Consider the following 57671-nt stretch of genomic DNA (forward strand, 5'->3'; position numbering starts at 1 on the left):
GCTAGGGGGTGTCCGCAAAGTCCCGCCGGCCGCCCGCAGGGCGGCCCCGCGGCGTCTGGCGCGTGCTCTCGGTGTGCCGGGCGGAGGCCCGCGTACTGGACGTACTCGGGATTTCGCCCGGTGCGCCGAGAGCGCGTGCCAGGCGTCGCGGGGCAGGCGGGACTTTGCGGACACCCCCTAGGCCGGCTGCCGCCGGGCCAGGCCGTCTCTTCCGGATCTTGCCTGGCCTACGCCGCCCGGCGCCGAGGCACGGCGCCGGACGACGCGGGCCTGACCGGCAAGATCCGGAAAAGGCGGACTGGGGGCCGGGCGGCGCCGGCGGCACGGGCAACCTGGTTGAATCTCCGCCAGATGCGCCGCCCCGGGCGGCCGGCGGAGACCGACAGGTAGGCGGGGAGCGCCCATGTCCGACAGTCAGCAGACCGATCCGGCAGCGGATCCGGTCCCCGCCCGCGTGCCCCGGTGGTGGAGCCGCCCGGCGGAGCCCGTCGGCGCGCACGAGGCCTCCGTACCGCCCCCTCGGGCGGGATCAGGAGCGCAGGCGGACGCGGAGCCGGGCCCGGAGTCGGCCCCGGATCCGGTTCCCGCACAGGTCGTTCCCCAGTGGTGGAGCCGCCCCGCGGATCCGGCCGGCGCGCGCGAGGCCTTCGTACCGCCCCCGCGGACCGTGCCGGTGCCCGGCGCGGAGCCGGACCGGGGGCCGGAGCCGCGGTACGACCCGTGGGGTGCGCGGCCGCTGCAGACGGTGGACCACGGCGGGGCGGGCTCCCGCCGCCGGACGAGACTGCGCCAGAGCATCGTCCTCGGCCTCGGGACCGCCCTGCTGGCCGGCGGCATCGGCGGCTACGCCGGCGTCCTCGCCGAACGGCAGGCCGGCACCCGCCTCGAACTCCCGCAGGCGGCCCCCGCCGGTCGCGGCCGGGCTCCCGACAGCGTGGCCGGGATCGCCGCCACCGCACTGCCCGGCGTGGTCACCCTGCACGTCAACGGCGCGGAGAGCAGTTCCACGGGCACGGGCTTCGTCCTCGACGGGCAGGGCCACATCCTCACCAACAACCACGTGGTGAACGGGGCCCGGACCATAACGGTCACCTTCAGCACCGGCGAGAGCGTCCCCGCCGAGCTGGTCGGCGGCGACACCGGGTACGACCTGGCCGTCGTCAAGGTCGACGGGGTACGGGGCCTGCGGCCGCTCGCGCTCGGCAACTCCGAGAACGTCGAGGTCGGCGACCCGGTGGTGGCCATCGGGGCCCCCTTCGACCTCTCCAACACCGTCACCGCCGGCATCATCAGCGCCACCGGCCGCCCCATCACCGCCGGCGGCGACAAGGGCGACGGCAGCGACGTCAGCTACGTCGACGCCCTCCAGACGGACGCCCCCATCAACCCCGGCAACTCCGGCGGCCCGCTCCTCGACGCCAGGGCCCAGGTCATCGGCATCAACAGCGCCATCCGCGGCGGCGACGGCAAGGACAGCTCCGGACAGCAGCGCGGCAGCATCGGCCTCGGCTTCGCCATCCCCGTCAACCAGGGCAAGCGCGTCGCCGAGGAGCTGATCCGCACCGGCCGCGCCACCCATCCCGTCATCGGCGTCACCCTGGACATGGACTACACCGGCGACGGGGCCCGGGTGGCGGAGAAGAAGGGCGCGGACGGCAAGCCGACCGTCACCGCCGGCGGTCCCGGCGCCCGGGCGGGCATCGCGCCGGGCGACGTGATCACCAAGGTCGACGGCGTACGCGTGCACGGCGGCGACGAGCTCGTGATCAAGATCCGGGCCCACCGGCCGGGCGACCGGCTCACCCTCACCGTGCTGCGCGAGGGCCGGGAGCGCACGCTGGAAGTGGTCCTCGGATCGGCGAACGGTTCGTGACGGGCGGATGAAAGCAGGACGGGTCCGGTAATCCGCCGGTCCTGGTGTAGGGGACTGCGGACCCGGCCGGGTACCGTGTGACAGGCCTGACGTGAAGAGAGCCGAGGAGCGGGGCAAGGTGTTCAACGACATAGGCGCACTCGAGCTGGTCACGATCGTGGTGCTCGCCATTCTCATCTTCGGCCCGGACAAGCTGCCCAAGGTCATCCAGGACGTCACGGGCGTCATCCGGAAGATCCGCGCGTTCTCCGACAGTGCGAAGCAGGACATCCGCTCCGAGCTCGGCCCGGAATTCAAGGACTTCGAGTTCGAGGACCTGAACCCGAAGAACTTCATCCGCAAGCAGCTGACCGAGAACGAGGACCTCAAGGAGATCCGGAGCAGCTTCGATCTCCGCAAGGAACTCACCGACGTCACCGACGCGGTCAACGGCAAGGAGCCCGACGCGGCCGCGGCCGCCGGCGGCGCCCTCCCCGCCGCCGCGCCGGGCGCCGGACCGGACATGGTCAAGAAGCCCGTCCCCCCGGCGCAGGAGCAGCGCACGCGCTACGACGCCGACGCGACCTGACGCCACCCGGGACCACGCGCGCGCCCGCCTGCCCGGTGAACCGCGGTCGGATGGCTATCCTCCTTTGAGTCCGGACCCAGGACGCCCGAGGGGGGTGGGCCGTTCCGGATCCCACGGAACGAGAGGCCGCATCGATGGAGACGACGAGCAGTAGCCGCGTCGGCACGCAGCCCGCCGAGGCGCAGACGCCAGCCCCCGCACCAGCAGCAGACCTTCCGCAGCCCCCGGAGGCGACCGCCCCGCCCGTCCCTGCGGCCCGCCGGGCCGCCGAGGGGTACCTGCGGGCCGACTTCCCCTGGTACGGGCTGGACGGGGCCTTCACCGGCCCCCGCTGGCTGATGCAGGTCGCCGCCGGGGCCGACGGCAGCGTGGAGCACGGCTCGACCGGTCACGGGGACGAGCCCTCCGCCCGCGGCGAGATCGCCACCGGGGAGAAGGAGCGCTTCGCGGTGGTCGTCACCGTGGCGAGCAACCCGCTGCGGCGCACCGCCGACGGCACGGGCGTCCTGGAGGCCACCTCGGTCTCCTCGGCGGCCTGGCTGGCCGGCTCCGGGCTGCTGGCCTACAGCTGGCCGGGGCAGATGGACCACAGCCTGCGCGACGACTGGCTCGACCAGCAGACCGAGGCCGCGTGGGAGCTCGCGGACGACCTCTCGGGGCCGGACTGGTCGACGCTGTCGCTGCCCGTGGACGGGGAGCCGACGCCGTTCCACTACCGCGAGTCGGAGTTCGGGTGGGTCCTGGCCGGCTCGACCGGCAGCGGGGTGCACCTGGGTGCGTACGGGCGCGGGATGAGCGCGTACGGGATCGGCTTCTCGGTGATCGGGGACCTGGCGGCGTACGAGTAGGACGCGAACAGAAGGGGGGCCGGCGAGGGGATTCCCCCGCCGGCCCCCCTTTTGCTGCGTCAGAACTTGTTGCGCGGGGTGATCCCCAGCGACATGCCGGCCAGGCCGCGGGCGCGGCCGCCGAGCTTGCCGGCGATGGCGCGCAGGGCCGCGCCGGCGGGGGAGTCGGGGTCGGACAGGACGACCGGGGTGCCGTCGTCGCCGCCCTCGCGCAGGCGGACGTCGATCGGGATCGAGCCCAGCACCGGGACCGTCGCGCCGACCGTCTTGGTCAGGCCGTCGGCGACCTTCTGGCCACCGCCCGAGCCGAACACGTCGACCATCTCGTCGCAGTGCGGGCAGGGCAGCCCGGACATGTTCTCGACGACGCCGACGATCTTCTGGTGGGTCTGCACGGCGATCGAGCCGGCCCGCTCCGCGACCTCGGCCGCTGCCTGCTGCGGGGTGGTCACGACGAGGATCTCGGCGTTGGGCACCAGCTGGGCCACGGAGATCGCGATGTCGCCCGTGCCCGGCGGCAGGTCGAGCAGCAGCACGTCCAGGTCGCCCCAGAACACGTCGGCCAGGAACTGCTGGAGGGCCCGGTGCAGCATCGGACCGCGCCACACCACGGGCGCGTTGCCCGGGGTGAACATGCCGATGGAGATGACCTTTACGCCGTGCGCCGACGGCGGCATGATCATGTTCTCGACCTGGGTGGGGCGGCCCTCCACGCCGAGCATGCGCGGCACGCTGTGGCCGTAGATGTCGGCGTCGACGACGCCGACCTTGAGGCCGTCGGCCGCCATCGCCGCCGCCAGGTTCACGGTGACCGAGGACTTGCCGACGCCGCCCTTGCCGGAGGCGACCGCGTAGACGCGGGTCAGCGAGCCGGGCTGGGCGAAGGGGACCTCGCGCTCGGCGGTGCCGCCGCGCAGGGTCGCCGCGAGGTCCTTGCGCTGCTCGTCGCTCATCACGTCCAGCGTGACGGCGACCGAGGTGACGCCGGGGACCTTCTGGACGGCCTCGGTGACCAGGTTGGTGATGGTCTCGCGCATGGGGCAGCCCGACACGGTCAGGAACACGGTGACGGCGACCTCGCCGCCGTCGCCGATCTCCACCGATTTGACCATGCCCAGCTCGGTGATCGGCCGGTGGATCTCGGGGTCGTTCACCGTCGCCAGCGCGTCCAGGATCGCGTCCTGTTCGGGCACGGCAGCGGCGGAGGCGGAGCTTGTGTCGGTAGCCATGCCCCCGATGGTACGGCGCGGTGGCGGGCCTCAGGAAAGCCCGCTAGCGGTCGCCTTCGTCACTCTCGGCGGGGAATAGCCGCCGCTCGTCCATCTCCTTGATCAGATCCTGGAACTCGGACCTGATCCAGTCGCGCGTGGCGACCTCGCCCAGACCCATCCGCAGGGCCGCGATCTCCCGGGTCAGGTACTCGGTGTCGGCCAGCGAGCGTTCGTTCTGCTTGCGGTCCTGCTCCAGGTTGACCCGGTCCCGGTCGTCCTGCCGGTTCTGCGCCAGCAGGATCAGCGGGGCCGCGTAGGAGGCCTGGAGCGACAGCATCAGGGTCAGGAAGATGAAGGGGTACTGGTCGAAGCGCAGGTGTCCGGGCGCAAAGATGTTCCACAGCACCCAGATGATGATGACGACGGTCATCCAGACGATGAACCGGCCCGTGCCGAGGAACCGCGCGACCCGCTCCGAGAGCCGCCCGAAGGCCTCCGGGTCGTACTCGGGCAGCAGTCGCCTGCGGGCCGGGCGCGGCAGGTCGAGCCGGGTCCGCGAGCGCGACAGCGCGCTCGACCCGGTCGACTGGCCGGCCTTCGCCCGCTCGCCGCGCTCGAAGGAGGAACGTTCCGCCCGCTCCGCCGCCGCTTCCGCCAGCCCGTACTCGCGCGCCTGCGCCCGGGCCTGCTCGCGCCGCTCCCGGATCTGCTCCTTGCGCCGGTCGCGTGCCTGCTCGCGCTCGCCGCGCCCCCGCTCAGTTCCCACGTAGGGCTCCTTCCGCGCGCTCGGAGTCCTCGGGTCCCCCGGGAGCCTCCGAGTGGAAGTCCGTCTCCCGCCAGTCGTCCGGGAGCAGGTGGTCCAGTACGTCGTCCACGGTGACCGCGCCCAGCAGCGAGCCGCTCTCGTCCACGACCGGGACCGCCACCATGTTGTACGCGGCCAGGTAGCTGGTCACCACCGGCAGCGAGGCGTCCGGCCGCAGCGGCGCCAGGCCCGTGTCCACGATCGAGCTGACCAGGGTGAACGGCGGATCGCGCAGCAGCCGCTGGAAGTGCACCGTGCCCAGGTACTTGCCCGTCGGCGTCTCGTCCGGCGGCCGGCACACGTACACCTGCGCCGCCAGCGCCGGAGACAGGTCCGACTGCCGTACGCGGGCCAGCGCGTCGGCGACCGTCGCGTCGGGCCGCAGCACGATCGGCTCCGTGGTCATCAGACCGCCCGCGGTGTTCTCCTCGTACGACAGCAGGCGCCGCACATCGGCGGCGTCGTCCGGCCGCATCAGCGTCAGCAGCCGCTCCTTGTCGTCCTCCGGCAGCTCCGAGAGCAGGTCGGCCGCGTCGTCCGGGTCCATCGCCTCCAGGACGTCGGCCGCGCGCTCCTCCTTCAGCTTCCCGAGGATCTCCACCTGCTCGTCCTCGGGCAGCTCCTCCATGACGTCCGCGAGCCGGTCGTCGTCCAGCGCGCTCGCCACCTCGGCGCGCCGCTTCGGCGTCAGGTGGTGCAGGACGTTCGCCACGTCCGCCGGGCGCATCTGCTCGAAGGTGGCGACCAGGTTCTCGGCGCCCTGCCCGTGCTCCTCCAGCGAGAAGCCCGTCACCGCCGACCACTCGACCGTCAGGGTCTCGCCGCGCCGCCGCAGCGCGCCCGACTTGCCCTTCCGTACGAAGATCCGGTCGATCTCCCAGTCGCGCCGGGCCGGCAGCTGCTGGATGGCCACGTCCAGGACGGTGACCTCCTCGTCGTCCGCGACCAGGCGCACCCGCCGGTCCAGCAGTTCGCCGAGGATCAGCCGCTCGGTGGGACGCTGCTCGAAGCGGCGCATGTTGACCACGCCCGTGGTGATCACCTGGCCGGACTCGACGCCCGTCACCCGGGTCATGGGCAGGAAGATCCGGCGCCGGCTCACGACCTCGACCACCAGGCCGAGCAGCCGGGGCGGCCGGCCGCCCACGCGGAGCATCGCGACGAGGTCGCGGACCCGGCCCACCTGGTCGCCGTTGGGGTCGAAGACGGGCACACCCGACAGATGCGAGACGAAGATCCGTGGGGCGCCTGCCGCCATCCGAGCGCCTCCTACGAGCTGCGTCATCCGTCGATCACCGGTACTGCCGTCCCTCAGGTTAGCCCGTACCGCACACAACCTCCTGGTGGGCCCGCCCGCCCGGGCGTCCGCCCGGTGCCCGCCCGGGGCCCCCGGGGCCTGCGCACGCGCGTCCGTACGGGCTGCGCGCGGGCGCCGCGCGGAGGCCCGCGTACGGGCGGGTACGCTGCCAGCTGCTCGCCGACGCTACGAGAGGGACACCTGCCCGTGACCGCCTACTTCCCCGCCCCGCGGCTGCGCCGGGCCGCCTTCGTCAGTGCCCTCTGCGCGGGCCTGGCCGTCGTCGGCACGGGGTGCGGGGCGGATCCCGACGAGGGGACGAACGGGGTCGGCAAGCTGTCCGCCGACCAGATCGAGGACAGGGCGCGGACGGCCGTCACCGGGGCCCAGTCGGTCCACCTCTCGGGCACGCTGGTCAGCGGCGGCAAGTCCTTCACCCTGGACATGCGGCTCGGGGCGGACGGCGGCTCCGGCGAGGTGAAGTCCCAGGACGACACCACCTTCCAGCTGCTGCGGGTCGGGGAGCAGCTCTACCTCAAGGCGGGCACCGCCTTCTGGGGCCAGTCCGAGGCGGCCGGCAAGCTCGGCGACAAGTTCGTCAAGGTGCCCGAGGGCGACCCCTCCTACAAGCAGTTCCGCGGCTTCACCGACATGCAGGTCATGCTCGACGGGCTGCTCGGGCTCGAAGGGACGCTCAGCAAGGGCGAGGACTACACCAAGGTCGGCCCCACCCGGGCCGTCCAGGTCTCGGCGGACAAGGGCAAGGGCGGCAAGCTCTCGGTCTCCCTGGAGGGCACCCCCTACCCGCTCCTCATGGAACGCGCGGGCGGCGCCGGCCGGGTGACCCTCGCGGAATGGGGCGCACCGGTGGAGCTCACCGCGCCCGCGCCGGACCAGACGGTGGACTACGGCTCGGAACTGCCCACGACCAAGGAGCAGGAGGGCGCCCCCCAGGGCTCCGGCCAGGGCGCCAACCCGCAGGGCTAACGGAGTCCGGGCCCCGTCCGCTCTAGCGGGAAGCCTTCTTCTTCCGCTTCAGCAGCAGCTTCGGCAGCCCGGCGGGGATGGGCTGCCGGGTGATCGCGGGGGAGTCCAGCGGAGCCGCCGCCAGCGAGTCCACGGGGAGGGCGGTGCGGACCGACTCCGGCTCCAGGCGCAGCAGCCGGCACTCCCGCGCCCAGCGGTCGGTCATCTCGGCGGAGTCGGGCGCGTTGAGCCGCTTGCCCTTGAGTTCGGCCACGGCGGCCTCCCACGGCTCGCTGCCGGGCACGAGCTCGCGTACGGTCGCCGTCCACGCGACGAGCCGGCCGCCCTTGTCCTTGCTGCGCACGGTCACCTCGGCCGCCGCCCCGTCCGCCAGCCCCGGGAACGGCTGCTCACCGGGCCCGTCGCCGAGCACGTGCGCCGCGCCGTCCACCCAGGCGTGCCACAGGCCGCGGTCGGCCCCGGAGCCGCGGACCCAGATGAGGCCGGACTTCTTGGTGGCCTCCTCGACGAGGGCCAGATCGAGCGCGCTGAGAGTCATGCGCACAGGGTAGCCAGGGCCCCGCGCACCCTCACAGCCAGTGCGCTCACAGCCAGCCGTGGCGGCGCAGGGCCCGGTGGATGGTGAAGCAGGTCCCGGCGATGGCGGCCATCACCATCGGATAGCCGTAGCGCCACTGGAGCTCCGGCATGTGCTCGAAGTTCATCCCGTACACCCCGCAGATCATCGTCGGCACGGCGATGATCGCCGCCCAGGAGGTGATCTTGCGCATGTCCTCGTTCTGCGCGACGGTCGCCTGCGCCAGGTTGGCCTGGAGGATGGAGTTCAGCAGCTCGTCGAAGCCGACGACCTGCTCGTGCACCCGGGCCAGGTGGTCGGCGACGTCCCGGAAGTACTTCTGGATGTCGGGCTCCACCAGCCGCATCGGCCGTTCGCTGAGCAGCTCCATGGGGCGCAGCAGCGGGGAGACGGCCCGCTTGAACTCCAGCACCTCCCGCTTGAGCTGGTAGATGCGGCCCGCGTCGCCGCCGCGGGCACTGCCCTTGGCGGGGGCGGCGAAGACCTCGCTCTCCACCTCGTCGATGTCGTCCTGGACGGCCGCGGCGACGGCGATGTACCCGTCGACCACGTGGTCCGCGAGGGAGTGCAGGACCGCGGAGGGCCCCTTGGCGAGGAGCGCCGGGTCGTCCTGGAGGCGGTGGCGCAGCCCCTTGAGGGAGCCGTGGCCGCCGTGCCGGACGGTGATGACGAAGTCGGGGCCGGTGAAGCACATCACCTCGCCGGTCTCCACCACCTCGCTGGTGGCGGTGAGTTCGGCGTGCTCGACGTAGTGGATCGTCTTGAAGACGGTGAACAGGGTGTCGTCGTAGCGCTCCAGCTTCGGCCGCTGGTGCGCGTGCACCGCATCCTCCACCGCGAGCGGGTGCAGCCCGAACGCAGCGGCGATCCCGGCGAACTCGGCCTCCGTCGGCTCGTGCAGCCCGATCCAGGCGAAGCCGCCGTCCTCGCGCACCGCGCGCAGCGCCTCACGGGGCGTCAGACAGGCGGCCCCGCGCCCGTCCCCGGCGCGCCGCCCGTCGCGGTACACGGCGCAGTCGACCACCGCGCTGTTCGCGGACGGGTCGCGGGTGGTGTCGTAGCCGGGCTGGGCCGGAGTGGACCTGCGCAGTCCGGGACGGACGGCGGCACGGAGGTAGGGCAGCATCGACATGGCAGGCTCCTTCTCGCGCACGGCTGCGGACCGTACGGGTGGGAGGTCCTTCCTGACGCACGCTCACCCGGTCGGCAGTCCGGGAGGGCAGGCGGAAGGATCAGGGCGGGAGGACACAGTTCTTCCTCGCTCTTCGACCGGTCCGGCGTGTGGAGAAGCGCGGATCAAAGAGGGCGCGGCGCGCCCGTCGGCTGAGCGGAAGGGAGAGGGGTACCGCACGTACTGTGCGATCGACTTCGATGCACCGCAGCCCCACCTCCTCCGGCCGGTCCCCCGTAAGGGACGTCCTGTCGCCGGGGCACTGAAACTTCTCTTCTGAGAGCGTCCCCGACCAGCGGTCAACGATATCAGCCGACGGATGGTCAAGAGGCGCTCTTTACCCGGCTGATACGAGTTCTATGCTCGCTCCATGGCAGAAATTCTGGCCCTTGTGGAAGCCCGGCTGCGCGCCGCTCTCGGCGAACCCGATGCCCGCGCCGCCGTCACCTTCCTGGGCACCGACCGCTTCGAAGTCCTCCGCTTCACCGAGGGGGACCTCGTGCGGTACGCGACCCTCGGCATGTCCGCCCAGCCCATGACCGACCCCACGGCCGTGGTCGCCGACCCGGTCCGCGGTCCGCGCGCGGAGCTGGTCCTGACCGTACGGGGCGGGCTCGCGCCCACCGACAAGCTGCTGCGGCCGCTGGCCGTGCTGGCCGCCTCCCCCCAGGTGGAGGGGCTCATCGTGGCCCCCGGCGCCTCACTGGACGTGGGCGAACCCCTCTGGGACGGGGCCCCGTTCACCTCCGTGCTGGTGGCCGAGCCCGGCGGACTGGTGGAGGACCTGGTCCTGGACGACCCGATGGACCCCGTCTCCTTCTTCCCGCTCCTGCCGATGACGGCGAACGAGGCGGCCTGGAAGCGGGTCCACGGAGCGGCCGCCCTGCAGGAACGCTGGCTCGCGCGCGGCACGGATCTGCGGGACCCTCTGCGTACGGCAGTCGCACTGGACTGAGCATCCGGCCGCCCCCCGGCCGCCCCCGGCCGCCCGGACGGGTGATCGCATCTTGACGGGGCGCGCGGCGGGGAGGAGCGTGGCTTCTTATGAGGGGCGAACCGAGTTGCCCGAAGTGCGGTGGCCGGGTCAGGGCGCCCGGTCTCTTCGCCGACTCCTGGCAGTGCGCGGTGCACGGCACCGTCCATCCCCTGCAGCCCGTGATCCCGCCGAGCGTCGAAGGCCTGGGCGTGGTCGTGAACCGGGCGCAGGTACCGGTCTGGATGCCCTGGCCGCTGCCCGTCGGGTGGCTGTTCACCGGGATCGCCTCCGCCGGTGACGACCGCAGCGGCAGCCGGGCCACCGCCGTGGCCTGCTCCGGTCCCGGCCCGCTCGGCGGCATCGGCGAGCTGCTGCTGATCGCCGAGGAGCTGGGCGTCGGCCTCGGCGCGCGGTTCGCCGGGCTGGACGCCCCCGACCCGGGCCGCTACATGAACGTCTCCGCCCCGCCGCACGCCAAGGTGGTCGCCGCCGGGCGCCCGACCCCGCTGTGGCACGTCACCGGCGTCCCCGAGGACCGGGCCGTCTTCGCCGGCGAGGCGCGCGGGCTGTGGCTGTGGGCGATCGTCTGGCCGGAACAGTCGGGCCTGCTCATGTACGACGAGCTGGTCCTGACGGACCTGCGCGACGCGGGAGCCGAGGTGGAACTGCTCCCCTGCGGAGCCCTGAGCCCCCGCATTCTGTCCTCTTGACGCGCCGCTCGCGCGGCTCGGCGCCGGGGGCGCCTCCCCGGCTTCGCGGCGCTGCGCCGGACTCCGTCCGGCGGACCGGGCGGGCCCGTTCGGCGCTGAGGCGTGGTGCGGGCGGTCACGCGGGGCCGGGCCGGGAAATGCGGACGGTACTCTGGAGTGTCCCCTGTCCGCGCGTGAACCCTGGAGTCCGGCTGTGCGCATCGATCTGCACGCCCACTCCACGGCCTCCGACGGTACGGACACCCCCGCCGAGCTGGTGCGCAATGCCGCCGCCGCGGGGCTCGACGTGGTGGCGCTGACCGACCACGACACCGTCGCCGGATACCGCGAGGCCGTCGCCGCGCTGCCCCAGGGGCTGACCCTGGTGACCGGCGCCGAGCTGAGCTGCCGTCTCGACGGCATCGGCATGCACATGCTGGCGTACCTCTTCGATCCCGAGGAGCCCGAGCTCCACCGCGAGCGGGAGCTCGTACGCGACGACCGCATCCCGCGCGCGCAGGCCATGATCGGCAAGCTGCAGGGCCTCGGGGTGGACGTCACCTGGGAGCAGGTGGCCCGGATCGCCGGTGACGGCTCCGTGGGCCGCCCGCACATCGCCGCCGCCCTCGTCGAGCTCGGCGTCGTGCCCACCGTGTCGGACGCCTTCACCGCGGACTGGCTCGCCGACGGCGGCCGCGCGTACGCCGAGAAGCACGAGCTCGACCCCTTCGACGCGATCCGCCTGGTCAAGGCGGCCGGCGGGGTCACCGTCTTCGCCCACCCCGCCGCCGTCAAGCGCGGCACCTGCGTGCCCGAGAGCGCGATAGCCGCCCTCGCCTCGGCCGGCCTCGACGGCATCGAGGTCGACCACATGGACCACGACGCCGCCACCCGCGAGCGCCTGCGCGGCCTGGCCGCCGATCTCGGTCTGCTGACCACCGGGTCCAGCGATTACCACGGCAGCCGCAAGACCTGCCGCCTCGGGGAGTACACGACCGACCCCGAGATCTACGGCGAGATCACCCGCCGTGCCACCGGGGCGTTCCCGGTCCCCGGCGCCGGTGGACGCGTACGCGGCTGACCACTGCCGCCGCCCCTCCCGCTCCACCGCCCCCTTTTTTTCGTGACACCCCTCACCTGCAAGGCATCACTGTGCTCGATTTCGCCGTCTTCGGATCCCTTTTTCTCACGCTTTTTGTGATTATGGACCCTCCGGGGATCACGCCCATCTTCCTCGCGCTGACCTCCGGCCGCCCCGCCAAGGTGCAGCGCCGCATGGCCTGGCAGGCGGTCTGCGTCGCCTTCGGCGTCATCGCCGTCTTCGGTCTCTGCGGGCAGCAGATCCTCGACTACCTGCACGTCTCCGTGCCGGCCCTGATGATCGCGGGCGGGCTGCTGCTCCTGCTCATCGCGCTCGACCTGCTGACCGGCAAGACCGACGAGCCGAAGCAGACCAAGGACGTGAACGTCGCGCTCGTCCCGCTCGGCATGCCGCTGCTCGCCGGTCCCGGCGCGATCGTCTCGGTGATCCTGGCGGTGCAGAAGGCCGACGGGTTCACCGGCCAGTTCTCGGTGTGGGCCGCGATCGTCGCGATGCACGTGGTGCTGTGGCTCGTGATGCGCTACTCGCTCGTCATCATCCGCGTGATCAAGGACGGCGGCGTGGTCCTCGTGACCCGGCTGGCGGGCATGATGCTCTCCGCGATCGCCGTCCAGCAGATCATCAACGGCGTGCTCCAGGTGATCGAGGCCTCCTAGCGCCCCCCCCGCGCATGCGAACGCCCCCGCACCGGTCCGGTGCGGGGGCGTCGTCGTGAGATGGACGCGGTCAGGTGGACACGGTCAGTTGGACACGGTCTCGGCCGGTCGGATCAGGATGCGCTGGCCGACGGCGGCGGCCTGCTGCACGATCCGGTTGACGGAGGCCGCGTCCACGACGGTGCTGTCCACGGCAGATCCGTCGACGTCGTCCAGGCGCAGAATCTCGAAGCGCACGGGCTTCTCCCTTCGTCAGTGTTTCTCCTTGTACAGGGTTAACGAAGTGTAAGCCGCAAACATTCCCTACGCTAAGGAAATTTTTTCCTTGTCTAACTACTAACAAGTACCGGAGACGTCAGAGGCCCCCAGAACGCCGCCAGCGCCGCCGCCGTGCCCGCCGGATCCTCGGCGTTCGGCGAGTGCTCCGTCCCCGGAACCACCACCCGCTCCGCGCCCAGCCGGCGTGCCATCTCGTCCATCTCCGACACCGGCCACACCGGGTCCGACTCCCCGGACAGCACCAGTTTCGCGAGCCCCGGCGCCGCCGCGGCCAGCTCGTCGATCCGGTCCGGCTCCTCGATCAGCGCCCGCCCGGTGACCATCAGCTGCTCGGGGACGGTCCCGATCCAGCGTGCGCGCAGGAAGTCCTTGAGCTCCGGGGACTCGGGGGGCGCGTCGCGCGGGTCCATGGCGCGCATGGCCGCCCAGATGCCCGGCATGTTGTCGCCCATCGACTCCAGCGCCGAGACCAGCAGCTTCGTACGGCCCTGCTGGTCCGCGCAGACCGCGCCCGGGCCGCTGCTCAGCAGCGTGAGGCTGGCATACGGGGCCGGGTCGCGGACCACGGCCGCCCGGACGATCAGCCCGCCCAGCGAATGCCCCAGCAGGTGCACCGGACCGGCCGCGCCCAGGGCGGCGGTCTGCGCGAGGACGTCCCGCGCCAGTTCGGACAGGGCGTACGGGGCCTGCGTGCGCGGGCCGCCGCTCTCGTGCTGCCCGCGGCCGTCGACGGCGACCACGCGGTACCCGGCGGCGGCCAGCGGCCCGAGGAGGCCGATGAAGTCCTCCTTGCTGCCGGTGTAGCCGGGCACCAGCAGGGCGGTACCGCGGGCCGGCCCGCCGGGCACGGCCTCGTGCACGGCGAACTCGCCGCGGGCCGTGGCCAGGCGGTGCGCACGGGCTGCGGGCGGGAGCGTGAGGGTCGGCGGCTTGCTCATGGCCAGATGTTACCGGCCCGTACGCCCGTACGGGAGGACTCCCGGCCCCGGGAAACGCCGATGGCCCCGGCCCCCTCGAAAGGGGACCGGGGCCATCGGAAGGAAGGGCGTTACGCCTCCGGGGTCTCCGCCTTGGCGACGGCCTTGCGGGTCCGGGTGCGCTTCGGCTTCGCCGGAGCCTCCTCCGCGACCGGAGCGGCGGCCTCGGCGGCCGGGGCCTCCGGGGCGGCGGCGACGGCCTTGCGGGTCCGGGTGCGCTTCGGCTTGACCGGAGCCTCCTCCGCCACCGGGGCGGCGGCTTCGGCGACGGCCTCGGCGGCCGGGGCGACAGCGGCGGCCTTGCGGGTCCGCGTCCGCTTCGGCTTGGCCGGAGCCTCCTCGGCGACGGCCGGAGCGGCCGGAGCCTCGACCACGGCGGCCTGGGCGACGACCTCGACGACCGGGGCCACCGGGGTGACCTCGGCGGCGACCGGAGCGGCCGCGGCCTTGCGGGGCGCACGGGCACGCGGGGCGCTGCTCCGGGGGGCGCCGGCGCGGCGCTCCCGGACCGGCTCCGACGGCGGGGCGATCTGGAAGTCCGGCTCGGGCTCCCTGACGAACGGGGCCAGGGGCTCCAGCTTCGCCGCGGGGGCGACGAAGGTGGCGGCCGGAGCGGCCGACCGGGTCCGGCGGCGGCGCGGCTTGCGCGCCTCGTCGGCGGCCGGAGCCTCCGGAGCCTGGACGGCCGCGGCCGCGGCCGGGGCGACCGGGCTGACCGGGGCGGTCTCGGCGGTCACCGGGGCCAGGACCTCGGCGCCCTGCTCCGAGCCGCCACGGGTGCGGCGGCGCTGGCGCGGGGTCCGGGCCGGACGCTCCTCGGTGACCGCGGCGGCGGCACCGCGGCCACCGTCACGGCCGCCGTCACGTCCACCGTCGCGACCGCGGTCACGGCCGCCGTCACGTCCGGAGTCGCGACCGCCACGGCCACCGCGGCCGCCGGTCTCGCCCAGGTCCTCCAGGTTCTCGGCCTTCAGGCCGGCCCGCACGCGCTCGGCGCGCGGCAGGACGCCCTTGGTGCCGGCCGGGATGTTCATCTGCTCGTACAGGTGCGGGGACGTGGAGTACGTCTCCACCGGGTCGTGGAAGTCCAGCTCCAGCGCCTTGTTGATCAGCTGCCAGCGCGGGATGTCGTCCCAGTCGACCAGGGTGACGGCGATGCCCTTGTTGCCCGCGCGGCCGGTACGGCCCACGCGGTGCAGGAAGGTCTTCTCGTCCTCGGGCGTCTGGTAGTTGATGACGTGGGTGACACCCTCGACATCGATACCGCGCGCGGCGACGTCGGTGCAGACCAGCACGTCGACCTTGCCGTTGCGGAAGGCGCGCAGCGCCTGCTCGCGGGCGCCCTGGCCCAGGTCGCCGTGGACGGCGCCGGACGCGAAGCCGCGCTTCTCCAGCTGCTCCGCGATGTCGGCCGCGGTGCGCTTGGTGCGGCAGAAGATCATCGCGAGCCCGCGGCCCTCGGCCTGCAGGATGCGGGAGACGAGCTCCGGCTTGTCCATGTTGTGCGCACGGAAGACGTGCTGCGTGATGTTGGCGACGGTCGCGCCCTCACCGTCGGGCGAGGTGGCGCGGATGTGCGTCGGCTGGGTCATGTACCGGCGGGCCAGGCCGATGACCGCGCCCGGCATGGTGGCCGAGAACAGCATCGTCTGACGCTTCGCGGGCAGGTAGCCCATGATCTTCTCGACGTCGGGCAGGAAGCCCAGGTCGAGCATCTCGTCGGCCTCGTCCAGGACGAGGGCCTTGACCTTGGAGAGGTCGAGCTTCTTCTGACCGGCCAGGTCGAGCAGGCGGCCCGGGGTGCCGACGATGACGTCGACGCCCTTCTTGAGCGCCTCGACCTGGGGCTCGTACGCGCGGCCGCCGTATATGGCGAGGACGCGGACGTTGCGGACCTTGCCCGCGGTGAGGAGGTCGTTGGTGACCTGGGTGCAGAGCTCGCGGGTCGGAACCACCACGAGGGCCTGCGGGGCGTCGGTGAGCTGCTCGGGCGTCGAACGCCCGGCCTCGACGTCCGCGGGGACGACGACGCGCTCCAGCAGGGGGAGGCCGAAACCGAGCGTCTTGCCGGTACCGGTCTTGGCCTGGCCGATGACGTCCGTGCCGGAAAGGGCGACGGGGAGGGTCATCTCCTGGATCGGGAAGGGGGACACAATGCCGACGGCCTCAAGGGCTTCGGCCGTCTCGGGAAAGATCCCGAGGTCTCGGAACGTAGTCAGGGTGCTGCCTCTTCTGTGAGACGCGGCGCGAGGCGGCGAAGGGGGTCGTACCGTGCCGGGCTTGCAGTACTACTACGTACGTACGAAGCTGCGCGGGACCACGAGCCATCGCTCAGGCGCTTTATGCCGCTGAGGGGGCCCCTCGTGGGAGGCGGTACGCATGTGCGTACGCATCACGCCGAGGGCGGTCGGGTGGAGCCGATCGGGCCACCGACCGGGCATCCTCATTCGGATGGCCCGCCGAGTGTTCGGCAGGCGCATTACCACTGTACCCCGGAATCGCGCAGCTGTGTCGGGTGAATTCACCAGGTAGGCGCGTTTACGTGGACTGAGCAGGTGGTTCACGGTGCCTTTCGGCGAGCTATTGTGCGGAGCATGTCGACCGTTGAAAACGCATCGCCCGCCGACGAAAGCGCCCCCGCCGAGGCAGCCGGCATCGCCGCCCAGGACTGGGCCACGGCCTCCGCCTCGCCCCAGTACCGGGCCGCCGTGGTGGATCTCCTCGGGGCGCTCGCGTACGGCGAACTCGCGGCCTTCGAACGCCTCGCCGAGGACGCGAAGCTCGCGCCCACCCTCGGGGACAAGGCCGAGCTCGCGAAGATGGCCTCCGCCGAGTTCCACCACTTCGAGCGCCTGCGCGACCGGCTCACCGCGATCGACGAGGACGCCACCGCCGCGATGGAGCCCTTCGCGAAGGGCGTCGACGACTTCCACCGCCAGACGGCCCCCTCGGACTGGCTGGAGGGCCTGGTCAAGGCCTACGTCGGCGACTCCATCGCCAGCGACTTCTACCGCGAGGTGGCCACCCACCTCGACACCGACACCCGCGGGCTCGTCGTCAGCGTGCTCGACGACACGGGCCACGGCGGTTTCGCCGTCGAGAAGGTGCGCGCCGCCATCGAGGCCGACCCGCGCTGCGGCGGCCGGCTGGCGCTGTGGGCCCGCCGCCTGATGGGCGAGGCCCTCTCGCAGGCCCAGCGCGTGGTCGCCGAGCGCGACGCGCTCTCCACCATGCTGGTCGGCGGCGTGGACGGGATGGCGGCCGGCTTCGACCTGGCCGCCGTCGGCGAGATGTTCACCCGCATCACCAAGGCGCACACCAAGCGCATGGCGGCCCTGGGCCTGGCTGCGTAGCCCCTGCCCCGGACGTACGACGGCCCCGGACGTACGACGGCCCCGGACGTACGACGGCCCCCGCGCGGAAGCTCCGCGCGGGGGCCGCTGTCGTGGTGGGGGCTCCCTCAGCGGGTCCGCCTCAGTGGGGCCGTCTAACCCCGTGTCGGAACCGAAAACGGAGTCCGGACGGACGGCCTCGCAGTCCGGCCGGCGGGCCGCAGCAGCAGGGACAGGACCACCGCCGAGACCAGCACACCGCCGGTGAGGGTCGCGAACAGGGTGTTGTGCCCGGGACCCAGCGCGGTGTGGGTCAGGTACGCCCCGAAGAGGGCGCCGGCCACTCCGCTCACCAGCACCGTCCACGAGGCGGGCAGCCGCGGGCCGAGCACACGGACGGCCGCCCCGGACAGGGCGAGGCCCAGGAGTGCGGAGCCGAGCGCCTCGATCAGCAGCATGGGTGTTCCTCTCGGACGGCGGGCGTACGGGGGAGCGTTCCTTACAGCGCTCCTACCCGAAGCGGAGGAAACGGAAACGGCCCGGTGGAGGACTCCACCGGGCCGTTCTCGGTACTGCTGGGCACCTTCCGGTGCTGGGGCCGTTGCCCGGAGCGCTGGGCTCAGAGCGCGCCGAAGCCGACCTTGCGCACGCTGGGCTCGCCCAGGTCGACGTACGACAGGCGCTCGGACGGCACCAGGACCTTGCGGCCCTTGATGTCCGTGAGGCTCAGCAGCGGCGCCGAGCCGGACAGGGCGGCGGTGACGATGCTCTCCAGCTCCTCGGCACTCAGGTCGCTCTCGAGCACGATCTCCCGGGGTGCGTGCTGCACGCCGATCTTGACCTCCACGGCCTTGTCCCTCCGACGGTCCGGTTCGCGCGATGAGCCGCGCCGTTACCCGGTCCACATTAGCCCGGAGAGGGGACGTGTCCGCCGCGCGGCGAAAACGCTCGCAGCGAACACCCGCCGGTCAGAAAGCTCAGCCCTCCGTCGGGTGCAGCGGGAAACCGGCGATTCCGCGCCACGCGAGGGAGGTCAGCAGCCCCACCGCGGTGTCACGGGCGACCGGGCTCTCGCTCGACAGCCAGTACCGGGCCACGACCTGCGAGACCCCGCCCAGGCCCACGGCCAGCAGCATCGACTCGTCCTTCGACAGGCCGGTGTCCTCGGCGATGACGTCCGAGATGGCCTCGGCGCACTGCAGCGAGACGCGGTCGACGCGTTCGCGCACGGCGGGCTCGTTGGTCAGGTCCGACTCGAAGACCAGCCGGAACGCGCCGCCCTCGTCCTCGACGTACGCGAAGTAGGCGTCCATCGTCGCGGCCACGCGCATCTTGTTGTCGTTCGTCGACGCCAGCGCGGTGCGCACGGCGAGCAGCAGGGCCTCGCAGTGCTGGTCCAGGAGGGCCAGGTAGAGGTCGAGCTTGCCGGGGAAGTGCTGGTAGAGCACCGGCTTGCTGACTCCGGCACGCTCCGCGATGTCGTCCATGGCCGCGGCGTGGTAACCCTGCGCCACGAAGACCTCCTGGGCGGCGCCCAGGAGCTGGTTGCGCCGGGCCCGGCGCGGAAGTCGCGTGCCCCGCGGACGCGCTGCCTCGGTCTGCTCGATGGCTGTCACGCCGCCTCCCACTTTCTCTAGAACACAGTGCGCCTTGCGCCGCGCGGCCATCGTACTTTTCGGTAACCGAATCTGGAGGGTTCAAGCCGACTTTTCTCGCGGTACGGACCGCCGGTTACCCACCGGAGATGCTGGTCAGCGCTGGCTCAGCGGTAGTCGTCCTCGTCCAGGGCCACCACCCGGGTCTGCTCGGCCGCGTCCCCGTCGGAGGCTTCGCGCTGGCCCACGGGGGTGAGGGGATCGTCCTCGATCGGATTCAACTCCGCGTTCTGCTCCGCCGCGTCCGCCTCGGGGGCCTCCACGTCGAGGGCTTCGCGCAGCTCTGACTGGAAGGTGTCCGGTTCCGCAGGGTCGACAGTCATGGAACACCCCTTTCCACTTACGAGCCTAGGAGGATCGCGGATACCCCGCTAGGCGGTTCCGCAAGCATCTGTGACGGCGAACACAAGAGGAGCCGCGTGATCGTCTCGTAACATTGCCCCCATGTCTTCGACCGAGCTGCCGGGCGTACGGTCCACCGACCCTGCATCCGACCAGTCCCTCCCCTCCTCCCAGCTGGGCGCCGTGCGCGTGGCCGACGGGGAGCGGATGCGCACCGACCGGCTGCCCGGGCTGGAAATGACCGTACGGGTGCGCCCGGCGGTCCGGGCCGGCCTGCCGCCCGCGCTGTTCGTCCACGGGCTCGGCGGATCCTCGCAGAACTGGTCCGCGCTCATGGCGCGGCTGGCCGACTCCGTCGACGGCGAGGCCCTGGACCTGCCCGGCTTCGGCTGGTCCCCGCCGCCCGCCGACCGGGACTACTCCGTCACCGGGCTGGCGCGCGCCGTCATCCGCCACCTCGACTCCGCCGGCCGCGGACCGGTGCACCTGTTCGGGAACTCCCTCGGCGGCGCCGTCTCCACCCGGGTCGCGGCCGTCCGGCCCGACCTGGTGCGCACGCTGACGCTGGTCTCCCCGGCCCTGCCCGAACTGCGCGTGCAGAAGTCGGCCGTGCCGACCGCGCTGCTCGCCGTACCCGGCGCGGCCGGGCTCCTGGAGCGGCTCACCCGCGGTCTGAGCGCCGAGCAGCGCACCCGGGGGGTGACGGACCTCTGCTACGGGGACCCCTCGCGGGTGACGCCCGAGGCGTTCGAGGCGGCCGTCGAGGAAATGGAACGGCGGCTCGCGCTGCCGTACTTCTGGGACGCGATGACCCGCTCCTCGCGCGGCATCGTCGATGCTTACACCCTCGGCGGGCAGCACGGACTGTGGCGCCAGGCACAGCGGGTGCTCGCACCCACCCTCCTGGTCTACGGTGGCCGGGACCAGCTCGTCTCGTACCGTATGGCGCGCAAGGCCGCCGCGGCCTTCCGGGGTTCGCGGCTGCTGTCCCTGCCCGAGGCGGGGCACGTGGCGATGATGGAGTACCCCGAGGTGGTCGCGGCCGCCTTCCGGGAACTCCTGGACGCCACCGCCGACGGGCACGGCGGCGAGCCGGGGCACACCGTGAACACCGATGAGGACGGCAAGGGCTGAGGACGTGGGACGACATAGTCGCAAGGAGTCGGTCCAGGCTCCCGGCCCCGGCTCAGGCCATCCGCAGCCGGCCGGACAGGCCGGCGCCCGGGCCGCAGCCCCGGCCGCGGCCGGATGGGCCGAACCGGCCGCCGCCCCCCGCGGGTACGCGGCCCCGCCGCGCCACGAGCCGGTGTCCGGCGCGCGCGGCGGCCATCCCGAACAGCACGAGCCCGGCGGAGCCTGGGGCGCGGATTCCAGTACTGGTGTGACCTACGGGGACTGGCGCGGCGTCCCGCGCACCCGGCCCGTCCACGAGGCCCCGGTCCAGCAGGCCCCGGTCCACCCGGCCCCGGCCCACCGGGCCCCCGTGTACGACACCCCGGCCTTCGGCACCCCCGCGGTCGGCTTCCCGCAGGTCACCCTCGACTCGCCGATGAGCGCGACGGGTTCGCACCGCCGGGTGGTCCCCCCGGTCGCAGGCGACGCCTTCGCCGAGGACGCCTTCACCGCCACCGGGTCGCACCGCCGGGTCCCGGTCCGCGAGGACGCCTTCACCACCACCGGGTCGCACCGCCGGATCCCCGCGCCCCGTACGCCGGCCGCCCCCGCCGAGGCGGCGCCGCCCGCGGCCGGGCGCGGCGGCAAGGGCCGTACGTACGCCGGGATGGCCGCCGCGGCCGTCACCGTCGCGCTCGCCGTCGTCGTCGCCGGCCAGGCGGCCTCCGACGGCGACAGCGGCAAGAACCCCGTGCGCGCCTCCGACGAGGGCAACAGCCACGCCGCACAGGGCAACTCCGCCGCCTCCCGCTCCGACGACCGGCCCACCCCGGACGCCTCCACGGCGGTCCAGGCCGCGCCCGAGCTCACGTACGACCAGAAGATGGCGCAGCAGTTCCCGATCGACGAGAAGCTGCAGGGCTCCGGCGCCTTCGACACCGTGCCCGGCGTGGCGCAGGGTCCCGGCAAGGGCAAGGTGGTCCGCTACCGCGTGGACGTGGAACAGGGCCTCGGCCTGGATCCGCAGCTGTTCGCCGAGGCCGTGCACCGCACGCTGAACGACGACCGGAGCTGGGGCCACGGCGGTACGAAGACCTTCGAGCGGGTGCCGGGCGGCGAGGCCGACTTCGTGATCACCCTCGCCAGCCCCGGGACCACCGGCGTCTGGTGCAGGAAGTCCGGACTCGACACCACCATCGACAACGTCTCCTGCGACTCCGCGTCGACCGACCGCGTGATGATCAACGCGTACCGCTGGGCGCAGGGCTCGGCGACGTACGGCCCGGGCCGGATGTTCGCCTACCGCCAGATGCTGATCAACCACGAGGTCGGCCACCGGCTCGGCCACGGCCACGTGAGCTGCCAGACGCCGGGCGCGCTCGCCCCGATCATGCAGCAGCAGACGAAGTCCCTCGACATCAACAACATCCAGTGCAAGCCCAACCCCTGGGTGTATCCGGGGAGTTGATCAACCGCGTTGACAAGCCGTCCGATCTTCGGTCATTGTTCTCCGCATGTCGCAGCTGCACACCACCACCGCGAGCGCCGCCATTGAGCTGGCGCTGCTTGGTGTGACCGCGCACAGCGTGGCCGACATCTTCTGTCGCTGACGCCTCCCTGAGCGCGCGACTTCACCGCTTTCTGCGTAATTTCGCCGCGCCCGGGGCTTCCAGCCCGCAGGTGCGGCTCCTTTCGTTCCCCCGTCCCCGCCGTCGGCACGCCGCCGACCGCTCCGACGTGGACCGCTGCCCCTCGCGTGGCCTTTTCCGCATCTCCCTTCACGCCGAGAGGTCCCTTTTCCCATGCTCCGTCAGTCCCTCATATCGCGCCGCGTGGCCGCGGTCGCCGTCAGCGTCGTTCTGGCCGGGGGCGCCGCCGCCTGCGGGCCCGCGGACGGCGCGGACAAGGCCTCGACCGGCGACAAGCCGGGCGCCACCGGGTCCGCCCCGCAGAAGGGCGGCACCCTGACCGTCCTCAACGCCGAGCCGCAGAGCGACTTCGACCCGGCCCGCCTGTACACCTCCGGCGGCGGCAACGTCCCCTCGCTCGTGTTCCGCACGCTCACCACCCGCAACCGCGAGGCGGGCCCGGCCGGCGCCAAGGTGGTGCCCGACCTGGCCACCGACCTCGGCAAGCCCAACGCCGACGCCACCGAGTGGACGTACACCCTCAAGGACGGGCTGAAGTACGAGGACGGCTCGCCGATCACCACCGCCGACATCAAGTACGGCATCGAGCGGTCCTTCGCCGCCGAGCTGTCGGGCGGAGCCCCGTACCTGCGCGACTGGCTGGTCGGCGGGGAATCGTACGAGGGCCCGTACAAGGACGGCGGCAAGGGGCTCGACTCGATCGTGGTCCCCGACGCGAAGACGATCGTCTTCAAACTCCGCAAGCCCGAGGGCGAGTTCCCCTTCCTCGCCACCCAGACGCAGTTCGCGCCCGTGCCCAAGACCAAGGACACCGGGGTCAAGTACGAGGAGAAGCCGGTCTCCTCGGGCCCGTACAAGGTCGTCAAGAACGAGAACGACGGCGAACAGCTCACCCTGGAGCGCAACGAGAACTGGGACGAGAAGACCGACGAGGAGCGCAAGGCCTACCTGGACCGGATCGAGGTCCGCTCCGGGCTCGACGCGGCGGTCATCAACCAGCGCCTGTCCACCAGCTCCGGCGCCGACGCGGCCGCCATCACCACCGACACCAACCTGGGCCCGGCGGAACTCGCCCAGATCGGCGCCAACAAGGAGCTGGAGGGCCGCGTCGGCACCGGGCACTTCGGCTACGTCAACTACCTCGCCTTCAACCCGAAGATCGCCCCCTTCGACAACCCGAAGGTCCGCCAGGCCATCTCCTACGCGATCAACCGCACCAGCGTCATCAACGCGGCCGGCGGCTCCGCCCTCGCCGAACCCGCCACCACCTTCCTGCCCGAGCAGGAGGCCTTCGGCTTCACCCCGTACGACCACTTCCCGGCCGGCAAGACCGGAGACCCGGCCAAGGCCAAGGAACTGCTGGCCGAAGCGGGCTTCAAGGACGGGCTGACCATCACGCTCACCCACTCCAACGCCCAGAACCGGCAGACCAGCCCCGAGGTGGCCACCGCCGTGCAGCAGGCGCTCGCCGCCGCCGGGATCACCGTCAAGCTGGAGGGACTGGAGAACAACGCCTTCAACGAGAAGCGCTGGGACGTCAAGAACACCCCCGGCTTCTTCCTCTCCCGCTGGGGCGCCGACTGGCCGTCCGGCGCTCCCTTCCTGGCCCCGATCTTCGACGGCCGCCAGATCGTCACCAACGGCACCAACTACAACCACGCGCAGCTCAACGACCCGGCCGTCAACGCCGAGATCGACGAGATCGCCAAGCTGACCGACCTCGCGGCCGCCGGCAAGCGCTGGGGCGCCCTCGACAAGAAGATCGGCGAGCAGGCCCTCGACGTCCCGCTCTTCCACCCGGTCTACAAGCGGCTCGTCGGCAAGGACGTCAAGAACGTCGTCATCAGCGACTGGACCGGCGTCCTCGACATCTCGCAGGTCTCGGTCAAGTGACGCTCCTCGTACCGCATTCGGCGGCCGGGCCCGGGGTCAGTGCCCCGGGCCCGGGCGCCGGGCGGCAGGTCTGGCGGCGGCTGCGCGGACGGCCCTCGGCCGTGGCGGCCGCCGCCGTCCTGGCGCTCCTCGTGCTCCTCGCGCTCGCCGCACCGCTGCTCGCCCAGCTCACCGGCCAGGACCCGAACGCCTACCACGACGAGCTCGTCGACTCCGCGCGCGGGGGCGTCCCGCTCGGCTCCTTCGGCGGGATATCCGGCGAGCACTGGCTCGGCGTCGAACCGGGCACCGGCCGCGACCTGTTCACCCGGCTGCTCTACGGGGCCCGGATCTCCCTGCTCGTCGCGCTCGGCGCCACCGTCGTCCAGGTCCTCGTCGGGGTGACGGTCGGGCTCGCCGCCGCCCTCGGCGGCCGGTTCGCCGGACAGCTCGTCAGCCGGGTCACCGACGTGATGATCGCCCTTCCCCTGCTGGTGATCGCCGTCGCGCTCACCGCCGTCGTCCCGCCCGGGTTCCCGCGGCCGCTGCTGCTGATCCTCGTCATCGGACTGCTCGACTGGGGCGGCCTCGCCCGGATGGTGCGCGCCCAGACCCTCTCCCTCAAGGAGCTGGACTTCGTGGACGCCGCCCGGCTCTCGGGCAACGGCACCCTGCGGATCGCCCGCCGGGAGCTGCTGCCCTCGCTGGCCGCGCCCGTCATCACCCTCGCCGCGATCAAGGTCCCCACCGCCATGGTGGTCGAGGCCTCGCTCTCCTTCCTCGGCGTCGGCGTGAAGCCGCCCACCCCCTCGTGGGGGCAGATGCTCTCCAGTGCGCAGACCTGGTTCCGCGCCGACCCCACCTACGTCCTGCTCCCCGCCGGGCTGCTCTTCGTCACCGTGCTCGCCTTCACCGTGCTCGGCGACGCCGTCCGCACGGCCCTCGACCCGCGCGAGGACTCGCGGCTGCGGGTCGGCACCAGAAAGGAGCGCAGGGCGTGATCCGCTTCGTGCTCAAACGGACCGGCGGCGCACTGCTCGTGCTGCTCGCGCTGTCCGTCGTGATCTACGCGCTCTTCTACCTCGTCCCCAGCGACGCCGCCCGCCTCGCCTGCGGGGAGCGCTGCAATCCGGCGCAGATCGCCCAGGTGCGCGAACAGCTCGGGCTGAACGAGTCGACCGTCGCCCAGTACCTGAAATTCCTCCAGGGGCTGGTGGCGGGCCGGGACTACTCCGGCGGCGCCGGGCTCGTCCTGCACTGCGACGCGCCCTGCCTCGGATTCTCGTACCAGAACGACCAGCAGGTCACCGAACTGCTGCTGGAACGGCTCCCCGCCACCCTGTCGCTGGCGCTGGGCGCCCTGGTGATCTGGCTCGTGATCGGCGTCGGCACCGGACTGCTCTCCGCGCTGCGCCGGGGCGGCCTCACCGAGCGGGCCCTGACCGTGCTCACCCTCGCCGCCAGCGGAACCCCCGTCTTCATCCTCGGGCTGCTGCTGCTCATGGCCGTCTGCGCCTACCTGCAGTGGCTGCCCTTCCCCACGTACGTCCCGCTCGGCGACGACCCCGAGCAGTGGGCGTGGAACCTGCTGCTGCCCTGGGTGGCCCTCGGCTTCTTCGAGAGCGCCAAGTACGCCCGGCTGAGCCGCAGTTCCATCCTGGAGACCCTCGCCGAGGACCACATCCGCACCTTCCGCGCCTACGGGGTGGGGGAGCGGGCCGTCGTCACCCGGCACGCCGTGCGGGGCGCGGTGGCCCCGGTGATCGCACTCAGCGCCGTGGACTTCGGCACCATGATCGGCGGCGCCGTGCTCACCGAGTCGCTGTTCGGGATCCCCGGGCTCGGCAAGACCCTCATCGACGGCGTACGCGTGGTGGACCTCCCCGTGGTGGTGGGCGTGGTGCTCGCCATCGGCGCGGCCGTGGTGCTCGCGGGGGTCGTCGCCGACGTGCTGTACGCCGTCGCGGACCGAAGGGTGGTTCTGGCATGACACAGGCTTCGCTGGTGGAGGTCGGCGGCCTCACCGTCGACTTCCCGGTCGGCCGGCCGGGGGAGTACGTACGGGCCGTGGACGGGGTGTCCTTCACCCTGGAGCCCGGCTGCGCGCTGGGCATCGTAGGGGAGTCCGGGAGCGGCAAGTCCACTGTTGCAGCAGCCCTGTTGGGGCTGCACCACGGGACCGGGGCGCGGCTCGGCGGCACCGTCCGGGTCGGCGGCACCGACGTGGGCGCGGCCTCGCCGGCCGAGCTCCGGGCGCTGCGCGGGGCCGTCGCCGCGATGGTCTTCCAGGACCCGCTGAGCTCCCTCGACCCGTACTACGCCATCGGCGACCAGATCGCCGAGGTGTACCGGGTGCATGCCGCTGTGTCGCGGCGTGCGGCCCGGGCGCGGGCGGTCGAGGTGCTCGACCGGGTGGGCATACCCGACGCAGCGCGCCGCTCCCGGGCGCGGCCGCACGAGTTCAGCGGGGGCATGCGGCAACGGGCCCTGATCGCCATGGCGTTGGCGTGCGAGCCGCGGCTGCTGATCGCGGACGAGCCGACCACGGCGCTCGACGTCACCGTCCAGGCGCAGATCCTCGACCTGCTGCACGGGCTGCGGGAGGAGCGGGGGCTCGGGCTGCTGCTCGTCACCCACGACGTGGGGGTGGCGGCGGAGAGCGTGGACGCGGTGCTGGTGATGAGGGCGGGGGTGGTGGTCGAGCGGGGCTCGGTGGAGTCCGTGCTGTCGGCTCCGGCCGATCCGTACACCGCTGCGCTGCTGGCGGCCGTGCCGAGGCTGGACGCGGTGCGGGTGCCCCGGCCGGGGGCTGTACGGGCGCTGCCCGGGCCCGCGCCTCAAACGCCGGCGGGGCTGCATTTGCTGGATGCGGTGCCCGTCGTCGAGGCCTTCTCGTTGCGGAAGGAGTTCGGGCGGGGGAAGCGGCGGGTGGAGGCCGTGGGTGGGGTTTCGGTGGTCGTGCGGGCGGGGGAGACGCTCGGGATCGTCGGGGAGAGCGGGAGCGGGAAGAGCACGCTCGGGCGGATGCTCGTCGGGCTGCTGGAGCCCAGCTCCGGGCAGATCCGGCGGGACGGGGTGGAGAGTGCGGGCGTGGTGCCCGGGGTGCAGATGGTGTTCCAGGACCCGGTGTCCTCGCTCTATCCGCGGCGTTCGATCGGCGAGTCCATCGCGGATCCGCTGCGCGCGGCGGGGGAGCGGGACCAGGGGGCGATCCGGGCCCGGGTCGGCGAACTGCTGCTCCGGGTGGGCCTGGAGGAGGCGCACTACGACCGGTACCCCCACGAGTTCAGCGGAGGCCAGCGCCAGCGCGTCGGCATCGCCCGGGCCCTCGCGCCCCGGCCCCGGCTGATCGTCTGCGACGAGCCCGTCTCGGCCCTCGACGTGACCACGCAGGCGCAGGTCACCGCCCTGCTGGCCGAGCTCCAGCGGGAGCTCGGCATCGCCCTGGTCTTCATCGCGCACGACCTCGCCGTGGTCCGCCAGGTCAGCGACCGGGTCGCGGTCATGCGGGGCGGGGTGATCGTGGAGGAGGGCCCCGTCGACGAGGTCTACGACCGGCCCGCGCACGCCTACACCCGGGAGCTGCTCGCCGCCGTCCCGTCCCCCGACCCGGAATCGGCCGCCGCCCGCAGGCTCGGCCGGCGCCGTTCCGGGGGAGTGCTCGCGGGGGCCTCGTAGAACCGCTCCCCGGTAGTGCGCAGACCGGTTCTCAGTAGTTCCTAGCGTGCTCGAACGCGAACCGTACGGGAAAGTTACGACTCTTCACCCCTTCCGGTGGCGCGACGGACAACCGTCCGTCGCGCCTTCGGCATATCCGCTTGAGTTCGTATCCGGCGGGTCGCCGGACCGACGGAGACCGCCTGAAACGGGAGATCGGGGGTGCCACTCGTGCGGATCGGACTGCTCACGGAAGGTGGTTATCCGTATGCGACGGGGGAAGCGAGGCTGTGGTGCGACCGGCTCGTGCGCGGGCTTCCCCAGCACGAGTTCGAGCTCTACGCCCTGAGCCGCACCGCGGAGCAGGAGGAGCGCGGCCGGGTGCCGCTGCCCTCCCACGTCACCCGGGTGCTGACCGCCCCGCTGTGGGCGCCGGCCGACGACGGGCGCAGCTACCGGCGCCGCGAGCGCCGTCGCTTCGCCGCCGCCTTCACGGACCTGGTCCGCGGGATCTGCGGGGCCGACCCCGCGCGGTTCGCGGACGGGCTGTACGGGCTGGCCGGGCTCGCCTGGGACCAGGGCGGGCTGTACGCGGCACTGCGCTCCGAGACGGCCGTACGGGCCGTGGAGTCCGCCTGTCGCGCCCCCGAGGCGAGCAGGGCCGTACAGCGGGCGCAGGTCGCGGACCTGCTGGAGTTCGTGGACGAACTGGAGCGGATGCTGCGGCCGTTGTCCCTCGACTGGTACGAGGACCTGCGCGAGGTCGACGTCTGCCACGCGGCTGCGGGCGGGGTCGCGGCGATCCCCGGGCTCCTGGCCAAACGCTTCTTCGGGGTACCGCTCCTCGTCACCGAGTACGGGGTCCAGCTCCGGGCCCACTACCTGGAGCACTCCGTGCACTCCGCGCGGGAAGAGCGGCCGGCCGTACGGGCCCTGCTCGCGGCGTTCCACACCCGGCTGGCCGGCGAGATCTACTCCCAGGCCGACCTGCTCACCCCCGGCAACGCGCACGCCCGGCGCTGGCAGGAACGCTGCGGGGCCTCGCGGGAGCGGCTGCGCACGGTCTACCCCGGGATGGAGGCGGACCGATTCGCCACGGTGGGCGAGGACGCCTCGTGCGGGGACCCGTACACGCTGGTCTGGGTCGGCCGGGTGGACCCCGCCAAGGACCTGATCGGCCTGCTGCACGCCTTCGCCGAGGTGCGCAGGGCCGAACCGCGGGCCCGGCTGCGGATCTTCGCGGCGGCGGCCCCGGCGGAGAGCCGCGGCGCCGACGCCGTCGGGCACGGTTACCTCTCCGACTGCCGCTCGCTCGCCGCGCAGCTCTTCCCCGACGAGGCCGCCGACGCGCACGCCGTCGGCGAGAACCCGGTCACCTTCGAGGAGATCGGCGGACCCGAGGTGCCGTCCCCGGCCGACGCGTACGGATCGGGGCGGGTGGTGGTGCTCTCCTCCGTGATCGAGGGCTTCCCCATCACCCTGGCCGAGGCGATGTTCTGCGGGCGCGCCACCGTGTCCACCGACGTCGGAGCCGTCGTCGAGGTGATCGGCGGGACCGGGCTCGTGGTGCCGCCGCGCAATCCGCGCGCGCTCGCCGAAGCCTGCGTCACGCTGCTGAAGGACCCCGAGCGGGCCCAGCGGCTCGGATCGGCCGCCCGGGCCCGGGCCCTCGAACTCTTCACCGTCGAGCAGAACGTGGCCGCCTTCCAGGAGTCCTACCTCCGGCTGCTCGCCCGCGGCCCGGCCCGCCCCGAGGGCGCCGGAGTCCCCTTCGAACAGCCCCCGGAGGCCCGGGTCCCGGGCCACTGGGCCACCCCGACCTGGGCCGCCCCCCACCCCGCCCCGGACTCCTCCGCGCCGGTCCCCTCCGCCGCCCCCGGTACGCCGGCCCCCCGGGACGGGACCGATCCCCCGGACCCCGCACCGGCCGTCACCCCGGACCGGCCCCGCCCCACGGACTCCGGTCCCGCCGAGGGAGCCCTCCCGGGCGCGGGCCGCGTCGTGGTGGCCGGCGTGCGTGCCGTGCGTGCCGCCGGTTCGGAGGCCTCCGCATGACCGTGCCGCTGGACGAAGCCGTTCCCCTCGATCCGCCGCCGCCGCGCAGGGCGCGCTCCGGCGGGGATCCCGTCAAGGCGCTGCTCCACCGGCACCGTGAGCTCTGCGAGCACGCCGTGGACCCGCTGGAGATCGCCGCCGGGCTGGAGGCGCACGGCATCACCGACCGCACCGCCGCCCGGTTCCGGCACCGGGACGTCTTCTCCCTCGCGGAGGAGCTCTACGCCCGGACCCCCCGCAACGGCACCGCACCCGCCCCGGCGGCCGGGATCCCGGTCCGAGCCGAGGCGGTACGGGGCTTCGGCTACGCGCTGCTGCCCGGGGCCCTCGCCCTCGGCGCGGCCGCCGCCGGGCTGCCCTGGGCCGGTGCGCTGGCGGTGCTCGTCACCGTCGCCGCGCTCGGGCGGCCCGGCCGGGCCGCCGGGGGCCGGTTCCCCGCCGCCGTGCACCTGCTGGCCGCAGCCGCCCTCGGCTGGGCCGTCCACCGGCACGGCACACCGCTCGGAACCGCCCTGGCCGTGGCCGTCGCCCCCGGACACCTGGCCGGCTCCTTCTTCGCGGCCCGCGCCCGGCGCAGGCTCGCCGGGAGCCGGGCCCTGGAGGACTTCGCCGACGGGGTGAGACCGCTGCTCCTCGGGACGCTCGCGCTGTACGCCGCGGCCGCCGCGGGAGCGGCCGCACTGGCCGGGACCTCCCTGGCGGTGGCCGTACCGCTCGCGGTGCTGCTCCTCCTGACCCGGCTGCTGCTCGGGCACGGAGCCCCCCGCGGAGCCCTGGCGGCGGCCCTGGCCCTCGTACTCGCCCTGCTCCCGGTCCCGGCGGCGCCGTTCGCCGCCGCGGCGGGAGTGCTCGTACCCGCCGTCCTCGCGCTGTCGCGGGCCTCCGCGCACGCACGGCGGCCCTGAACCCTTCGGAAGCAGACACCGAAGCGCCGTACCCCCCGCCCGCTCGACCCGTCCAGCAAGGAGAAACAGGAAATGACCGGCCAGCCAACCAACCAAGGGGACGCGCGATGAGGGTGCTGCTGATCGGAGCCAACGGATACCTCGGGCGCTACGTCGCGGACCGGCTGCTCGCCGACCCCGCCGTGCAGCTCACCGCGCTCGGCCGGGGCGACGACGCCGACGTCCGCTTCGACCTCGCCACCGGCAGCCCCGGCGCGCTCACCCGCTTCCTCGACGCCGTCCACCCGGGCGTCGTCATCAACTGCGCGGGAGCCACCCGCGGCGGCGCCCGGGAGCTGACCCGGCACAACACCGTCGCCGTCGCCACCATCTGCGAATCGCTGCGGCGCAGCGGCTGCGGCGCCCGGCTCGTCCAGCTCGGCTGCGCCGCCGAGTACGGGCCCAGCCAGCCCGGTTCCTCCACGGCCGAGGACGCCGTGCCCAGACCGGGAGGGCCGTACGGGGTCAGCAAACTGGCCGCCACCGAGCTCGTCCTCGGCTCCGGGCTGGACGCCGTCGTCCTGCGGGTCTTCTCTCCCGTCGGCCCCGGCACCCCCGCCGGATCCCCCCTCGGCCGGCTCGCCGAGGCCATGCGGCGGGCGATGCAGTCCGGGGACGGCGAGCTCAAGCTCAGCGGACTCGGCGTGCAGCGCGACTTCGTCGACGTACGGGACGTGGCCCGGGCCGTGCACGCCGCCTCGCTGTCGGCGGCCCAGGGCGTGGTCAACATCGGCACCGGCCGGGCGGTCCGGCTGCGCGACGCGGCCGCCGTGCTGGCCCGGGTCGCGGGGTACGGCGGCTCGCTGAACGAGATCGACGTACCGCAGCACGGACAGCACGCCCAGCACCCGCAGGCGCACGGGCACCCGGGCCGGCCCGCCGGGCTCGCCGCCATCGGCTCCCCGCGCTCCGAGGCCACCGCCGAGCAGCTCGCCGCGGCGACGGCCGCCCAGCCGCCGTACCCCTACCCGGACGGCTGCGGAGCCTGGCAGCAGGCGGACGTCCGTACCGCCCGCGACCGGCTCGGCTGGCGGCCCCGGATCAACCTGGAGGAATCCCTCGCGGACATCTGGATGGAGGCGGCGTGCCGCATCTGACCACCCCGCCGGCGGCCGGCCAGGCCGTCACCGAGGCGGGCCGGCCGGGCCTGGGCGTCCCCGGGTACGCGCACCCGCTGCTGGCACCGGTGGAGTGGGCCGAGCTGACCCGGCCCGGGACGCCGCTGCACTGGGCCGTCCTCAACGTCGCGGACGGGCCGGGCGGCCGGCCCGACCTGCACTGCACCGAGGCGGCCGCGAAGCTCCGCGGCGCGGGCGGCGCGGTCCTCGGGCACCTCGCGATGCGGGGCGGGGAGCGGTCGTTCGGGGAACTCGTCTCGGACGCCCACCGCTTCCGGGACTGGTACGGGGCCGACGGCTTCTACCTCGCGGACGCCCCGGCCGGGAAGGCGGAGCTGGCCTCCGTGCGCCGGGTCGCGGACACCCTGCGGGGGCTCGGCGAGGGCCTGCGGATCGTCCTCGGCCACGGGACGCACCCCTGCGAGGGGTACACGGAGGCCGCCGACCAGCTGGTCACCTTCTCCGGGAGCTGGGCGGACTACCGCTGGTCGCAGGTGGCGGAGTGGACGGCGGACCATCCGCCGGAGACGTTCTGCCACCTGGTGCACGGAGTACCGCGCACGCACCTGGAGGAAGCGCTCCGGATCGCCCGCTGGCAGGGCGCGGGGACCATCTGGTTCACCGACCGCCGCGGGGCCGCTCCCCTGGACCCGTGGGCCTCGATGCCCGGGTACTGGGACGAAATCGTCTCGCGGATCGGACCGGGTGTCTCGGAATGAAGGAGGGCGTGGCAGTGTTACGGGAAGAACCACCGTTAAGACTTAATCATCTACGGAGTCCCCGTGTCGCTGCCACCCCTGGTAGAGCCAGCTGCTGAGCTCACCGTTGACGAGGTCCGTCGGTACTCCCGCCACCTGATCATCCCCGATGTGGGGATGGACGGCCAGAAGCGCCTGAAGAACGCCAAGGTGCTGGCCGTGGGCGCGGGCGGCCTCGGCTCGCCCGCCCTCATGTACCTGGCCGCGGCCGGTGTCGGCACGCTGGGCATCGTGGAGTTCGACGAGGTCGACGAGTCGAACCTGCAGCGCCAGATCATCCACAGCCAGGCGGACATCGGCCGTTCCAAGGCCGAGTCGGCCCGCGACAGCGTGCTGGGCATCAACCCGTACGTGAACGTGGTCCTGCACGAAGAGCGGCTCGAAGCCGACAACGTGATGGAGATCTTCAGCCAGTACGACCTCATCGTCGACGGCACGGACAACTTCGCCACGCGCTACCTCGTGAACGACGCCTGCGTGCTGCTGAACAAGCCGTACGTGTGGGGCTCGATCTACCGCTTCGACGGCCAGGCCTCGGTCTTCTGGTCCGAGCACGGCCCGTGCTACCGCTGCCTCTACCCGGAGCCGCCCCCGCCGGGCATGGTCCCGAGCTGCGCCGAGGGCGGCGTGCTGGGCGTGCTCTGCGCGTCCATCGGGTCCATCCAGGTCACCGAGGCCATCAAGGTCCTCACCGGCGTCGGCGAGCCGCTGGTCGGCCGCCTGATGATCTACGACGCCCTGGAGATGCAGTACCGCCAGGTCAAGGTCCGCAAGGACCCCGACTGCGCGGTCTGCGGTCCGAACGCGACCGTCACCGAGCTCATCGACTACGAGGCCTTCTGCGGCGTCGTGTCGGAGGAGGCCCAGGAGGCCGCGCTCGGCTCCACGATCACTCCCAAGCAGCTCAAGGAGTGGATCGACAACGACGAGCCGATCGAGATCATCGACGTCCGCGAGATCAACGAGTACGAGATCGTCTCGATCCCCGGCGCGAAGCTGATCCCCAAGGGCGAGTTCCTGATGGGCACCGCCCTCCAGGACCTGCCGCAGGACAAGCGCATCGTCCTGCACTGCAAGACGGGTGTCCGCAGTGCGGAAGTCCTCGCGGTCCTGAAGTCCGCGGGCTTCGCCGACGCGGTCCACGTCGGCGGCGGCGTCATCGGCTGGGTCCACCAGATCGAGCCCGAGAAGCCGGTCTACTAGTCCCACCAGCAGTGCCCGGAGGGGCCGTACGTCGCGCGAGCGAGGTACGGCCCCTCCGGCGTGTTCCGGCCTAGACCGGCGAGGTCGGTGCCGGGGACTTCGACGCCGTGCAGACCGTGCCCGCGCCGGGGGCCTTGCCGTCGAGCAGGTAGGAGTTGACGGCCTGCTGCACGCAGGGGTCGCCGCTGTTGTAGGCGCCGTGGCCCTCGCCCTTGAAGGTCAGCTCCACGCCGACGCCGGGGCCGAGCCGCTCCACCATCTTGCGGGCGCCCTCGTACGGGGTCGCCGGGTCACCGGTGTTGCCGATCACCAGGATGGGCGCCGAGCCGGGGGCGGAGACGTCCGGGGTGTTCCAGGCGCCGGCGACGGGCCAGTCGGTGCAGCCCATCATGGCCCAGCCGAGGAAGTCCCCGAAGACGGGCGAGGCGGCCCGGAACTCGGGCAGTTTCGCCTTGGTCTGCGCGAGCGTGTAGCGGTCCTTGGAGTCGGCGCAGCTGATGGCCGTGTTGGCCGAGCCGATGTTGCTGTAGGTGCCCTTCGGGTCGCGGCCGTTGAGGGCGTCGGACATGGCGAGCAGCAGCTGCCCCTGGCCACCCTCGGCCTCGTCCAGGCCCTGTTCCAGCAGCGGCCAGGCCTCCTTGGAGTACAGGGCGAAGGCGATGCCGTTGGTCGCGGAGTCCTCCGTGAGCAGCCGGTCGCCCGAGCCGGGGATGGGCTCGGCCGCCAGCTTCTTCTGGAGCTTGATGATGTTGGCCTCGATCTCCTTGGCCGTGCTGCCCTGAAGCTGGCAGGAATCGCCGCGGTCCACGCAGTCCTGGGCGAAGTTGCCGAGCGCGAGCTGGAAGCCCTTGGCCTGGCCGAGGGCGCCCTGCTCGGAGTTCTTCGTCGGGTCGACCACGGCGTCGAAGACGGCCCGGCCGACGTTCTTGGGGAAGAGGTGGGCGTAGACCCCGCCGAGTTCGGTGCCGTAGGAGATGCCGAAGTAGTACAGCTTGTCGTCGCCGAGGGCCTGGCGGATCCGGTCCAGGTCGCGGGCCGCGTTCTCCGTGCCGACGTGGGGCAGCACCTTGCCGGACTTCGCCTCGCAGGCCTCCTTGTACTTCTTGGAGGTGGCGAGGAACTGCTGCTCCTCCTCCGGCGTCGAGGGGCTGGAGTCGGAGGCGTAGTACGCGTCCAGCTGCTTGTCGTCCTCGCAGAGGACGGGCGCGCTGCGGCCCACCCCGCGCGGGTCGAAGCTGACCAGGTCGTACCGCTCGCGCAGGGCGGCGTAGTCCTTCGCAGCGCCGGGCAGGCTGGTGATGCCGGAGCCGCCGGGGCCGCCGAAGTTGAAGACGAGCGAGCCGATCCGCTTGTCCCGGTCGCGGGCCTTCGCCCGGATCAGGGCCAGCGGGATCGTCTCCCCTTCCGGCTCGGCGTAGTCGAGGGGCACGTCGAGGACGGCGCACTGCCAGTCCTTGCCGGGGACCTGCCCGCCGCCCTCGGCCGCGGTGGGTGCCTGGCAGTCCCCCCACTTCGGCTTCTTGATGCCCGCCGCGGCCCCGTCCTTGCCCCTCTTCTCCTGGTCTGCGCCGTCGGAACAGGCACTGGTGGCGAGCAGAGCGGCGGCAACGGCGGTGGCAGCGGCGACCCGCAGGGCGTGTGTCGGCATGGCTTCATCCTCGACGCGCCCGGCCGGTCGCGCCCCCGCGCTGACCCATCCGGGGGACGGGCGGCGCGGGGGCGGAGAGGGGGGGGAGGCGGTCGGTCAGTGCGCCGCGGTCGCCGCGGGGATGTCGACGGCGGCGGCCCTGCGGGCCGGCCAGAGGGAGGCGAGCAGGGCCCCGGTCAGGGCGAGGAGCACTCCGAGGGCGAGCCGTCCCCAGGGGATGACCAGGGCGTATCCGGTGACGCTCTCCTGGAGGGTGTTGCCGAGGGCCCAGCCCATGAAGACGCCCATGACCGTGCCGACGGCCGCTCCGAGGGCGCCGACGAGGAGGGCCTCGATGCGGATCATCCGGGTCACTCCGGCGCGGTCCAGGCCGAGGGCGCGGAGCGTGCCGATCTCCTTGCGGCGTTCGAGCACGGACATCGCCAGGGTGTTGGCGATGCCGAGGGCGGCGATCACCAGGGCCATGCTGAGCATCGCGTAGAAGATGTTCAGCTGGTCGCCGATGCCGCTGGTGTCCTCGGCCCGGACGGCCTCCTTGTCGAGGACGGACAGGGCGGGGTTGTCGCCGAGCGCCTTGACGATGCTCGCGTGCTGGGCCCGGCCGGGTCCGCCCGCGGTGGCCACGACGATCGAGTCGGTGTGCGGGGTCGCGTCGTAGCGGGCGACCAGGGAGTCGGGTGCGGTGATGCTCGGCAGCACCTTGCTCTGCTCGTCGGCCCGGTAGATCGCGCCGATGGTGACCTCGCCCCGCTTGTCCTGGCGTTCCAGGGGGAGGGTCTGGCCGACCTTCCAGCCGTTCGCCCGGGCCTTGTAGTCGGCGACGGCGACCTCGCCCCGGCCGAGGCCGTCGAGGGAGCCCGCGGTCACCTCGTAGCGCAGGAGGCGGCCGATGGCGGTGGGGTCGACGCCGGTCAGGACGGAGCGGACGCCGCCGATCCGGTACTCGGTGGACTGGTTGAGGGGGCTGTACGTGGCACCGGTCAGCTGCTTGAGGGGCTCGGCGGTGGCGGGGGTCATCCGCGGACCGCCCGAGGGGGCCTGCACCAGGTAGTCGCCGGTGATGTCACGGGTGGTCGCGCCGTCGAGGTACTGGGTGGCGGAGGCACCGAGGACGGACAGGCCCGAGGCGAGCGCGAGGGCGATGGCGAGCGCCGCGGCGGTGGCGCCCGTACGCCGCGGGTCGCGCACGGTGTTGCGGGCGGCGAGGTCTCCGTGCACCGGGCTGAAGCGGAGCAGCAGCGGGCGGAGCAGGGTGGTGAACGGCCGGGACAGGAGCGGGATGAGGCCGATCGCGCCGGTCAGGGTGAGGGCCGCGCCGAGGCCGATGACGGTCCGGGCGTCGCTGTCGCCCCAGAGGGCCCCGTACAGGGTCGCGGCGGCTCCGGTGGCCAGCAGGGCCGTGCTGAGCCGGGTGCGCAGGGAGCCGACGCGCGCCGGCGCGGCGGGTTCGGCGGCGCCGAGCGCGGCGACGGGCGGGATGGCCATGGCCCGGCGGACCGGCACCCAGGCGGAGATCACGGGCAGGACGGTGCCGACCACCAGGGCGATGACCACGGTGGCGGGGGAGAGGACCAGCGGGGCTGCCGGGCTGGTGGCGGAGGAGAAGAGCCACTGGAGCAGGGCGGCGACCCCGGTGCCGGCCAGGATGCCGGCCACGGAGGCGATCAGGCCGACGAGGACGGACTCGGTCAGCAGGATCCGGCGGACCTGCTTGCGGGTGGCGCCGACGGCCCGCATCAGGGCCAGTTCCCGGGTGCGCCGCGAGACCAGCATGGTGAAGGTGTTGGAGATCAGGAAGGTGGCCACGAACAGGGCGACCGCCGCGAAGCCCACCATGATCTGGCTCATGGTGTCGCTGCCGCTGGAGGCCATGTTCGCCTGGATCCGGGCCAGCTGGGCGCCGGTGACCGCGGTGGAGTCCTGGGGGATCACCGCTTCGACCTTGCCCAGGAGCTGCGTGACGTCGGTGCCGGAGGCGGCCGTGACTTCGATGTCCGTGTACCGGCCGGGCTCCAGGAACTGCCGCTGTGCGGTGGCTTCGTCGAAGAGCACGAGGCTGCCGCCGGGGGAGAGCTTCGAGGCGTCGGTGCGGAAGACCCCGCTGAGCCGGTACGAGGCGGCGCCGGTGCTCGTGCCGACGCGGACGGTGTCCCCGACGCGGTAGCCGCCCCGGGCGGCCGAGGCCTCGTCGAGGGCGACGGCCTGGCCGCCGACCGGGCCGGAGCCCTCCTCGAAGGCGTAGGCCGGGTCCCTTCCGTCCTTGCCCGGGGCGAAGTTGCCGCCCTTGCGGAACTCGCCGCTGCCCAGCAGCCGGCCCTCGCGGTCGGCGACGGCGGCGAAGCCGTTGACCCGGCCCGCGGCGGCGGCGACCCCGGGGAGCTCGGCCAGGGCAGCCGCGGTACGGGCGTCGAGGGTGGCGGGCGGCCCGCCCGGCACGGTGTTGGGCGAGACGTTGAGGGCGATGCGGTCGTAGCCGGCGCTCGCCCGGTCGGTGGCGGCCTGCTTCTGGCTGTCGCCGTAGACGAGGCTGCCGGTGACGAAGGTGACCCCGAGCATGACCGCGAACACGGTCATCAGCAGGCGGGCCTTGTGCGCGAGCACGTTGCGCAGGGCGGTACGGAACATGGGGATGCGGATCCTGGGAGGCGGGCCCGGAGAGCGGGCGGACGGCTGGTGCGGGGTGCGCGGCGCGGCGCGGAGGGGGTCAGCTCGTGCGGGAGCGGGCGTCGAACGCCTTCATCCGGTCCAGGACCCGGTCCGCGGTGGGCCGGAGCATCTCGTCGACCAGCCGGCCGTCGGAGAGGAAGACCACGCGGTCGGCGTATCCGGCGGCGAGGGGGTCGTGGGTGACCATGACCACGGTCTGCCCCAGCTCGCGCACCGAGTCGCGCAGGAAGCCGAGTACCTCGGTGCCGGCACGGGAGTCGAGGTTTCCGGTCGGCTCGTCGCCGAAGACGATCGCCGGCCGGGAGACCAGGGCCCGGGCCACGGCGACGCGCTGCTGCTGCCCGCCGGAGAGCTGGCCGGGGCGGTGGCCGAGGCGGTCGGAGAGCCCGGTCATGGCGACCACGTGGTCCAGCCACTGCCCGTCGGGACGGCGGCCGGCGATGGTCATCGGGAGCGTGATGTTCTCCAGCGCGGTCAGCGTCGGCAGCAGGTTGAACGCCTGGAAGACGAAGCCGATCCGGTCCCGGCGCAGCCGGGTGAGCTGCTCGTCGTTCAGGCTGCCCAGCTCGGTGGTGCCGATGCGGACGGAGCCGGAGCTGAAGGAGTCGAGCCCGGCCGCGCAGTGCATGAGGGTGGACTTGCCGCAGCCGGAGGGGCCCATGATCGCGGTGAACTCGCCCTCGCGGAAGGAGATGTCGACCCCGTCCAGGGCGACGACCCGGGTGTCACCGCTGCCGTAGACCTTCGAGAGGCCGGTGGCGGAGGCCGCGACGCCGGTCGGTGCGGGGTGCGGGTGCGGGGCAAGGGGGGCGGTCACGGGGACTCCTCTTCGGGCGCGGGAAGCTGCACTCCGAAGGGTGTCCGGGGGAGGTATCGACGGCCCGGGGCACCGGGTATCGGGGGGTGCTCCGGTGTGTATCGGTCCGGTAGCGGCCGGGCCGTCGCTGCGCGGGGCGAGGTCCCCCACCCGCCCTTCGCCCGTTCCCCGGGGCGGTGCCCCGGACCCCCTCGGGGCTGAGGGTAGGGCGGTCGGGGTTCAGTGCGGCAGGTGCAGCGTCGCGACCGCGCCGCCGTCCGGGGCGTTCTCGAAGCGGAGTTCGGCGCCGAGCACCCGGGCCTGGCCCACGGCGATGGTGAGGCCCAGGCCGTGTCCGGTGCCGCGCTCGGCCGCACCCGTCTGGAAGCGGCGCGGGCCGTCGCGCAGCAGGTCCGCGGGGAAACCGGGGCCGTGGTCGCGTACGACGACCGTGCGGTCCTCGACGGTGACCCGCACCGGGGCCGTCCCGTGCCGGTGGGCGTTGACGACGAGGTTGCCGACGATCCGCTCGAGGCGGCGCGGGTCGGTCTCCACGCTCCCGGCCGGCCCCGGGGCGTCCACCTCGGTGGGCAGGCCGGTGCGCGTCACGGCCTCCGAGACGACCGCGGCGAGCGGAACCCGGGCGTGGACGGGGAGTTCGGCGCCCGCGTCCAGCCGGGAGACCTCCAGCAGGTCCTCGACGAGGCCGCGCAGATCGCGGACCCGGGCCCGGAGCAGGTCCTCCGTCTCGCCGGGCGGCAGCAGGTCCGCGGTGGCCAGCAGGCCGCCGACGGGGGTGCGCAGCTCGTGGGCCACGTCCGCGGTGAACCGGCGTTCGTCGCGCAGTTTGCGGCCGAGGGTGTCGGCCATGAGGTCGACGGTGGCGGCGATGTCGTCCACCTCGTCACGGCCCCGGGTGGGACCGGTCCGGGCGTCCAGGTCCCCGCGGGAGATCCGGACCGCGGTCTGGGAGACCCGCCGCAGCCGGTGGGAGAGCGCCCCGGCTCCGTAGGCCGCGAGGGGTGTGGTGACCGCGAGGGCGATCAGCGAGGCCACGGCCATGGTCAGGTCGAGCCGGTACAGCTCGCGGAACTCGGTGTGGATGGTGATCTGGACGGCCAGGATCGGACTGCCCGGTCCGCCGACCCGCTGGGCACCCCAGACCGTCGGCTCGGTGCTCCCCGGGACGTTGCCGCCGTAGGACACGTGCGCGTCGTCGTCGGTCGGTCTCTGCAGTGCGTAGGGCAGTTCGGCCGGATCGAGCCGGGCATCGCTCGGGAGGGTCCCGGAGCGGCGGTAGACGTCCGCGGCCGAGGTCACGGCGTTGAAGGCCTGCCGTTCGGCCCGGTGGCGGATGTCGTGTTTGGTCCAGACGTGCACCAGCAGGCCCACCACCAGCGCGACCAGGCAAGCCGTCGCCGCGGCCAGGGCGGCGATCTTCCAGCGCAGGGTCACCCGGGGCTGTCGCGGCTGATCGGAGAAGGGCATGGAGGTCAGCGCCTGAGCTTGTAGCCGAAGCCGCGGACCGTTTCGATCCGGTCCCGGCCGAGCTTGCCGCGCAGCCGCTGCACGCACAGGTCCACGACCCGGCTGTCGCCGTCCCAGCCGTAGTCCCAGACGTTGCGCAGCAGGGTGTGCCGCTCCAGCACGATGCCCGGGTGGGCGGCGAACTCCAGCAGCAGCTTCAGCTCGGTCGGGGTGAGCGCCACCGGGGTGCCGCCGATGGAGACGTCCAGGCCGCCGGTGTGGATGGTGAGGTCCCCGAAGGTCAGCAGTTCGCCCTCGGCGGGTCCCGGCTCTTCGGCCGTGGCAGTTCCGGCCGCCGGGGCGTAGGTGGCCCGGCGCAGCAGCGAGCGGATGCGGGCCACGAGCACGTTGGTGTCCACGGGTTTGACGACGTAGTCGTCCGCCCCGGCCTCCAGGCCGGAGACGATGTCCAGTCCGTCGCCGCGGGCCGACATCATCAGGACCGGGACCAGGCTGGTCTCCCGGACCTTGCGGCACAGGCCGATCCCGTCGAGACCGGGCAGCATCACGTCGAGGATCAGCAGGTCGAACTCCTCGTCGCGGAAGTTCTCCAGGCCCGTGAGTCCGTCGGCGGCGGCCCGCACCGTGTACCCGTAGCGCTCCAGGGCGACGGTGAACGAGCGGCGCATCAGCTCGTCGTCCTCCACCAGCAGGACGCGCACGGGTCGCGGGGCGGGGGTGGACACGGGGGCGGCTCCTGTTCGGCGGCGGCTACGGGTACCTGGACGGGTTCCCAGGGGAACGATAGGCCCGCGGAGCGCGTGGTTCCGTGCACCGCGGGCCTGTGGAGGGATCGGATGGCCGGCCGAGCGTCCGCTGATACCCGCCCGATACGAAGGCCGAAGCCCCAGGCCCTACGGCTGCGCCAGGATCTGCTTCGCCGCCGCGCGCCCCGTCGCGACGCAGGCGGCCACGCCCACGCCCTCGTACGCCGCTCCGCACAGGGCGAGGCCCGGGAGCTTGCCGGCGGCCTCGCGGATGCGGGCGATCCGCTCGCGGTGGCCGACCCCGTACTGGGGCAGGCCCCGGTCCCAGCGGGTGACGCGGGTGGCCAGGGGTTCGCCCATGGGGCCCACCGCGTGGTGCAGCTCGGCGATGGCCGAGCGGATCAGGTGGCGGTCGGGGCGGCCGAGCAGCGCGTCCTCGCCGATGCGGCCGATGGAGGCGCGCAGCACGAAGGTCTCGGGGGCCGCGTCGTGCAGCCAGGACCACTTGTTGGAGAGGAAGGAGGCGGCCTTCAGGGTGTGGCCGTCGACCGGCGGGACCAGGAAGCCGTTGCCCTGGGGGAGGAAGTGGGCCTGGGCGCGGGAGAAGGCCATGGTGATGACGGCCGTCGAGGCGTGCGGGATCGAGGAGAGCTCCTCCTCGGCGATCGGGGAGTGCGGGCGCAGCAGCTCCGCCGCCGCGAAGGCGGGCAGGGCGAGGATCACCGCGTCGGCCTCCATCGTCAGCGCGCCGTCGCCGGTCATGGCCTGGACGCGCCAGCGGCCGCCGGTGCTCTGCTGGAGCGAGCGGGCCGTCGTACCGGTGAGGATGCGGGCTCCGCAGGCTTCCGCGACGGCCGCCGGGAAGCGCCCGGTGCCGCCGACGACGCCCTGGACGGCGACGGCCCCCGAGCGGGGTGCGCCGGCCGCGCGCATCCGGCGCAGGGCCGGGAGGAGCGGGGTGCCCTGTTCCGCGAGGGCGGCGATCCGGGGCATGGCGGCGCGCAGCGAGAGCCGCTCGGCGAGGCCGGCGTAGACGCCGCCCAGCATGGGTTCGATCAGCCGGTCGACGGCCTCCTGGCCGAAGCGGCCGCCCAGGTACTCGGTGACCGAGCAGTCCTCGGTGAGCGGGGTGGCCGGGAGGGTCTCCTCGGCGGCGACGCGGGCGACGCCCTCGGGGGAGAGCAGCCCGGTGCCGACGAGGGCGGAGGGGTCGGTGGGGACGCCCATCACGTGTCCGGCGGGCAGCGGGCGCAGGGCGCCGTTGGTCCAGATGGTGGTGGGGGCCTTCGCGGGATCGCAGAGGGCCTCGCCGAGTCCGACGGCGGCGGCCAGTTCCACGGCCTCCGGGCGCAGGGCCATGAGGGACTCCGCGCCCTCGTCGACGGTGATGCCGGCGATGGTGCCGGTCCGGAGCTTCCCGCCGACCTTGGCGTGGCTCTCCAGGACGGTCACATCGGCCTGGCCGCGCAACTGCCACGCGGCGGCCAGACCGCTGATTCCGCCACCGATGACGATCACTGAACGCATTGTGTTCTCCCGGGGCCGAGGCCGTGGTCGATATGTTCCCATATGAAACTTATGGGACCGGAACGGGTCAGCGCCTCATGCTTTCGGCCAAAGCCCTGAGGTCCTCCGGATAGGGGAAGCTGCCGGGCTCGTACGCGCAGTACGGGTCCGCTTCGAGCACGTCGCGCGTGAAGCCGTACGCCCGCGAGCGCGACCCCCCGCACACCGTCTTGAACTCGCACGCCCCGCACTTGCCGCGCAGCAGCGAGGGGTCGCGGAGCTTGGTGAAGAGCGCCGATCCCCGGTAGATCTCGGTCAGCGGGTGGTTCTTCACGTTGCCCGCCGAGAGGGGCAGGAAGCCGCTGGGGTGCACCTCGCCCGTGTGCGAGATGAAGACGAAGCCGCGGCCCGAGGAGACGTCCATGGGCGGCCGGCGCACGGCGCGCTGCTCCCCGTCGAAGACCCCCAGCTCGCGGGCGCGGGCCGAGAGGCGCTCGTAGAGCGGGCCCAGGACGGGCCGCTCGCCGCGCGCGTCCAGGACGGTGCGCTGGAGCACCACCCGCCGGAAGTGGTGGCCCTCCGTGGTCTTGGTGGCCATCACCGCCCCGCAGTCGTAGAGGAAGTGCAGGACGTCCTCGATCTCGGCGGCGGTCAGCGACTCCAGCTGCTCCCCGCGCCCGGTCGGGACCAGGATGAAGCCCGACCAGAGCATCGCGCCCTCGTGCTTGACCAGCGCCGCGATGTCGGCCAGGTCCTCCAGGCTGGTGCGGGTGACCGTGGTGTTGATCTGCACCTTCAGCCCGAGCTCCCGGGCGGCCCGCCAGCCGTCCAGCGTCCAGTCGTAGACCCCGGGCACCCCGCGGAAGGCGTCGTGCCGCTCGGCCGTCGAACCGTCCAGGGAGAGCGAGAGCGCGATCGCCCCCGCTTCCCGCACCGCTACGAGGTTCTCCCGGGTCAGCGTCGGCGTACCCGAGGGTGAGACCGCGACCCGCAGGCCGAGCGAGGTCCCGTACGCGACCAGGTCGGTGAGGTCGGCGCGCTGGAAGGGGTCCCCGCCGGTGATCACGAAGAGCGGGCTGGGCCTGCCGAAGGCGGCGATCTGGTCCATCACCCGGCGGGCGTCCGCCCCGTCGAGCTCCCCGGGGTGGCGCAGGGTCTGCGCCTCGGCCCGGCAGTGCAGACAGGCCAGCGGGCAGGCCCGGGTGGCCTCCCAGATGACGATGAAGGGCCGGTCGGAGACCGCGTGGCGGGGGCTGCGGACGACCTTCTGGCCGGGGCGGGCGGCGGGGCGGCCCGCGGGGCGGTCGGCCGGGCGGGGATTCACGAGACCCGCTCCCAGCCGCGCTTGCTCGGGCGGTTGGCGAGCTGCTTCGGGTCCCGCTTGCGGTAGACCACGTACGGCCGGAAGAGGTACTTCAGCGGCACCGAGAACATGTGCACCAGGCGCGAGTACGGGATCAGCGCGAACAGGACGAAGCCGAAGACGATGTGGATCTTGAAGGCGAGCGGGGCCGCCGCCATCAGGTGGTAGTCCGGGCTGAAGGTGAACAGGCTCCGGAACCACAGCGAGATGCCGTCGCGGTAGTTGTACCCGTCCATCATTCCGGCCGAGTTGAGCATCGTGGCCGTCAGTCCGAGGACCATCGCGCCGAGCAGGAACGAGTACATCAGGTGGTCGCTGCGTAGCGTCGCCCGGCGCACGGCCGGGACCTTGAAGCGCCGGTAGACGAGGATGCCGATGCCCGCGGCGGCCGCGACGCCCGCGAGCGTGCCGGTGCCGAGCGCGATCAGGTGGTAGGCGTGGTCGCTGACGCCCACCGCGTCGGTCCAGCTCTTCGGGATCAGCAGACCCACGACGTGGCCGAGGACCACGAAGAGCATGCCGAAGTGGAAGAGCGGCGAGCCGATGCGCAGCAGCCGCGACTCGTGCAGCTGCGAGGAGTGCGTGGTCCAGCCGAACTTGTCGAACCGGCCCCGCCACACCGTGCCCGCGATCAGCAGGGCGATCGAGACGTACGGGAGAACGCCCCACAGGAGGAGGTCCATCAGGCGGGCATCCTTTCGGGTGTCGTGGGCCAGGGAAGGTCGGTCGGCGCCGAGAGCGGCAGGTCGGAGGGCATGTCGAGGCCCGGCCCGAACGGTTCGAGCGCCGAGCCGGCGCCCACCAGCTCCTGCGGCGGCCCGTTCTTGGCGAGGGCCTTCGCCTCGGCCTTGGTCTCGGGGGAGGGCCCGGGCAGCGTCGCGCAGACGGCTTCGAGCACCCGGGCGTACGGGGACCCGGACTCGGTGAGCGCGAGGCGCAGCAGCTCCAGCCCGGCCCGGTGCTCCTGGAGCAGCTCGGTGCCGGCCTCCTCCTGGCGGGCGGCGAACTCCAGGGCCACCGGCAGGAAGTCGGGCAGCTCCTCGCCCGCGAACTCCAGCCCGAAGTCCCGGTAGATCCGCTTCAGCCGGACCAGGGACAGCCCGCGCCGGCGGGTGTCGCCGTCGATCCACCAGGTGAGGTAGAGGCAGCGCCGGTTGCGGGTGTCGAAGGTCGAGGTGTACTGGGAGCACAGCTCGACCGGGGTCTGCCGCTCGGCCTCGTCGAGGAACGCGCCGAGCAGTGCGGCCGGTTCGGCGGGCGCCCCGGCGAGGGCCGCACGGAGCCGCGGGAGTTCGTCGTGGAAGTAGTCGCCGGGGTACTGCAGCACGCAGCCCGCGACCAGCCGCACCAGCGCATCACCGCTCAGCTCGTATCTGCTCACGAACTCCTCCTCGTGGTACCGAGGTTGAGCATCACCCGGGGCTCGGGCAGTGCGCCGACGGGGCAGCCCTGGTCCACGGCATCGAGGGGGTGCGACTCGGCCAGCGCCTCCGCGTCGGCGCGGGCCGCCGTCGGGATCACGAAGCGGTCCTCGATCTTGGCGATGGCCAGCAGGCGGAACATGTCCTCCATCTCCTGCCCGGTCAGCCCGACGGCCTCGGCGATCGACTCGTCCTTCTCCTCGCCCAGGTTGACCCGGCGCATGTAGGCGCGCATCGCGGCCATCCGGCGCAGCACCGCCTCCACCGGCACGGTGTCGCCCGCGGTGAGGATCGCGGCGAGGTACTCGACGGGGATGCGCATCGCGTCGATGGCGCCGAAGAGGTTGCCGGCGTCCTCGCCGTCGCTGCCGGTGGCGGCGACCGCCTCGACGACGGGGGAGAGCGGGGGCACGTACCAGACCATCGGCATGGTCCGGTACTCCGGGTGGAGCGGGAGGGCGACCTGGTAGGTGGCGATCAGGTCGTAGACGGGCGAGCGCTGCGCCGCGTCGATCCACTCGTCGGTGATGCCGGCCGTGCGGGCGGCGGCGATCACGGCCGGGTCGGACGGGTCCAGGAAGCACTCCACCTGGGAGGGGTAGAGGTCGTGCTCGTCCTCGACCGAGGCGGCCTCGGTCACCTTGTCGGCGTCGTAGAGCATGACGCCGATGTAGCGCATGCGGCCCACGCAGGTCTCCGAGCACACGGTCGGCATGCCGACCTCGATGCGCGGGAAGCAGAAGGTGCACTTCTCGGCCTTGCCGGTCTGGTGGTTGAAGTACACCTTCTTGTACGGGCATCCGGACACGCACATGCGCCAGCCGCGGCACTGGTCCTGGTCGACCAGGACGATGCCGTCCTCCTCGCGCTTGTACATCGCCCCGGAGGGGCAGGAGGAGACGCACGCCGGGTTGAGGCAGTGCTCGCAGACGCGCGGCAGGTAGAACATGAAGCTCTGCTCGAACTCGAAGCGGATCTTCTCGCCGACCTCGTCGCGGATCTTCTCGACGATCGGGTCCTTCGGGGCGTGCGTGGGCGCGCCGCCGAGGTTGTCGTCCCAGTTGGGACCCCACTCGATCTTGTCGATGGGTTCGCCGGTGACCTGGGAGACGGGCCGGGCCGTGGGCATGTCGTCGCCCGCCGGAGCCTCGGTCAGGTTCTTGTACTCGTAGGTCCAGGGCTGGTAGTAGTCGTCGATCTCCGGCAGGTCCGGGTTCGCGAAGATCTTGCCCAGCTTGGCGAGGCGGCCGCCCGCCCTGAGGCGGAGCTTGCCGGAGCGGGTGCGCTCCCAGCCGCCCTTCCACTTCTCCTGGTCCTCCCAGCGGCGCGGGTATCCCTGGCCGGGGAGGGTTTCGACGTTGTTGAACCAGACGTACTCGGTGCCCTGCCGGTTGGTCCACGCCTGCTTGCAGGTGACCGAGCAGGTGTGGCAGCCGATGCACTTGTCGAGGTTCATGACCATCGCGACCTGTGCCATGACGCGCATTGTTTAGAACTCCACCTTCTGGTCGCGGCGGCGGATGACCGTCACCTCGTCGCGCTGGTTGCCGGTCGGGCCGAGGTAGTTGAAGGCCCAGGTCAGCTGGGCGTAGCCGCCGATGAGGTGGGTGGGCTTGAGCATCACCCGGGTCAGCGAGTTGTGGATGCCGCCGCGGCGGCCGGTCTTCTCCGTCTTGGGGACGCCGACCGTGCGCTCCTGCGCGTGGTTCATGTAGACCGTGCCGGGCGGCATCTTGTGGGAGACGATCGCGCGGGCGGTGATCACGCCGTTGCGGTTGACCGCCTCGATCCAGTCGTTGTCCGCGACCCCGATCGCCTCGGCGTCCTGCGGGGACATCCACACCGTCTGGCCGCCGCGGCCCAGGGTCATCATGTAGAGGTTGTCCTGGTACTGGCTGTGGATCGCCCACTTGTTGTGCGGGGTCAGGTAGCGGACGGCCACCGACTTCGCCTTCTCGTCGACGGTGCCGAGCTCGGGCTCCCCGTACAGGGTGTGCATGTTCAGCGGCGGCTTGTAGACCGGGAGGGACTCCCCGACCTCGTGCAGCCAGTCGTGGTCGATGAAGAAGTGCTGGCGTCCGGTGAGGGTGTGCCAGGGCTTGAGGTGCTCGGTGTTGATCGTGAAGGCCGTGTACCGGCGCCCGCCGGACTCGGAGCCCGACCACTCCGGCGAGGTGATCACCGGGACCGGGCGGGCCTGGGTGTCGGCGAAGGTGATCCGCTTGCCCTCGGCCTCGGCGGCCAGGTGGGCCATGTGCGTGCCGACCTTCTTCTCCAGGGTCTCGAACCCCTGGGTGGCGAGCCGGCCGTTGCTGGTGCCGGAGAGGGAGAGGATCGCTTCGCAGGCCTGCTGCGCCGTCTCCAGGCGCGGGCGGCCGTCGGCGGCCCCGCCGCGGACCGTGCCGTTCTTCGCGCCGAGGTAGGCCACCTCCTCGGCCACGTCGAAGGTGACCGCCTTCGTGGTCACGCCCAGGGTGTCGACGAGCGGGCCGAGCGCGGCGAACTTCTCGCCGACCGCCCCGTAGTCCCGCTCGACGACCGCCAGGTTGTACATGGTCCGGCCGGGTACGGGCTCGCACTCGCCCTTCGACCAGTCCAGCGCGACCCCGCCGGGCTGGGCCATCTCGCCGCCCGGAGTGTCGTGCTGGAGGGCGGTGGCGACCAGGTCCTTGCGGACGCCCAGGTGGGAGCCGGCCAGTTCGCCGAAGCGCTCCGCCAGCCCCAGATAGGCGTCGTAGTCGGACTTCGCCTGCCACGGCGGGTCCACCGCCGGGGTGAAGGCGTGCAGGAAGGGGTGCATGTCCGTGGAGGACAGGTCGTGCTTCTCGTACCAGGTGGCCGCCGGGAACACCACGTCGGACAGCAGCGTCGTGGACGTCATCCGGAAGTCCATGGACATGAGCAGGTCGAGCTTGCCCTCCACGTCCTCCTCCCGGTACGTCACGTCCTTGGGCGTGCAGCGCGGCCCGTCCTCGGGGAGGTTGGAGTGGGTGCCCAGGAGGTGCTTGAGGAAGTACTCGTTGCCCTTGGAGCTGGAGCCCAGCAGGTTGGCCCGCCACACGTTGAGCACGCGCGGCCAGTTCCGCGGGGCGTCCGGGTCCTCGCCGGCGAAGCCGAGCTCGCCGCTCTTCAGCTGCCGGACCGTCTCGGCGACCGGGTCCTCGGCCTCGCCCAGCTCCAGGGAGTTGCGGTCGAAGGTCGGGTACGAGGGCATCCAGCCCATCCGGGCGCTCGCCGCCAGGCAGTCCGAGCCCGTCATGCCCTCGAAGGCGCCCTTGGCGAGCGGGGAGGCGAGGGCCTCGGCCGGGAGGGTGTCGTAGCGCCACTGGTCGGTGTGCAGGTAGAACCAGGCGGCGCCGATCATCTGGCGCGGCGGGCGCGACCAGTCGGAGGCGGCGGCCAGCGTCGCCCAGCCGGTGACGGGGCGGCACTTCTCCTGGCCGACGTAGTGGCCCCAGCCGCCGCCGTTGCGGCCCTGGCATCCGGTCAGGGTGAGCAGCGCCAGGAAGGAGCGGTAGATGGTCTCGGAGTGGAACCAGTGGTTGGTGCCGGCGCCCATCAGGATCATGCAGCGGCCCTGTGAGTCCTCCGCGGTCTTCGCGAACTCCCGTGCCACGCGCACCGCCTGGGCCGCCGGGACCGAGGTCAGCGACTCCTGCCAGCCGGGGGTGCCCGGGGCGCTCGCGTCCTCGTAGCCGGTGGGCCACACGCCGGGCAGGCCCTCGCGGGCGACCCCGTACTGGGCCAGCATCAGGTCGAAGACGGTGGTGACGAGCCGGTCCCCGTCCGCGGTCGCGAGGCGCCGTACGGGCACGCCGCGGCGGATCGTGCCGCCCTGCTCGTCGTCCTCGAAGCGGGGGAGGGTGATCTCCACGCTCTCGTCGGCGGTGCCGTGGAGGGTCAGGCGCGGGACGGTGTCGCCGAGTTCGAGATTCCACTCGGGCTTCTCGTTCTTGCCCCAGCGGTGGCCGAGCGTGCCGTTCGGGACGAGCGCCTCACCGGTCGTGTCGTCGATCAGGACCGTCTTCCACTGCGCGTTCTCCGTCTCCTGGCCGAGATCCGCGGCGGTGACGAATTTCCCGGGAACCAGTCCCTGTTCGGTTTCGGTGAGGGAGACCAGGAAGGGCAGGTCCGTGTACTTCCGGACGTAATCCGTGAAGAAGGGGGTCTGCTTCTCGACGAAGAATTCCTTGAGGATGACATGGCCCATGGCGAGGGCCAGCGCACCGTCGGTGCCGGGGTGCGGGTGCATCCATTCGTCGGCGAACTTCGTGTTGTCCGCGTAGTCCGGGGAAACGGCGACGACCTTCTGGCCGCGGTAGCGGGCCTCGGTCATCCAGTGGGCGTCGGGGGTGCGGGTGACGGGGACGTTGGAGCCCCACATCATCAGGTAGGCCGCGTCCCACCAGTCGCCGGACTCGGGCACGTCGGTCTGGTCTCCGAAGACCTGCGGGGAGGCGACCGGGAGGTCGGCGTACCAGTCGTAGAAGGAGAGCATCGGCGCGCCGATGAGCGAGTGGAAGCGGGCGCCCGCCGCGTGCGAGGCCATCGACATCGCCGGGATCGGGGAGAAGCCCGCGACCCGGTCCGGGCCGTGCTCCTTGATCGTGTGCACGTGCGCGGCGGCGACGATCTCCGTCGCCTCCTCCCACGTCGCCCGCACCAGCCCGCCCTTGCCGCGCGCCTGCTGGTACGTACGCCGGCGGACCGGGTCGGACTGGATGTCGGCCCAGGCCTCCACCGGGTCGCCGAGGCGCGCCTTGGCCTCGCGGTACATCTCCAGCAGGGTGCCGCGCACGTACGGGTAGCGGACCCGGGTGGGGGAGTAGGAGTACCAGGAGAAGGAGGCGCCGCGCGGGCAGCCGCGGGGCTCGTACTCGGGACTGTCGGGGCCCACCGAGGGGTAGTCGGTGGACTGGGTCTCCCAGGTGATGATCCCGTCCTTGACGTAGACCTTCCACCGGCAGGAGCCGGTGCAGTTCACGCCGTGGGTGGAGTACACGACCTTGTCGTGGCTCCACCGGTCGCGGTAGAAGGCCTCCGCGGCGCGGCCGCCGGTGTGGTGGACGGTCCGCAGGTCGTCCGAGACCTCGGCGGTCCGGAAGAAGCTGCCCGCCTTGATCAGCGATTCGGCGGCGTCCTGGTGTCCGCGTCCATCGCGTACGTGGCGCTCGTGCAAGGCGACCCTCCAGGCCGGAAGAAAAGGCGGTGCGTGGGACCGGGCAAGATGCCCCGCAGACGACGCTACGCCCGGCGCGGAAGCGAATCCGATGACAAAGGTCCCGGACGGGCATGACCTAATTCCGGTCTTTCACAGGTCGAGTGGATGCCACGCTGGAAAGGGTCAACTCCGGTGCACGGCCGGAAAATTACGAGTCCGAATACCAATTAGCGGAAGGCTGGGGAGCGTGCCGCCGAAGAAGGCCTCCTGGATCCCGGACCAGCACGGGGCGTGGGCGATGCTCACGGTGCCGTTCCTCGCCGGTACGTTCCTCTCGCCGCGGCCCGGATGGCAGCACGCCCTGCTCCTGGCGGCCTGGCTGCTCGGCTACGCGTCGGTCTTCCACGCCCAGCAGTGGCTGCGCCTGCGCCGGGTCGCCGCCCGGCGGCCGCAGGTCGCGCGGCGGCACGTCCGCCCGGCGCTGGTCCTCGGCGCGGCCACCGCCCTCGCGGGGATCCCGCTCGCGGTGCTCCACCCCTGGCTGCTGCTCGCGGGCGCGGCGGCGGCGCCCTTCGTGGCCGTGAACACCCGGTACGCGTGGCTGGGCCGCGAACGGGCCCTGCTCAACGGCCTGGCCGCGGTGGTCCCGGCCTGCGGGATGCTGCTGGTGGCCGCGCGGCTGGGCGGGGGCGGGCTGCCGTGGGCGCCGGCCGCCGCCTGCCTGCTGTACTTCGCGGGCACGGTCCCGTACGTGAAGACGATGATCAGGGAGCGGAACTCCCGTACGTACTACCGCGGTTCGGTGGCCTACCACGCGGTGGCCACCGCCCTGGCGGCCTGCCTCAGCCCCTGGCTGGCGATCCCCTTCGCCGCCTACCTGGCGCGGGCCGCCGCACTCCCCGGCCGCGGGCTCAAGGTCCCGGTGGTCGGAGCCGTGGAGATCGTGGGCTCGGCGGGCCTGCTGGCCTCGCTGCTGCTGGTCTTCTGATCCTCCTTCGGACCGCTTCCTTCTTCGGACCGCTTCCTCCTTCGGACTTCAGATCGCTTCCTTGCGCGTCAGGAAGTTGAAGGAGATCCATCCCGGCAGCACCGGGAGCCAGAACGTCACCACGCGGAACAGCAGTACCGCCGAGAAGGCCACCTGCCCGTCCAGCCCCGCCGCCACCAGGCCCAGCGTCAGCGCGCCCTCCACGGCCCCGATGCCGCCCGGCGTCGGAGCGGCCGAGCCCAGGGCGTTGCCGGCCAGGAAGACCACCGCGATGCTCGCGTAGCTGATGGCCTCGCCGCCGCCGAAGGCGCGGATCGAGGCGTCCAGGCACATCACGAAGCAGCCCGTCAGCAGCAGCATCCCGCCGATGCCGGTCAGCAGCTTCTGCGGCCGCTGGAGCACGTCCAGCATGCGCGGGACCACACCCGCGAACAGGGCCCGCACCCGGGTCGCCACGAACTTCCGCAGGAAGGGCACGGCCGTGACCACCAGCACCAGCACGGCCACCGTCAGCAGACCGGCGATGACCGTCCTCGACGGGGTCATCTCGGGGGTCTTCTCGGTCCCCGTCAGATAGCCGAAGGACAGCAGCAGCAGGATGTGGCTCGCCAGCCCGAAGAGCTGCGAGGCGCCCACACTGGCCACCGCCAGCCCCGGCCGGATGCCGGCCCGCTGGAGGAAGCGGGTGTTCAGCGCGACACCGCCGACCGCGGCCGGAGCCACCAGCTTCACGAAGGATCCGGCGACCTGGGCCACCACGGTGCGCAGGAACGGCACCCGCTCGGGCACGAAGCCCAGCAGGCTCATCGCCGCCGCGAAATAGGTGAGCGCCGAGAAGGCGAGCGCCACCCCGACCCAGCCCCACTGCGCGTCGCCGATGGTCTTGTCGAACTCGACGTGCGCGATCTGGGTGACCAGGAAGTACGCGCCGAACGCGCCGGCGATGAACGACACCAGCGTGCGCGGCCGGATCCGCTCCAATCGGGCCGGCTCCACCGGCGCCTGCGGGCGGATCAGCAGCACCTGCTGGCGGATCTGGCTCAGCAGATCCTCCTCGCGGGCCCCGTCGAGCGCGTCGTCCAGGGCCTTCTTCTCGGCCTTCTTCACGACCTTGTCGACGCCGGAGCGCGCGGAGGCCGAGCCGGAGTCCGCCGCGCGCGCCGCCTTCGCCGCCCGCGAGGACTCCAGTACGGCTTCCCGCTCCCGGTCCGCCCGCTCCCGCGCCAGCTTGCGCAGCGTCGCCCGCGTGGAGCGGCTCAGCGCGATCGGCTGGAGCAGCGGCAGGCAGTCCGCCACCGCGTCCGGGCCGAGCACCGACACCGCCGAGGCGACCGAGCGCTCGGCGCCGACCCGCAGGCCGAGGGTGGTGAGCAGCTGCGCGATGTCCATCCGCAGCACGAGGTCGCCGGCCGCGATCTCGCCGCCGCGCAGGTCGGTCAGGGTGACGGTGCCGGCGCCCTCTCCGTCGCCGCCGCTGCCGGAACGATCCACCACGAGGGCGTCCCCGGTGAGCCTGCGGTGCGCGATCCGCCGCGACTGCAGGGCCCGTACCTGCTGCCACGCGTTGCGGCTCAGCTCGTCGGTGATCTCCTCGTCGGCCAGCGAGTCCAGGCTCCGCCCGCCCAGGTGCTCGTAGACGAGCATCACGGCGTCCGGACCCAGCTCGGAGGTGGCGATGAGCCTGGGTGCGTTCGCCCCGGCGGCGATGGCCGCGTACGCGAGCAGCGCCTCCTGCTCCAGCGCCTGGCGCAGGGACTGCAGACTGCGCCCGGTGGTGATCCCGCGCAGTGTGAGCCGGCGCCAGACCCGGTAGAAGAACCCCTGGGCCTGCTGCTCCCGGTCCACGACGGTGACGTCGAGCGGCGGGCCGTCCTCCAGGGTGACGTGGTAGCGCCGCCCGCGGTCGCCGACCTCGGTGCTGTCGCCGCCCTCCGGGGATTCGGCGCGCATGGCGCTGACCGGCTGGAAGCCGACCCGGCGCAGGCCGGCGAGGAGGTTCTGCCCGGTGGGGCGGACGTTGGGCGAGCCGACCGCGTACAGGGTTCCGTACGCGACGCTCCAGCCGATCAGCACGGTCAGGATGATCGAGAAGGGGGTGGTGTAGCCGCTGACCAGCATCGCGAAGGCGTCCAGCAGCAGCACCACCCACAGGGCGACCCGCCAGCGCGGCCGCCGGGTCATCCCCACGGCGGTCATGTACGCGATCACGGGCGCGAGGTAGCCGTGCACCGGATCGGTGAGGGAGCCGCTGATACCGGTGGGGCGGGTGAGGGCGTCCTGGATGGTCGCGGGCGCGGCCTGGGAGACCCACAGGTCGGTGGCGAGGGTGACCCCGTGCGCGAGGACGGCGGCGAGCACGCCGTCGGCGATGCGCAGACCGTCCCGCTTGATCAGCCGCTCGATGGCGAAGGCCACGGGGACGAGGAGCACGGCGATGCTCGACACCAGCCCGGCGACCTTGATCAGCACGTCGGGCGCCTGCCCGGTGCCGTTGCTGATGTCGGCCTCCAGGCCCGCGGTGGTGCCGTGGGCGAAGGCGGCGATGCCGAGGACGACGGCGATGCCGAGGATCCCGACGAGGAGGCGCACGAGGTCGGAGGGGCGGTGCACGCGGGCGGCGAGCAGCGGCTCGTCGACCTCGACCTGGTCGGCGGCCGTCGGGGAGTGGCCGTGCGGGGAGTGGCCGAGTGCGGGGTCCTCGTCCGGGCGTGCCGGGCTTTCCACCGGGCGTGCCGGGCCTTCCTCGGGGCGCGCCGGGCCTTCGTCCTGCCGTGCCGGGCCTTCCTCGGGGCGTGCCGGGCCTTCGCCCGGGCGCGCGCCGTCGTTCGTCGCCGCGCCGTCCGGAGGACTCACACCCTGCTCCCTTCCCGTCACTTCCGTATCTTCTTGATCACGTATCACGCGTCACCGCCCGGAAGATGGTGGCACGGACCGGCGGCCGCGGGGGGCAGCAGGGTGCGAGCCGGTCCGGAACACGGGCTTCCGCGCGCGCGGCGCGCACTCGGCACCCCCCTGCCGGTCCGGTGCGGCACCATGGGCCGAATGAGCGAAGAGCTGCCGGAGTACGCGGAACGGGTGCTGGAGGCGGCCGAGCGGATTCCGCCCGGCCGGGTGATGACCTACGGCGACATCGCCGAGTGGCTCGGCGAGGGCGGACCCCGTCAAGTGGGCCGCGCCATGGCCCTGTACGGGGGAGCCGTGCCCTGGTGGCGCGTGGTGCGCGCCGACGGCCGCCCGCTCCCCGGCAGCGAGCGCCGGGCCCTGGAGAACTACCGGGCCGAGGCCACCCCGCTGCGGCTCACCGGCGACGGCGAACCACGGCTCGACATGCGGCGGGCGCGCTGGGACGGTTCCGACGGGGACGGCGACGGGGACACGGCGCGGGACGAAGCTCACATGTGACAGCTTCGGCCATGCGCAGCCCGGAGGGGTGGCCGAAGAGACGTGCGAAGCCCCGTACGGGGGACCCGTGGGACCGGATGGCAGCGAGGACGGGAGTCCCGGGGAAACTGCGCCCGCCGCGCGCGGTGGCGTAGCGTTGCCTCTTCGGCTCCGGCTCCGCTCACCGACACGACCCGGGCCGTCACCACCACAGCAGACCCACCAGGACCGGCACCCCACGTGAACACCTCTTCCTCCGACGGCCACCGCTCCGAGCGGCGGCGTACGCGGACCCCGGACGCGTACCGCCTGGTGCGTACCGGTGCGGAGCGGGTGGATCCCCCTGTGCTGGACGCAGCGCAGCGGGCGGTGGTTGAGCACACCGGCGGCCCGCTGCTCGTCCTGGCCGGACCGGGCACCGGAAAGACGACCACGCTGGTGGAAGCGGTCGCGGCCCGCGTCGAGGCCGGCGCCGACCCCGCCCGGATCCTGATCCTCACCTTCAGCCGCAAGGCCGCGGTCGAACTGCGCGACCGGACCGCCCTGCGGCTCGGCGGCGCGCGCGCCCCGCAGGCCACCACCTTCCACTCCTTCTGCTACGGACTGGTCCGCTCCCACCAGGACGCCGAACTCTTCGCGGACCCGCTGCGGCTCCTCTCCGGCCCGGAGCAGGACGTCATGGTCCGCACCCTCCTCGAGGGCCAGCGCCGGATCCGCTCGATCCGCTGGCCGGACGACCTGCGGGCCGCGCTCACCACGCGCGGCTTCGCGGACGAGGTCCGCGCGGTCCTCGCCCGCGCCCGCGAACTGGGCCTCGGCCCGGCCGCCCTCTCCGACTTCGCGACCCGCCTCGGCCGGCCCGACTGGAAGGCGGCGGCGGCCTTCCTCTCCGAGTACCTGGACGTCCTGGACCTCCAGGGCACCCTGGACTACGCGGAACTCCTCCACCGCGCCGTCCTCCTGGCGGAACGCACCCCGTCGCTCGCGTCCCTGTACGACGCGATCTACGTGGACGAGTACCAGGACACGGACGCCTCCCAGCTCCGCCTGCTGCGCGCCCTCGCCGGCCCCGCCCGCCACCTGACCGCCTTCGGCGACCCGGACCAGTCGATCTACGCCTTCCGCGGCGCGGACATCAACAACATCCTGGACTTCGAGACCTCCTTCCCCGGAGCCGGGATCCACGCCCTCACCACCTCCCGCCGCTCGTCGGCTGTACTCCTGACGGCCACCCGCCACCTGACCACCCGCATGCCGGTGCCGCGCCTGCCCTCGGCAGCGGTACGGGCCCACCGCGCGCTCGCCTCGACCCGCGAGGGCGGCCGGGTCGAGGTCCTCACCTACCCCACGGCCGGCGCGGAACTGGACAACATCGCCGACATCCTCCGCCGGGCCCACCTGGAGGACGGCGTGCCGTGGCAGGACATGGCCGTCCTGGTCCGCGCGGGCGGCCGCACCCTGCCCCAGATGCGCCGAGCCCTGATCGCAGCAGGCGTCCCCGCCGAAACCGACGGCACGGACTCCCCCCTCCGCCACGAACCAGCCATATCCCCCCTCCTCACAGCCCTCCGCACCCTGGCAGAATCCGCCCTCCCCACGGGACCGGCCCCGGGGGATGACACCCCCACCGGGACGGACTCCGCCGGGGAGGACCCGGCCGGATCCGGGCTGCCCGGCTCCGCGGGCGCCACGGGCGCCGGAGCCCCCGCCGCCGAAGACGGCACTGCCGACGAGCCCGCCGCCGCGGAGGGGGCGCTGCCGGACGGGCGGCAGGCCGATGGGTCCGCCGAGCCCGCCGCAGGCGAAGGGTGGATCGGGGTCGAGGCCGCGCTCGTGCTGCTCGCCTCGCCGCTCGGGGGGATGGACGCCGCCGACCTCCGCCGCCTCGGCCGCGCCCTGCGCGACGAGGAGCGGGCCGCCGGGGTCAGGACCCCCGCGCCCTCCGACGTACTCCTCGCCAGAGCCCTCGCAGAGCCCGAGCGGCTCGTCGCCCACGACCCCGCCTACGCCCGCGGAGCGCAACGCCTCGGCCTCCTCCTGCGCAAGGCCCGCGAGCTCCTCGCCGGCGGCGGCACCGCCGAGGAGGTCCTGTGGACCCTCTGGGACGGCACCCCCTGGCCGCAGCGCCTGGAACGCTCCGCCCGCCGCGGCGGCCCCGCCGGCCGCAACGCCGACCGCGACCTCGACGCCGTCTGCGCGCTCTTCGACACCGCCGCCCGCGCGGAGGAACGTACCGGCGGCCGCGGCGCCCTCAACTTCCTCGAACAGCTCGAGGCCGAGGACATCGCCGGGGACACCCTCACCCCCCGCGCCACCCGCCGCGAAGCGGTCCGCCTCATGACCGCGCACCGCTCCAAGGGCCTGGAGTGGGGACTCGTCGTCGTCGCGGGCGTGCAGGAAGGGCTCTGGCCCGACCTGCGCCGCCGCGGCTCCCTCCTCGAAGCCGACCGCATCGGCCGCGACGGCCTCGCCGAACCCCTCACCCCCGGCGCGCTCCTCGCCGAGGAGCGCCGCCTCTTCTACGTCGCCGCCACCCGCGCCCGCGACCGCCTCGTCGTCACCGCCGTCAAGGCCCCCGCCGAGGACGGCGACCAGCCCTCCCGCCTGCTCACCGAGCTCGGGGTACCGGTCAAGGACGTCACCGGCCGCCCCCGCCGCCCCCTCGCCGTCCCCGCGCTCGTCGCGGAACTCCGCGCCACCACCGTCGACCCCGACGCCTCGCCCGCCCTGCGCGACGCCGCCGCCCGGCGCCTCGCCCGGCTCGCCGTCCTCACCGACGACGAGGACCGCCC

Annotated in this window: 48 protein-coding genes (1 of these 48 running past the window's edge); 24 read left to right on the top strand and 24 right to left on the bottom strand. The window is 73.0% G+C overall.

Annotated elements, in window-relative coordinates; genetic code table 11:
* The first annotated feature begins 403 nt into the window (after nucleotides 1-403).
* The 3 genes from NLX94_RS18135 to NLX94_RS18145 all read left to right on the top strand — a co-directional run bounded on the left by NLX94_RS18135 (nucleotide 404) and on the right by NLX94_RS18145 (nucleotide 3289).
* A complete protein-coding gene (locus NLX94_RS18135) occupies nucleotides 404-1873 on the top strand; it encodes a S1C family serine protease (RefSeq protein WP_254383981.1) in 1470 nt (489 codons plus the stop codon).
* A gap of 118 nt (nucleotides 1874-1991) precedes the next feature.
* Nucleotides 1992-2441: a sec-independent translocase gene (locus NLX94_RS18140; protein ID WP_254384361.1), complete on the top strand. Its 450-nt coding sequence runs from the start codon at nucleotides 1992-1994 to the stop codon at nucleotides 2439-2441.
* A gap of 134 nt (nucleotides 2442-2575) precedes the next feature.
* On the top strand, nucleotides 2576-3289 hold the full coding sequence (locus tag NLX94_RS18145) for a hypothetical protein (protein WP_254383982.1): 714 nt from the start codon (nucleotides 2576-2578) through the stop codon (nucleotides 3287-3289).
* A 59-nt stretch (nucleotides 3290-3348) separates the two neighbouring features.
* Here NLX94_RS18145 and NLX94_RS18150 read toward each other — a convergent pair whose 3' ends face one another.
* From NLX94_RS18150 to NLX94_RS18160, 3 genes are all read right to left on the bottom strand, one after another.
* On the bottom strand, nucleotides 3349-4518 hold the full coding sequence (locus NLX94_RS18150) for an Mrp/NBP35 family ATP-binding protein (protein ID WP_254383984.1): 1170 nt from the start codon (nucleotides 4516-4518) through the stop codon (nucleotides 3349-3351).
* Between the two features lie 43 nt (nucleotides 4519-4561).
* Complete coding sequence (locus NLX94_RS18155) at nucleotides 4562-5068, bottom strand: DUF1003 domain-containing protein (protein WP_374683993.1); 507 nt, start codon at nucleotides 5066-5068, stop codon at nucleotides 4562-4564.
* Between the two features lie 187 nt (nucleotides 5069-5255).
* The gene (locus NLX94_RS18160; protein WP_250741754.1) at nucleotides 5256-6563 is read right to left on the bottom strand and encodes a magnesium transporter MgtE N-terminal domain-containing protein; all 1308 of its coding nucleotides are present in this window, start codon (nucleotides 6561-6563) and stop codon (nucleotides 5256-5258) included.
* A gap of 246 nt (nucleotides 6564-6809) precedes the next feature.
* Between NLX94_RS18160 and NLX94_RS18165 the strand changes: the two genes are divergently transcribed.
* Complete coding sequence (locus NLX94_RS18165; RefSeq protein ID WP_254383986.1) at nucleotides 6810-7589, top strand: hypothetical protein; 780 nt, start codon at nucleotides 6810-6812, stop codon at nucleotides 7587-7589.
* A 22-nt stretch (nucleotides 7590-7611) separates the two neighbouring features.
* Here NLX94_RS18165 and NLX94_RS18170 read toward each other — a convergent pair whose 3' ends face one another.
* Both NLX94_RS18170 and NLX94_RS18175 read right to left on the bottom strand, forming a co-directional pair.
* Nucleotides 7612-8127 carry a hypothetical protein gene (locus tag NLX94_RS18170; RefSeq protein ID WP_254383988.1) on the bottom strand — a complete coding sequence of 172 codons (516 nt, stop codon included), beginning with the start codon at nucleotides 8125-8127 and terminating at the stop codon, nucleotides 7612-7614.
* Between the two features lie 46 nt (nucleotides 8128-8173).
* Nucleotides 8174-9298, bottom strand: coding sequence for a magnesium and cobalt transport protein CorA (locus NLX94_RS18175; protein ID WP_254383990.1), 1125 nt, complete (start codon nucleotides 9296-9298; stop codon nucleotides 8174-8176).
* A 409-nt stretch (nucleotides 9299-9707) separates the two neighbouring features.
* On the opposite strand from NLX94_RS18175, the gene NLX94_RS18180 reads away from it, so the two are divergent.
* The 4 genes from NLX94_RS18180 (at nucleotide 9708) to NLX94_RS18195 (ending at nucleotide 12760) form a co-directional block, all read left to right on the top strand.
* Nucleotides 9708-10292, top strand: coding sequence for a suppressor of fused domain protein (locus NLX94_RS18180; protein WP_254383992.1), 585 nt, complete (start codon nucleotides 9708-9710; stop codon nucleotides 10290-10292).
* Between the two features lie 89 nt (nucleotides 10293-10381).
* Nucleotides 10382-11023, top strand: coding sequence for a DUF6758 family protein (locus NLX94_RS18185; RefSeq protein ID WP_254383993.1), 642 nt, complete (start codon nucleotides 10382-10384; stop codon nucleotides 11021-11023).
* A 193-nt stretch (nucleotides 11024-11216) separates the two neighbouring features.
* On the top strand, nucleotides 11217-12083 hold the full coding sequence (locus NLX94_RS18190; RefSeq protein ID WP_254383995.1) for a PHP domain-containing protein: 867 nt from the start codon (nucleotides 11217-11219) through the stop codon (nucleotides 12081-12083).
* A 71-nt stretch (nucleotides 12084-12154) separates the two neighbouring features.
* The gene (locus NLX94_RS18195) at nucleotides 12155-12760 is read left to right on the top strand and encodes a MarC family protein (protein WP_254383997.1); all 606 of its coding nucleotides are present in this window, start codon (nucleotides 12155-12157) and stop codon (nucleotides 12758-12760) included.
* Nucleotides 12761-12844: 84 nt separating this feature from the next.
* Here NLX94_RS18195 and NLX94_RS18200 read toward each other — a convergent pair whose 3' ends face one another.
* From NLX94_RS18200 to NLX94_RS18210, 3 genes are all read right to left on the bottom strand, one after another.
* Nucleotides 12845-12997 (bottom strand): hypothetical protein, encoded by a 153-nt coding sequence (locus NLX94_RS18200; protein ID WP_243335969.1) that lies wholly within the window; start codon nucleotides 12995-12997, stop codon nucleotides 12845-12847.
* A 92-nt stretch (nucleotides 12998-13089) separates the two neighbouring features.
* Nucleotides 13090-13977 carry an alpha/beta fold hydrolase gene (locus NLX94_RS18205; protein ID WP_254383999.1) on the bottom strand — a complete coding sequence of 296 codons (888 nt, stop codon included), beginning with the start codon at nucleotides 13975-13977 and terminating at the stop codon, nucleotides 13090-13092.
* Nucleotides 13978-14087: 110 nt separating this feature from the next.
* A complete protein-coding gene (locus tag NLX94_RS18210; RefSeq protein ID WP_254384001.1) occupies nucleotides 14088-16145 on the bottom strand; it encodes a DEAD/DEAH box helicase in 2058 nt (685 codons plus the stop codon).
* A gap of 465 nt (nucleotides 16146-16610) precedes the next feature.
* Between NLX94_RS18210 and NLX94_RS18215 the strand changes: the two genes are divergently transcribed.
* The gene (locus NLX94_RS18215; RefSeq protein WP_254384003.1) at nucleotides 16611-17369 is read left to right on the top strand and encodes a ferritin-like fold-containing protein; all 759 of its coding nucleotides are present in this window, start codon (nucleotides 16611-16613) and stop codon (nucleotides 17367-17369) included.
* A gap of 134 nt (nucleotides 17370-17503) precedes the next feature.
* Here the strand turns inward: NLX94_RS18215 and NLX94_RS18220 are convergent, their stop codons facing one another.
* The 4 genes from NLX94_RS18220 to NLX94_RS18235 all read right to left on the bottom strand — a co-directional run bounded on the left by NLX94_RS18220 (nucleotide 17504) and on the right by NLX94_RS18235 (nucleotide 19326).
* Nucleotides 17504-17806, bottom strand: coding sequence for a hypothetical protein (locus tag NLX94_RS18220; RefSeq protein WP_254384005.1), 303 nt, complete (start codon nucleotides 17804-17806; stop codon nucleotides 17504-17506).
* A 161-nt stretch (nucleotides 17807-17967) separates the two neighbouring features.
* The gene (locus NLX94_RS18225; protein ID WP_250741766.1) at nucleotides 17968-18195 is read right to left on the bottom strand and encodes a DUF3107 domain-containing protein; all 228 of its coding nucleotides are present in this window, start codon (nucleotides 18193-18195) and stop codon (nucleotides 17968-17970) included.
* Between the two features lie 130 nt (nucleotides 18196-18325).
* Nucleotides 18326-18964, bottom strand: a complete 639-nt coding sequence (locus tag NLX94_RS18230; protein WP_254384007.1) for a TetR/AcrR family transcriptional regulator — start codon at nucleotides 18962-18964, stop codon at nucleotides 18326-18328.
* Nucleotides 18965-19110: 146 nt separating this feature from the next.
* Nucleotides 19111-19326, bottom strand: a complete 216-nt coding sequence (locus NLX94_RS18235) for a hypothetical protein (protein WP_254384009.1) — start codon at nucleotides 19324-19326, stop codon at nucleotides 19111-19113.
* 121 nt (nucleotides 19327-19447) lie between these two features.
* Here NLX94_RS18235 and NLX94_RS18240 point away from each other — a divergent pair, with 121 nt between their 5' ends.
* The 12 genes from NLX94_RS18240 (at nucleotide 19448) to moeZ (ending at nucleotide 33714) form a co-directional block, all read left to right on the top strand.
* Nucleotides 19448-20479: an alpha/beta fold hydrolase gene (locus NLX94_RS18240; protein ID WP_254384010.1), complete on the top strand. Its 1032-nt coding sequence runs from the start codon at nucleotides 19448-19450 to the stop codon at nucleotides 20477-20479.
* A 4-nt stretch (nucleotides 20480-20483) separates the two neighbouring features.
* On the top strand, nucleotides 20484-21926 hold the full coding sequence (locus NLX94_RS18245; protein ID WP_254384012.1) for a DUF3152 domain-containing protein: 1443 nt from the start codon (nucleotides 20484-20486) through the stop codon (nucleotides 21924-21926).
* 46 nt (nucleotides 21927-21972) lie between these two features.
* Entirely contained in the window at nucleotides 21973-22068 is a 96-nt protein-coding gene (locus NLX94_RS39615) for an Ms4533A family Cys-rich leader peptide (protein ID WP_374683980.1), read from the top strand.
* 192 nt (nucleotides 22069-22260) lie between these two features.
* Complete coding sequence (locus NLX94_RS18250) at nucleotides 22261-24000, top strand: ABC transporter substrate-binding protein (protein WP_254384014.1); 1740 nt, start codon at nucleotides 22261-22263, stop codon at nucleotides 23998-24000.
* The gene (locus NLX94_RS18255; protein ID WP_254384016.1) at nucleotides 23997-24980 is read left to right on the top strand and encodes an ABC transporter permease; all 984 of its coding nucleotides are present in this window, start codon (nucleotides 23997-23999) and stop codon (nucleotides 24978-24980) included. The genes NLX94_RS18250 and NLX94_RS18255 overlap by 4 nt, the downstream gene beginning before the upstream one ends.
* On the top strand, nucleotides 24977-25969 hold the full coding sequence (locus NLX94_RS18260) for an ABC transporter permease (protein WP_254384017.1): 993 nt from the start codon (nucleotides 24977-24979) through the stop codon (nucleotides 25967-25969). The genes NLX94_RS18255 and NLX94_RS18260 overlap by 4 nt, the downstream gene beginning before the upstream one ends.
* A complete protein-coding gene (locus NLX94_RS18265) occupies nucleotides 25966-27657 on the top strand; it encodes an ABC transporter ATP-binding protein (RefSeq protein WP_254384018.1) in 1692 nt (563 codons plus the stop codon). The genes NLX94_RS18260 and NLX94_RS18265 overlap by 4 nt, the downstream gene beginning before the upstream one ends.
* A gap of 210 nt (nucleotides 27658-27867) precedes the next feature.
* Nucleotides 27868-29691 (top strand): DUF3492 domain-containing protein, encoded by a 1824-nt coding sequence (locus NLX94_RS18270; protein WP_254384363.1) that lies wholly within the window; start codon nucleotides 27868-27870, stop codon nucleotides 29689-29691.
* A complete protein-coding gene (locus tag NLX94_RS18275) occupies nucleotides 29688-30596 on the top strand; it encodes a hypothetical protein (RefSeq protein ID WP_254384019.1) in 909 nt (302 codons plus the stop codon). Before NLX94_RS18270 ends, NLX94_RS18275 begins: the two co-directional genes overlap by 4 nt.
* Nucleotides 30597-30703: 107 nt before the next feature.
* Nucleotides 30704-31732, top strand: coding sequence for an NAD-dependent epimerase/dehydratase (locus NLX94_RS18280; RefSeq protein ID WP_254384020.1), 1029 nt, complete (start codon nucleotides 30704-30706; stop codon nucleotides 31730-31732).
* Complete coding sequence (locus tag NLX94_RS18285) at nucleotides 31720-32472, top strand: spherulation-specific family 4 protein (RefSeq protein ID WP_254384021.1); 753 nt, start codon at nucleotides 31720-31722, stop codon at nucleotides 32470-32472. Before NLX94_RS18280 ends, NLX94_RS18285 begins: the two co-directional genes overlap by 13 nt.
* A gap of 63 nt (nucleotides 32473-32535) precedes the next feature.
* Nucleotides 32536-33714 (top strand): adenylyltransferase/sulfurtransferase MoeZ, encoded by a 1179-nt coding sequence (moeZ, locus tag NLX94_RS18290; protein ID WP_254384022.1) that lies wholly within the window; start codon nucleotides 32536-32538, stop codon nucleotides 33712-33714.
* A gap of 70 nt (nucleotides 33715-33784) precedes the next feature.
* On the opposite strand, the gene NLX94_RS18295 is transcribed toward moeZ, so the two are convergent.
* From NLX94_RS18295 to NLX94_RS18345, 11 genes are all read right to left on the bottom strand, one after another.
* The gene (locus NLX94_RS18295) at nucleotides 33785-35362 is read right to left on the bottom strand and encodes an alpha/beta hydrolase (RefSeq protein ID WP_254384024.1); all 1578 of its coding nucleotides are present in this window, start codon (nucleotides 35360-35362) and stop codon (nucleotides 33785-33787) included.
* A 96-nt stretch (nucleotides 35363-35458) separates the two neighbouring features.
* Nucleotides 35459-37987, bottom strand: coding sequence for an ABC transporter permease (locus NLX94_RS18300; protein ID WP_254384026.1), 2529 nt, complete (start codon nucleotides 37985-37987; stop codon nucleotides 35459-35461).
* A gap of 79 nt (nucleotides 37988-38066) precedes the next feature.
* Nucleotides 38067-38846, bottom strand: coding sequence for an ABC transporter ATP-binding protein (locus NLX94_RS18305; RefSeq protein ID WP_254384027.1), 780 nt, complete (start codon nucleotides 38844-38846; stop codon nucleotides 38067-38069).
* A gap of 219 nt (nucleotides 38847-39065) precedes the next feature.
* Entirely contained in the window at nucleotides 39066-40313 is a 1248-nt protein-coding gene (locus NLX94_RS18310) for a HAMP domain-containing sensor histidine kinase (RefSeq protein WP_254384028.1), read from the bottom strand.
* Nucleotides 40314-40318: 5 nt separating this feature from the next.
* Entirely contained in the window at nucleotides 40319-41038 is a 720-nt protein-coding gene (cseB, locus tag NLX94_RS18315) for a two-component system response regulator CseB (protein ID WP_308402453.1), read from the bottom strand.
* A 168-nt stretch (nucleotides 41039-41206) separates the two neighbouring features.
* Nucleotides 41207-42586, bottom strand: coding sequence for a protoporphyrinogen oxidase (gene hemG / locus NLX94_RS18320; RefSeq protein WP_254384029.1), 1380 nt, complete (start codon nucleotides 42584-42586; stop codon nucleotides 41207-41209).
* Between the two features lie 67 nt (nucleotides 42587-42653).
* Nucleotides 42654-43889, bottom strand: coding sequence for a TIGR04053 family radical SAM/SPASM domain-containing protein (locus tag NLX94_RS18325; protein ID WP_254384030.1), 1236 nt, complete (start codon nucleotides 43887-43889; stop codon nucleotides 42654-42656).
* Nucleotides 43886-44611: a respiratory nitrate reductase subunit gamma gene (gene narI, locus NLX94_RS18330; RefSeq protein WP_254384031.1), complete on the bottom strand. Its 726-nt coding sequence runs from the start codon at nucleotides 44609-44611 to the stop codon at nucleotides 43886-43888. Before narI ends, NLX94_RS18325 begins: the two co-directional genes overlap by 4 nt.
* Nucleotides 44611-45309 carry a nitrate reductase molybdenum cofactor assembly chaperone gene (gene narJ, locus NLX94_RS18335; protein ID WP_254384032.1) on the bottom strand — a complete coding sequence of 233 codons (699 nt, stop codon included), beginning with the start codon at nucleotides 45307-45309 and terminating at the stop codon, nucleotides 44611-44613. Before narJ ends, narI begins: the two co-directional genes overlap by 1 nt.
* The gene (gene narH / locus NLX94_RS18340; protein ID WP_254384033.1) at nucleotides 45306-46835 is read right to left on the bottom strand and encodes a nitrate reductase subunit beta; all 1530 of its coding nucleotides are present in this window, start codon (nucleotides 46833-46835) and stop codon (nucleotides 45306-45308) included. The genes narJ and narH overlap by 4 nt, the downstream gene beginning before the upstream one ends.
* A gap of 3 nt (nucleotides 46836-46838) precedes the next feature.
* Nucleotides 46839-50528, bottom strand: a complete 3690-nt coding sequence (locus tag NLX94_RS18345) for a nitrate reductase subunit alpha (RefSeq protein WP_254384034.1) — start codon at nucleotides 50526-50528, stop codon at nucleotides 46839-46841.
* 229 nt (nucleotides 50529-50757) lie between these two features.
* Between NLX94_RS18345 and NLX94_RS18350 the strand changes: the two genes are divergently transcribed.
* Nucleotides 50758-51498, top strand: a complete 741-nt coding sequence (locus NLX94_RS18350; protein WP_254384035.1) for a YwiC-like family protein — start codon at nucleotides 50758-50760, stop codon at nucleotides 51496-51498.
* Between the two features lie 48 nt (nucleotides 51499-51546).
* Here NLX94_RS18350 and NLX94_RS18355 read toward each other — a convergent pair whose 3' ends face one another.
* Nucleotides 51547-54399 carry a lysylphosphatidylglycerol synthase transmembrane domain-containing protein gene (locus NLX94_RS18355; protein WP_254384036.1) on the bottom strand — a complete coding sequence of 951 codons (2853 nt, stop codon included), beginning with the start codon at nucleotides 54397-54399 and terminating at the stop codon, nucleotides 51547-51549.
* A gap of 141 nt (nucleotides 54400-54540) precedes the next feature.
* On the opposite strand from NLX94_RS18355, the gene NLX94_RS18360 reads away from it, so the two are divergent.
* Nucleotides 54541-54900: an MGMT family protein gene (locus NLX94_RS18360; protein ID WP_254384037.1), complete on the top strand. Its 360-nt coding sequence runs from the start codon at nucleotides 54541-54543 to the stop codon at nucleotides 54898-54900.
* Nucleotides 54901-55119: 219 nt separating this feature from the next.
* Nucleotides 55120-57671: the 5' portion of an ATP-dependent DNA helicase gene (locus NLX94_RS18365; protein ID WP_254384038.1), read on the top strand. It continues 901 nt past the right edge of the window; the window shows 2552 of its 3453 coding nt (coding positions 1-2552); it begins with the start codon at nucleotides 55120-55122; its stop codon lies off the right edge, out of view.

It is taken from the genome of Streptomyces sp. TBY4, from assembly GCF_024213195.1.
GTDB lineage: Bacteria > Actinomycetota > Actinomycetes > Streptomycetales > Streptomycetaceae > Streptomyces.

Excerpts from the sequence above, each read along its gene's own strand:
- NLX94_RS18135 (WP_254383981.1), top strand. The coding sequence starts at position 404 with ATGTCCGACAGTCAGCAGACCGATCCGGCAGCGGATCCGGTCCCCGCC.
- NLX94_RS18145 (WP_254383982.1), top strand. The coding sequence starts at position 2,576 with ATGGAGACGACGAGCAGTAGCCGCGTCGGCACGCAGCCCGCCGAGGCG.
- NLX94_RS18150 (WP_254383984.1), bottom strand. The coding sequence starts at position 4,518 with ATGGCTACCGACACAAGCTCCGCCTCCGCCGCTGCCGTGCCCGAACAG.
- NLX94_RS18160 (WP_250741754.1), bottom strand. The coding sequence starts at position 6,563 with ATGGCGGCAGGCGCCCCACGGATCTTCGTCTCGCATCTGTCGGGTGTG.
- NLX94_RS18170 (WP_254383988.1), bottom strand. The coding sequence starts at position 8,127 with ATGACTCTCAGCGCGCTCGATCTGGCCCTCGTCGAGGAGGCCACCAAG.
- NLX94_RS18175 (WP_254383990.1), bottom strand. The coding sequence starts at position 9,298 with ATGTCGATGCTGCCCTACCTCCGTGCCGCCGTCCGTCCCGGACTGCGC.
- NLX94_RS18180 (WP_254383992.1), top strand. The coding sequence starts at position 9,708 with ATGGCAGAAATTCTGGCCCTTGTGGAAGCCCGGCTGCGCGCCGCTCTC.
- NLX94_RS18185 (WP_254383993.1), top strand. The coding sequence starts at position 10,382 with ATGAGGGGCGAACCGAGTTGCCCGAAGTGCGGTGGCCGGGTCAGGGCG.
- NLX94_RS18205 (WP_254383999.1), bottom strand. The coding sequence starts at position 13,977 with ATGAGCAAGCCGCCGACCCTCACGCTCCCGCCCGCAGCCCGTGCGCAC.
- NLX94_RS18210 (WP_254384001.1), bottom strand. The coding sequence starts at position 16,145 with ATGACCCTCCCCGTCGCCCTTTCCGGCACGGACGTCATCGGCCAGGCC.
- NLX94_RS18215 (WP_254384003.1), top strand. The coding sequence starts at position 16,611 with ATGTCGACCGTTGAAAACGCATCGCCCGCCGACGAAAGCGCCCCCGCC.
- NLX94_RS18220 (WP_254384005.1), bottom strand. The coding sequence starts at position 17,806 with ATGCTGCTGATCGAGGCGCTCGGCTCCGCACTCCTGGGCCTCGCCCTG.
- NLX94_RS18235 (WP_254384009.1), bottom strand. The coding sequence starts at position 19,326 with ATGACTGTCGACCCTGCGGAACCGGACACCTTCCAGTCAGAGCTGCGC.
- NLX94_RS18240 (WP_254384010.1), top strand. The coding sequence starts at position 19,448 with ATGTCTTCGACCGAGCTGCCGGGCGTACGGTCCACCGACCCTGCATCC.
- NLX94_RS39615 (WP_374683980.1), top strand. The coding sequence starts at position 21,973 with ATGTCGCAGCTGCACACCACCACCGCGAGCGCCGCCATTGAGCTGGCG.
- NLX94_RS18250 (WP_254384014.1), top strand. The coding sequence starts at position 22,261 with ATGCTCCGTCAGTCCCTCATATCGCGCCGCGTGGCCGCGGTCGCCGTC.
- NLX94_RS18265 (WP_254384018.1), top strand. The coding sequence starts at position 25,966 with ATGACACAGGCTTCGCTGGTGGAGGTCGGCGGCCTCACCGTCGACTTC.
- NLX94_RS18275 (WP_254384019.1), top strand. The coding sequence starts at position 29,688 with ATGACCGTGCCGCTGGACGAAGCCGTTCCCCTCGATCCGCCGCCGCCG.
- NLX94_RS18280 (WP_254384020.1), top strand. The coding sequence starts at position 30,704 with ATGAGGGTGCTGCTGATCGGAGCCAACGGATACCTCGGGCGCTACGTC.
- NLX94_RS18295 (WP_254384024.1), bottom strand. The coding sequence starts at position 35,362 with ATGCCGACACACGCCCTGCGGGTCGCCGCTGCCACCGCCGTTGCCGCC.
- NLX94_RS18300 (WP_254384026.1), bottom strand. The coding sequence starts at position 37,987 with ATGTTCCGTACCGCCCTGCGCAACGTGCTCGCGCACAAGGCCCGCCTG.
- NLX94_RS18310 (WP_254384028.1), bottom strand. The coding sequence starts at position 40,313 with ATGCCCTTCTCCGATCAGCCGCGACAGCCCCGGGTGACCCTGCGCTGG.
- hemG (WP_254384029.1), bottom strand. The coding sequence starts at position 42,586 with ATGCGTTCAGTGATCGTCATCGGTGGCGGAATCAGCGGTCTGGCCGCC.
- narI (WP_254384031.1), bottom strand. The coding sequence starts at position 44,611 with ATGGACCTCCTCCTGTGGGGCGTTCTCCCGTACGTCTCGATCGCCCTG.
- narH (WP_254384033.1), bottom strand. The coding sequence starts at position 46,835 with ATGCGCGTCATGGCACAGGTCGCGATGGTCATGAACCTCGACAAGTGC.
- NLX94_RS18360 (WP_254384037.1), top strand. The coding sequence starts at position 54,541 with ATGAGCGAAGAGCTGCCGGAGTACGCGGAACGGGTGCTGGAGGCGGCC.